The following is a 57,104-nucleotide window of genomic DNA, read 5'->3' as shown; positions in this document are numbered from 1 at the left end:
GCCGCCGCACGCTCAAGCATCGAAGGTGTCTCGATAGTGCCGGGGCAGATGCAGTTGCAGCGGATGCCCTTGGTGATGAAGTCGGCCGCGACCGAGCGCGTCAGTGCCGCAACCGCGGCCTTGGTGGCGCTATAGACGTAGCGGTTCGGCGCCGCCTTCACCGCGCCGGCGGCGGAGGCGATGTTGACGATGGCGCCGCCGCCCTGCGCCAGCATGCCGGGCAGGAAAGCGCGGGTAGTGCGGTGCATCGACTTGACGTTGAGGTCGAAGGAGAAATCCCAGTCGTCGTCCGAGCACTCCAGGGCGGTGCCGTGATGCACAAAGCCCGCGGCATTGAGCAGGATGTCGGTCTTGCCCGCGCGTTTTGCCATTGCCTCGACGGCTGCGGTGTCGCGCACGTCGAGCTTCGCAACCTCGGCGACGCCTTCCTGCTTGAGCAGCGCAAGTTTGCCTTCGTCGATATCGGTCGCGAACACGCTCGCGCCCTCGCGGGCAAAGGCCAGCGCGCAGGCGCGGCCGATGCCGACGGCCGCTGCGGTTACGAATGCGCGTTTGCCCTTCAGGCGGTCTGACATGCGTTTCTTCCTTCTTTGACGATTTGCAGTGTCATGCGCGGGCTTGACCCGCGCATCCATCTTTCGAAGAACGATGGATTGCCAGGCCGCGCCCGGCAATGACGGTTTGCGTCCTAGTGATTGTCGCGCGCCACGCCGACCTTGCCGGCGATGTCGTGATAGCGCGTCGCGAGCTCGAGGCAGGCGCCGGTCGCGTGCTGGCCGACGGTCTTGCGATAGAGCTCCTGCCACGGCGTCTGGTTGGCCGGGTGCGGGAAGCCGCCCTTGGCCTTCAGCTCGGCGCGGCGGGTGCGCAGCTCATCCTCCGAGATCATGATGTTGGCGCTGCCCTTGTTGAGGTCGATGCGCACCTTGTCGCCGGTCCTCAGGATCGCGAGCCCGCCATCGGCGGCGGCCTCGGGCGAGGCGTTGAGGATCGAGGGCGAGCCCGAGGTGCCGGACTGCCTTCCGTCGCCGATGCAGGGCAGGGACAGGATGCCGCGTTTGATCAGCGCGGCGGGCGGCTGCATGTTCACCACCTCGGCGCCGCCGGGATAGCCGATCGGGCCGGTGCCGCGGACGAACAGGACGCAGTGCTCATCGATGTCGAGCGCGGGATCCTCGATACGGTTGTGATAATCCTCCGGCCCCTCGAACACGATGGCGCGGCCCTCGAAGGCATTGAGGTCCTTCGGGTTGGACAGATAGCGGTCGCGGAATTCCTTCGAGATCACGCTGGTCTTCATGATCGCGGAGTCGAACAGATTGCCGCGCAGCACGATGAAGCCGGCGTCCTTCACCAGCGGCTTGTCGTAGCCCCAGATCACGTCGCCGTCGGGCGCAGGTGCTTCCTTGCAGTTCTCGCCCATGGTGCGGCCGTTGACGGTGAGGGCGCCTTCGTGGATGCGCTTGTGCTTGATCAGCTCGCGCACCACCGAGGGCACACCGCCGGCGCGGTGATATTCCTCGCCGAGATAGAAGCCGGCCGGCTGCATGTTCACCAGCAGCGGGACGTCATGGCCGTATTTCTGCCAGTCGTCGATCGACAGCTCGACGCCGACATGGCGCGCCAGCGCATTGATATGGATCGGCGCATTGGTCGAGCCGCCGATCGCGGAGTTGACCACGATGCAGTTCTCGAACGCCTCGCGCGTCAGGAAGTCCGACGGCTTCAAATCCTCCCAGACCATGTCGACGATGCGTTTTCCTGTCTCGTAGGCGATCTGGCCGCGTTCGCGATACGGCGCCGGGATTGCCGCGCAGCCCGGCAGCGAGAAGCCGAGGGCTTCCGCGAGCGAGTTCATGGTGGAGGCGGTGCCCATCGTGTTGCAATGGCCGACCGAGGGGGCCGAGGAGGCCACGATCTCGATGAACTGCTCATAGTCGATCTCGCCCGCGGCGAGCCGTTCGCGCGCCTTCCACACCACGGTGCCGGAGCCGGTGCGCTGGCCCTCGTGCCAGCCGTTCAGCATCGGGCCGCCCGACAGCACGATCGCCGGCAGGTTGACGGTCGCCGCCGCCATCATGCAGGCCGGCGTGGTCTTGTCGCAGCCGGTGGTCAGCACCACGCCGTCGAGCGGATAGCCGAACAGCACCTCGACCAGGCCGAGATAGGCGAGGTTGCGGTCGAGCGCCGCGGTCGGGCGCTTGCCGGTCTCCTGGATCGGATGGGTGGGAAACTCCATCGCGATGCCGCCGGCGGCGCGGATGCCCTCGCGGACGCGGTGTGCGAGCTCGAGGTGATGCCGATTGCAGGGCGACAGGTCGTTGCCGGTCTGCGCGATGCCGATGATCGGCTTGCCCGACTGCAATTCCTCGCGCGTCAGGCCGTAGTTGAGATAGCGCTCGAGATAGAGCGCGGTCATGCCCGGATTGTGCGGGTTGTCGAACCATTCCTGGGAGCGGAGCCTGCGGCCCTTGCCCTTGCTGGTCGCGCCTGCGGCGTCGTGCCCGTTGGTGGGGGGTTTTGTCATTGGTTTCTCCCGCAATGCAAACTGGTGGGCCCATTCAAGGGCTCTGGTTCAACGTCGTCTCTACCTTGCGCAAATCGTCGTGCATTACAAACCCGACCGATCACGCACAGGTGTTTCGTGTGATGGATTGGACCTTAGTTGAAGGGTCTTGGTTGCGCTATCATTTTATCATTTTTCGCGTCCCTTGTGACGGGCAGCTGCCGGGCGAGGTCAATTGCGTCGCGCCGAGCTTTGCCGTTCCATGACACTGAAGCCGAGATCGACGACAGGCTCGGCGGGCCGGCGCCCTTCCAGCGTCTCGATCACCATCACGGCAGCGTTTCTGCCCATTTCGTAGCGATTGGTGCGCACGCTGCTCAAGGTCGGCTCGCTCGACGCCATGAATTCGAGGTCATTGAAGCCGACGATCGCCATCTGCTCCGGCACCGCCATGTGCCGGCGCTTGCATTCGAACAGCGCGCCGAGCGCAAGGTCGTCATTGACGCAGAACACGGCATCGATGTTGGGCGCCTTGGCGAGCAGGTCGGCAAACAGCGTGCCGCCGAGCGTGACCGAGGTCGGGATCGCCGTTGTCACAATAAGCTGTGGATCGAACAGCCCAGCGTCGGTCATCGCGGAGCGATAGCCGTCGAGCCGGCGCTGCACCCGCGGGTCCATCCGCGCGCCGAGGAATCCGATCCGCCGGTAGCCCTGCGCGAGCAGGTGGGCGATGGCGGCTTTTGCGGCCTCAAAATGCGAGAATCCGATCATCATGTCGATCGGGGAGGGACCGACCTCCATGATCTGGACGATGGGACAATCCACCGTCTCCATGATGCGGCGGGAATCGGCGGTCTGGTTAATGCCGGTAATGATCAGCCCGGCGGGCTTCTGTGCCAAAAACAGACGCAGCAGGCGCTCTTCCTGCAGGATGCTGTAGCGCGTGTTGGCGAGCTGAATGCTGTAGCGGCTGCCGTCGAGCGCGTCGTAGATGCCGCGCAGCACGTCGGAGAACACGTTGTTGGTCAGCGACGGGATCAGGACACCGATCACCTCGGTGCGCTGCGACGCAAGCGCGCGTGCCGCGAGATTGGGCACGTAACCGAGTTCTTTTGCCGCACTGTCGACCCGCGCGCGCTTGCCGGCCGAAAGTGCTTCCGGATTTCTGAAGAACCGTGAGGCCGTAATCGGACTGACACCGGCGAGCTTCGCGACTTCGGCGAGCCGGATCTTGCCTGGCGTGATGCGCTTTCGGGCCATTTGCCGCTCATATCACGACGTTCGTCGCAGACAAACTGATATTGACAGCGCTACCAAGCGATTGCTAATCGAACGATTGCCAAAACCGGATAAACTGCGGACAATAACGCCAGTCCAACAGCGCCGCGCACCCAGCGCGGCCGGAACAAAACAGAGCGGTGGCGGCACTCGTCGTACGTCGTCGGGAACTTGAGGAGGGAAGTGGATGTCGTCGGTCCAGATTCGCGACGTGCGGAAATCGTTCGGCAATTTTGAGGTCCTGCACGGCGTGTCGATCCCGATCGAGGACGGCGAGTTCGTCGTTCTGGTCGGCCCCTCCGGCTGCGGCAAGTCGACCCTGCTGCGCATGCTGGCGGGGCTCGAGAACATCACCTCCGGCACGATCTCGATCGGCGACCGCGTCGTCAACAATGTCCAGCCCAAAGAGCGCGACATTGCGATGGTGTTCCAGAACTACGCGCTCTATCCGCATATGACCGTCGCCGACAATATGGGCTTCTCGCTCAAGCTGCGCGGCGCCAAGCCCGAGGAGATCTCGACCGGCGTCAAGCGCGCCGCGGAAATCCTTGCGCTGACGCCGCTGCTCGAGCGCTATCCTCGCCAGCTCTCCGGCGGCCAGCGCCAGCGCGTCGCGATGGGCCGCGCCATTGTGCGCGATCCGCAGGTGTTCCTGTTCGACGAGCCGCTCTCGAACCTCGACGCCAAGCTGCGTGTTGCGATGCGTACCGAGATCAAGGAGCTGCACCAGCGGCTGAAGACCACGACCGTCTACGTCACCCACGACCAGATCGAGGCCATGACCATGGCCGACAAGATCGTCGTGATGCACGACGGCATCGTCGAGCAGATGGGCTCGCCGCTCGAGCTCTATGACACGCCGGCGAACCAGTTCGTGGCCGGCTTCATCGGCTCGCCCGCGATGAATTTCCTCAAGGGCAATGTGAAGGTGAACGGCGCCGCCTATTTCGAGGGACCGAACGGCGTCAAGCTGCCGCTGAAATCGGCGCCGGCCAATTCCGACGGCCAACCCGCGGTCTACGGCGTACGGCCCGAGCATTTCACCATCGCCGATGACGGCGCCGAGGCCGAGATCGTGGTGGTCGAGCCGACCGGTTCGGAGACCCAGGTGTTCGCCAAGCTCGGCGGCGAGCAGGTCGTCGCCGTGTTCCGCGAGCGCCATCTGTTCAACCCGGGCGACAAGGTTCGGCTCAAGCCGGATCCGTCGCTGGTCCATCTGTTCGACGATTCGACGGGGAAACGACTGAACAGCTGACGGACCGATCGATCTTAATGGCCGACCAACAGGCCAGATCAAAAACAACAAAAACACAATCATAGGGAGAAGGACGATGCACGATTTTACTCGCCGCTCGCTACTTCAGGGCGGCACGGCGCTGGCTGCAACCGGCATGCTCACCGGGCCGGCGCTGTTTGACTTCGCCAAGGCCTGGGCGCAGAGCGCGCCCTGGAAGGCGGAGCCCGGCGCCAAGCTCACCGTGATGCGCTGGAAGCGCTTCGTGCCCGCGGAAGACGATGCATTCAACGCCATGGTCGCGGCCTTCAAGTCGGCAACCGGCACCGAGATGAACGTGTTCAGCGAGTCCTTCGAGGACGTGCAGCCGAAGGCCTCGGTCGCCGCCAACACCGGCTCGGGTCTCGACCTCGCCTGGGGCCTGCACACGCTGCCGCAGCTGTTCCCGACCAAGGTTCTCAAGATGAACGACGTTGCCGACTATCTCGGCAACAAATATGGCGGCTGGACCGAAGCCGCGGCCAAGACCTGCAAGCAGGGCAATGACTGGCTCGGCATTCCCGTCGCGACCATCGGCGGCTATTTGACCTATCGCAAGTCGGCGGTCGAGAAGGCCGGCTTCAAGCAGGTGCCGTCCGATTTCCCGGCCTATCTTGAACTGTGCAAAGCGCTGAAGAAGAACAACACGCCGGCCGGCTTCGCGCTCGGCCACGCCACCGGCGACGCCAATGCCTGGGTGCACAACATCCTCTGGGGCCACAACGCCTGGACCGTCGACAAGGACGACAAGGTCATCATCAATTCGCCGGAGACGATGAAGGCGCTGGAGTATGCCAAGGCGCTGTCGGAGACCTTCATTCCGGGTGTCGCGTCCTGGAACGATTCCTCCAACAACAAGGCCTTCCTGTCGGGCGAGCTGTTCCTGACCTCGAACGGCATCTCGATCTACGTCGCGGCCAAGGACGATCCGAGCAAGAAGGAGCTCGCCGAGGACATCGACCACGCATTGTGGCCGGTCGGCTCGATCGGCAAACCGACCGAATTGCAACTCGCGGTTCCGATCCTCGCCTTCAACTTCTGCAAATATCCGAACGCGGCGAAGGCCTTCATCGCCTTCATGCTGGAGAAGGAGAATTTCGAGAAGTGGCTGTCGGGCGCGCGGGGTTATCTCACCCACACGCTCAATGCCTACGACTCGGCTCCGGTGTGGACCGCCGATCCGAAGAACGCGGTGTTCGGCCAGGCCTCGAAGCGCGCGCTGCCGGCCTCCGGCATCGGCACGCCCGGCGAGAAGGCCGCAACCGCGATCGCCGACTTCATCGTGGTCGACATGTTCGCGAACTACTGCACGGGTGCCAAGGACGGCAAGGCCGCGATGGCGGAAGCCGAACGGCAGCTGAAGCGTATCTATCGCTGATGTGATGACGCGGGCGGCGGAGAGCCGCCGCCCGCGTCATCATTGGAATGCCATCATTGGAATATTGCGTAGTCATGCTCAATCCGTTGAGCAATCGGGACATCGCCTATGGCTGACATCGCCCTCGCGCCGCGACGTGCGAAAACCGAAATCCGCGAAGCGACCGCATGGGATCAGCTCCGCCACAACAAGAACTGGCTCGGCTTCTGGTTCATGTTGCCGGCGATGGCGTTCCTGATCTTCTTCCTGGCCTATCCGCTGGGGCTCGGCATCTGGCTGTCCTTCACCGACACCCGCATCGGCCGCGTCGGTCATTTCATCGGCAGCGAGAATTATGAATGGCTGTGGGACGACGCCATCTTCTGGCTGTCGGTCTTCAACACGCTGATCTACACCTTCATCGCGAGCGCCGTGAAGTTCGCGGTCGGGCTCTATCTGGCGCTGCTGCTCAACGAGCGCATGCCGTTCAAGGCGCTGTTGCGTGCCGCGGTGCTGATCCCCTTCATCGTGCCGACCGTGCTGTCGGCGCTGGCGTTCTGGTGGATCTTCGATTCCCAGTTCTCGATCATCTCCTGGTCGCTGAAGCATCTCGGCCTGATCACCCAGAACATCAATTTTCTTGGCGACACCACCTGGGCCCGGATCTGCGTGATCTTCGCCAATATCTGGCGCGGCGTGCCGTTCGTCGCGATCACGCTGCTGGCCGGCCTGCAGACCGTGCAGCCGTCGCTGTACGAGGCGGCGACCCTGGATGGCGCCTCGCGCTGGCAGATGTTCCGCTACATCACCTATCCCTTGCTGACGCCGATCATCGCCGTCGTGATGACGTTCTCGGTGCTGTTCACCTTCACCGACTTCCAGTTGATCTGGGCGATGACTCGCGGCGGTCCGGTCAACGCCACCCATTTGATGGCGACGCTGTCGTATCAGCGCGCGATCATCGCAGGGCAGCTGGGCGAGGGCGCCGCGATCTCGAGCGCGATGATCCCGTTCCTGCTCGCCGCGATTATGGTGTCATGGTTCGGCCTGCAGCGCAGGAAGTGGCAGCAGGGAGAGAGCAATGACTGATCTTCCCGCCTCCAAGGTCGACCTCAAGAGCATCCTGTCGACGTCGTCGCGCGTCGACAACAGCGAGGGCATGAGCTACCTGCAGTCGGTGCCGCGGCGGATCGTGACGCTCTACATCCCGCTGTCGATCATCGTGATCATCCTGCTGTTCCCGTTCTATTGGATGGGGCTGACGGCGATCAAGCCGGACGAGCAACTGCTCGATCTCGACAAGTACAATCCGTTCTGGACCTGGAATCCGACCTTCAAGCACATCCACAAGCTGCTGTTCGAGAGCTACTATCCGCACTGGCTCTGGAACACGATGTATGTGGCGGTGGGCGCCACCGTGCTGTCGATCATCGCGAGCGTGCTCGCGGCCTATGCGATCGTGCGGCTGCGCTACAAGGGCGCCAACGTCGTTGGCGGCCTGATCTTCCTGGCCTATCTGGTGCCGCCGTCGATCCTGTTCATTCCGCTCGCGACCGTCGTGTTTCAGTACGGCCTGTTCGACTCGCCCCTGGCGCTGATCCTGACCTATCCGACGATCCTGATCCCGTTCTCGACCTGGCTGTTGATGGGCTATTTCAAGACCATCCCGTTCGAGCTCGAGGAATGCGCATTGATCGACGGCGCCAGCCGCTGGCAGATCCTGATCAAGATCGTGCTGCCGCTTGCCGTCCCCGGCCTGATCTCGGCCTTCATCTTCTGTTTCACGCTGTGCTGGAACGAATTCATCTATGCGCTGACGTTCCTGCAATCGACCCCGAACAAGACCGTGCCGGTCGCCATCGTCAACGAATTCGTTGACGGTGACATCTATCGCTGGGGGTCCCTGATGGCAGGGGCGCTTTGCGGCTCGCTGCCGCTGGTTATTCTTTACGCGTTCTTCGTAGAGCATTATGTCTCGGCGATGACGGGTGCCGTGAAGGAATGAGCGCGCAAGGCCCGCAGCTGAATTCGAACAAGACAAGAAAAGGAGCAGGGTCGTGCACATTCTGATTCTGGGCGCCGCCGGCATGGTCGGCCGCAAGCTGACCGAGCGTCTCTTGCGCGAGGGCCGCCTCGGCAAGCAAGAGATCACCCGGATGACGCTGCAGGACGTGGTCGCGCCGGCCAAGCCCGCGAATGCCTCGATCCCGGTCAATGTGGTCGCATCCGATTTCGCCGATGCCGGCGCCGCGACACCCCTGATCGCCGAGCGTCCCGAGGTGATCTTCCATCTCGCCGCGATCGTCTCGGGCGAGGCCGAGGCCGAGTTCGACAAGGGCTACCGGATCAACCTCGACGGCACCCGCTATCTGATCGACGCCATCCGTGCCGTTGGCGGCGGCTACAAGCCGAGGCTGGTGTTCACGTCCTCGATCGCGGTGTTCGGCGCGCCGTTCCCCGAGAAGATCGGCGACGAGTTCTTCCATACGCCGCTGACGAGCTATGGCACGCAGAAGTCGATCTGCGAGCTCCTGATCAACGACTACACCCGCAAGGGTCTGCTCGACGGGATCTCGATCCGCCTGCCGACAATCTGCGTGCGTCCGGGCAAGCCGAACAAGGCGGCGTCCGGCTTCTTCTCCAATATCATCCGCGAGCCGCTGGCGGGCGAGGAGGCAGTGCTGCCGGTCTCCGAGGACGTTCGGCACTGGCACGCCTCGCCGAAATCGGCGGTCGGCTTTCTGGTCCACGCCGGCACGATGGATCTCAATGCGATGGGGCCGCGGCGCAATCTCAGCATGCCCGGGATGTCCGTCACCGTCGGCGAGCAGATCGCAGCGCTGGAGCGCGTCGCCGGCAAGAACGTCACCGCGCGGATCAAGCGGGTGCCCGATCCGACCATCATCGGCATCGTCTCGGGCTGGCCGCGCGATTTCGCCACCGACCGCGCGCTGAAGCTCGGCTTCACCACGGCCGAGAAGACGTTCGATGACATCATCCGGATCCATATCGAGGACGAACTCGGCGGCAAGTTCGCCGCCTGAGCGGCGTCCGGGCTAAAGCATGATCCGGAGAAGTGCGAAGCGGTTTTCCGAGAAGATCATGCTCAGACAAGGGGCTAAGGCGCGATGATGATGCAACCAGGCTTCATCGCGCTTTAGCGCGGCGCTTGAGATGACCAGAGTTGCCAGCATCGGCGAATGCATGATCGAGCTGCGCCAGGCCCCTGGTGGCCAGCTCGGCGGGCTGTATTCGCGCTCCTTTGGCGGCGACACGCTCAACACCGCGGTCTATCTGTCCCGGCTCGGCGTCCACGTCGATTACTTCACGGCGCTCGGCGATGATGCGCTGAGCGATGAGATGATCGCGGGCTGGGCGAGCGAAGGCATCGGGACCAAGCATGTCGCGCGCTCGGCTGGCAAGCTGCCCGGCCTCTATCTGATCCAGACCGACGACAAGGGCGAGCGGCGCTTCTTCCACTGGCGTGACAGCGCCGCCGCCCGCGACCTGATGGATCTGCCCGAAACGGAAGACATCCTGAATTCACTCGCAACCTATGATGTCGTTTATCTCTCGGCGATCACGCTCTCGATCCTGCGCGAGGATGGGCAGGAGCGATTGCTGGCGGCGCTGAAACGTGCGCGGCTGCTGGGGACGCGGTTTGCGTTCGACACCAATTTCCGCGCCCGCGGCTGGCCGGACCTGAGCGTCGCGCGGAAGGTCTTCAGCAGCGCGTTCGAGACGGCCGATATCGTGCTTGCCTCGACCGAGGATCTGGCGCCGCTTTATCCTGGCGAGAGCAACACGGCGCTGCTGGCGGGCATCTCGAGCCCCGAGGTGGTGCTGAAGCTCGCCGAGCCGGCCTGCATCGTGCGCTCGGCCGGCGGAACGCGCGAGGTGAAGGCGGAGCAGCTCACCAAGCCGGTGGTCGATACCACCGCGGCTGGCGACAGCTTTGCCGCCGCCTATCTCGCCGCGCGGCTCGGCGGCGCCGAGCCCGAGGAGGCCGCGCGCGCCGGCCATCGGCTGGCCGGTGTCGTGGTGTGCTATCCCGGCGCGATCATTCCGCGCTACGCCATGCCGCCGAAAAAGGCGCTTCGTCTCCCACCATCCCGCAAGGCCTCGCAATGACAACGACATCGAAGCAGGACCGGATCGCCGAGCTGATCCGCCAGGCCACCGTGATCCCGGTGCTGACCATCGACCGGCTCGAGGACGCGGTGCCGCTGGCGAACGCGCTGGTCGCCGGCGGCGTGCGGACGCTCGAGGTGACGCTGCGGACGGCGGTCGCGGTCGACGCGGCCAGGGCCATCATCGCCGGTGTGCCGGAGGCGATCGTCGGGATCGGCACGATCCTCAATGGTGACGACCTGGCGCGCGCCGAGGGGCTGGGCGCCAAATTCGGCATCAGCCCGGGTGCGACGCCCGAGCTGTTGACGGCGGCAGCCTCCAGCCGGCTGCCCTTCGCGCCAGGGATCGCGACCGCCTCCGAGCTGATGCAGGCGCTGGCCCACGGCTTCGACGTCGTCAAATTCTTCCCGGCCGAGCAGGCGGGCGGTATCAAGGCACTGCGGGCCCTGGCCGGGCCATTTCCGCAGGTCAGGGTGTGCCCGACCGGCGGGGTCAGTGAGGCCAATGCGGCGACCTGGCTCGCCGAGCCAAATGTGCTTGCGGTCGGCGGTTCCTGGCTGTGCCCGGCGGCCGATATCCGCGCCGGCAATTGGGCGGGCATAACCGCCATGTGCGCGACGGCGATGAAAACGCTGAAAGCCGCCTGAAGATACGCTACATAACTCTCCGAACAGGAACAGGGAGATACAGCCATGACCGCCAGCATCGTGGGTTGGGCGCACACGCCATTCGGAAAGTTCGACACGGAGACCGTCGAGGGTCTCGTGGTCAAGGTCGCCAACGAGGCGCTGGCTGACGCCGGCATCGCCGCGTCCGATGTCGACGAAATCATGCTCGGTCATTTCAACGCCGGCTTCTCGCCGCAGGATTTTACGGCCTCGCTGGTACTGCAGGCCAATCCGGCGCTGCGCTTCAAGCCGACCACCCGGGTCGAGAATGCCTGCGCCACCGGATCGGCCGCCGTGCATCAGGGCATTCGCGCCATCGAAGCCGGCGCCGCGAAGATCGTGCTGGTGGTCGGCGTCGAGCAGATGACGAAGACGCCGGGCCCGGAGATCGGCAAGAACCTGCTCAAGGCGTCATATCTGCCCGAGGACGGCGACACGGTCGGCGGCTTCGCCGGCGTGTTCGGCAAGATCGCGCAGGCCTATTTCCAGAAATACGGCGACCAGTCGGATGCGCTGGCGATGATCGCCGCCAAGAACCACAAGAACGGCGTCGCCAATCCCTATGCGCAGATGCGCAAGGATTTCGGCTTCGAGTTCTGCCGCGCCGAGAGCGACAAGAACCCGTTCGTCGCCGGTCCCTTGAAGCGTACCGACTGCTCGCTGGTCTCGGACGGCGCCGCCGCGCTGGTGCTGACCGATGCCGAGACCGCCAAGACCATGGGCAAGGCGGTGAACATCCGCGCAACCGCGCATGCGCAGGATTTCCTGCCGATGTCGAAGCGCGACATCCTGCAGTTCGAAGGCTGCACCACCGCCTGGCAGCGCGCGCTGCAGAAGGCCGGCCTGCAGCTCTCCGACCTGTCCTTCGTCGAGACCCATGACTGCTTCACCGTCGCCGAGCTGATCGAATATGAAGCGATGGGCCTGACGCCGAAGGGACAGGGCGCGCGCGCGATCATGGAAGGCTGGACCCAGAAGGACGGCAAGCTGCCGGTCAATCCGTCCGGCGGCCTCAAGGCCAAGGGCCACCCGATCGGCGCCACCGGCGTCTCCATGCATGTGATGAGCGCGATGCAGCTCACGGGGCAAGCGCCCGAGGGCATGCAGCTCAAGAACCCGCAGATCGGCGGCATCTTCAACATGGGCGGCGCCGCAGTCGCCAACTACGTCTCGATCCTCGAGCCGGCGAAGTAGCTTGAACATTGCCGAATGGCTGGCGGCGACGGCACGGGCGCGTCCCGAAGCGCCGGCGCTGCTGACCGGTTTCGATCTCGACGCCGACTACGCCGCCTTTGCCCGCCGCGCCGCCTCGATCGGGGCGGCGTTGGCGCGCGATCACGGCATTGCCGCGGGCGACCGCATCGCGCTGTTTGCGTCGAACTGCACGCAATATCTCGAATGCCTCTACGGCATCTGGTGGATCGGCGCCGCCGCGATCCCGATCAATGCCAAGCTGCACGGCCGCGAGGCGGCGTGGATCTGCGGCAATGGCGGTGCCAAACTCGCCTTCGTCTCTGACGACACGATCGGTGCGTTGAACGAGGCGAAGGACGACTGTCCCGCCGGCATGACCACGCTGTCGGTCGACAGCGACGCTTACAAGACGATGCGAAGCGGCGAGGGGCCACCTGCACCGCTGCCGCGCGAAAACAACGATCTCGCCTGGCTGTTCTACACATCGGGCACCACCGGCCGTCCGAAGGGCGTGATGCTCAGCCACGGCAATCTGGTCGCGATGTCGCTGTGCTATCTCGCCGACGTCGATCCGGCGACGCCGCACGATGCCTCGCTCTATGCCGCGCCGATCTCGCATGGCGCCGGCCTCTACAATTTCCCGCATGTCCGGATGGGCGGCCGCCACGTCGTGCCGGAGTCCGGCGGCTTCGATCCTGACGAGGTGCTCAACCTCGGCCGCCAGCTCGACAATGTCGTGATGTTCGCGGCCCCTACGATGGTGCGCCGCCTGGTCGATGCCGCGAAGAAGCGCGGCGAGAACGGCGAGGGGCTGCGCACCATTATCTATGGCGGCGGTCCGATGTACACGGCCGACATCACCGATGCGATGGCGACGATGGGCCAGCGCTTCGTGCAGATCTACGGCCAGGGCGAGTCGCCGATGACGATCACGGCGCTGTCGCGCGGCTGGCACGCCCGGAGCGATCATCCGCGCTATCTCGAACGGCTGGCTTCGGTCGGGCTGGCGCAGAGCGTCGTCACCGTGCGCATCACCGACAGGGACGGCAATCCGCTGCCTGCCGGGGAGACCGGCGAGATCGAGGTCAAGGGCGCGACCGTGATGCTCGGCTACTGGAACGATCCCAAGGCCAATGCCGAGACGTTGAAGGACGGCTGGCTGCGCACCGGCGATGTCGGCCGGCTCGACGCCGACGGCTTCCTCACGCTGTCGGACCGCTCCAAGGACGTGATCATTCCGGCGGCACCAACATCTATCCGCGCGAAGTCGAGGAAGCCCTGCTGACCCATCCCGATGTCAGCGAGGTCTCGGCCGTCGGTGTGCCGGATCCGGAATGGGGCGAGATCGTCGTCGCCTGCGTCGTGCTGGCCGGCGGCGCCGCCGCCGACGACGGCAAGCTCGACGCGCATTGCCTTGCCTCGATCGCCCGCTTCAAGCGGCCGAAGCGCTATGTCTATCTCGGTGCACTGCCGAAGAACAATTATGGCAAGGTGCTGAAGACCGCGCTGCGGGAGATGCTGGCCAAAGGCATGGGCTAAATCGCGGCGAGGCTGGGTTGAATCGAAAACATCGAAAACAACCCCATGCACAGTAGGGATTGGGGTCACTAAGGTGGTTAAGGGATAGGCCGCCGCCTCCCGCCGCGCTAAGCTGCCTGTGCTTGTCACCGGGAGAACGGACCATGGGAATCGAGACGTCTCTGTCGCTGTCGGAAGTGAACGATCGCATCGCGATCCTCCGGGACAATATCAGGCAGCTGATCGAGCAGGCCGCGGGCGCAGCCGGCGCCGAAGTCGAGGAGCGCATCGCCGAGCGGCTCGAGCAGCAGAATGCGGAACTGGAAAAGCTCCTGAAGGCGCGCGAGGTGATGACGGGGCAGTCGCCGGCATAAGGGCGGCGGTGAATACGCTTCGTTTTGCCCACCCTGCGTTCCGCCGCACGGAAGCTCCCGGCGGCAGCCATGCATACGCCCATACGCCCGGCGCAGCTTGATCTCTTGGAAAAGCTCCCGTTACTAGCTCCATAACCACGACATCCGGGAGCGAACAGGACGATGGGACCACTGCAGGGTATCAAGGTCGTCGACATGACGACCGTGCTGATGGGACCCTACGCCACGCAGATGCTGGGCGATTACGGCGCCGACGTCATCAAGGTGGAATCCCCCGACGGCGACGTGACGCGGCAGATCGGTCCGACGCGGCATCCCGGCATGGGACCGGTGTTCCTCAACACCAATCGCAGCAAGCGCTCGGTCTGCCTCGATCTGAAGAAGCCGGCGGGGCGCGAGGCGGTGCTGCGGCTGATCGCGAAGGCCGACGTGCTGGTCTACAATGTGCGCCCGCAGGCGATGGCGCGGCTGCAGCTCGGCTATGACGTCGTTTCCAAGGTCAACCCGCGGCTGATCTATGCCGGCGTGTTCGGCTTCGGCCAGGAGGGACCTTATGCCGCCAAGCCCGCCTATGACGATCTGATCCAGGGCGCGACCGCGCTGCCTGCGCTGATGGCGCAAACCTCGGACGGCGTGCCGCGCTATGTGCCGAACGCGCTGGTGGATCGCATCGTCGGCCTCACCGCGGTCGGCGCGATCTGTGCGAGCATCGTGCATCGCGACCGCACCGGGCAGGGCCAGCGCGTCGACATCCCGATGTTCGAGACCATGGCCGGCTTCGTCATGGGCGATCACATGGGCGGCCTGACCTACGATCCGCCGCTCGACAAGGGCGGCTATGCGCGCCATCTGTCGCCGGACCGGCGGCCGTACAAGACACTGGACGGCTATATCTGCGTGATCGTCTACAACGACAAGCAGTGGGAAAATTTCTTCAAGGCGACCGGCCGCGACGATCTGCGCAGCGATCCGAAATTCGCGACCTTCGCCGGCCGTGCCACTAATATCGATGTCGTCTATGCCGAGCTCGCGCGCATCCTGCAGACCAAGACGACAGCCGAGTGGAACGGGATCCTCGAAAAGGCCGACGTGCCGGTGATGCCGATGCACGATCTGGAGAGCCTGCTGGAGGACCCGCATATGGTCGCGACTGGCGTCTTCCCCGTAGTCGATCATCCGACCGAGGGCCGGATCCGCAGCATGACGCCGTCGGCGCGCTGGTCGGAGACCAACGTTGAGCCGAGCCGGCTGGCGCCGCGGCTCGGCGAGCACAGCGCGGAGATCTTGCGGGAGGCAGGTTTCTCCACCGAGGAGATCGCGGCCATGGTGCGCGACGGCGCCGCCAAAGCGGTGCAGGCATAGGAGCACGACAGATGGATTTCGCACTCTCCGCCAACCAGGAATCGATCCGCGATGCCGTCGCCAAGATCTGCTCGCGCTTTGACGAAGCCTACTGGCTGAAGAAGGACAAGGAGGGCGGCTATCCGGCCGACTTCCACCGCGCGCTGGCCGATGCCGGCTGGCTCGGCATCTGCATCCCCGAGGAATATGGCGGCTCCGGGCTCGGCATCACCGATGCCGCGATCATGATGCGCACGATCTCCGAATCCGGCGCCGGCATGTCCGGCGCGTCCGCGGTGCACATGAATGTGTTCGGGCTCAATCCGGTGGTGGTGTTCGGCACCAGGGAACAGTGCCAGCGCATGCTGCCGCCGATCATCGACGGCCGCGACAAGTCCTGCTTCGCGGTGACCGAGCCCAATACCGGCCTCAACACCACGCAGCTCAAGACCCGTGCGGTGCGCCAGGGCGACAAATACATCGTCAACGGCCAGAAGGTGTGGATCTCGACCGCGCAGGTCGCCAACAAGATCCTGCTGCTCGCGCGCACCACACCGCTGGAGGAGGTGCGCAGCCCGACCCATGGCCTCAGCCTGTTCTACACCGATTTCGACCGCAAGCGCGTCACCGTGCACGAGATCGAGAAGATGGGCCGCAAGCCGGTCGATTCCAACGAGCTGTTCTTCGAGAATTTCGAGATCCCGGTCGAAGACCGCCTCGGCGAGGAGGGCCGCGGCTTCGAATACATCCTGCACGGCATGAATCCCGAACGCATCCTGATCGCGGCCGAAGCCGTCGGCCTCGGCCAGATCGCGCTGAAGCGGGCGTCGGAATACGCCAAGGGTCGCATCGTGTTCAACCGTCCGATCGGCATGAACCAGGCGATCCAGCATCCGCTGGCGAAGTGCTGGATGGAACTGGAGGCCGCCTGGCTGATGGTGCTGCGCGCCGGCTGGCAGTATGACCAGAACCTGCCCTGCGGCCCCGCGGCGAACTCCGCAAAATATCTCGCGGCGGAAGCCGGCTTCCATGCCTGCGAGCAAGCGGTGATGACCCATGGCGGCTTCGGTTACGCCAAGGAGTATCACGTCGAGCGCTACTTGCGGGAATCGCTGATCCCGCGCATCGCGCCGATCAGTCCGCAGCTGATCCTCAGCTTCATCGGCGAGAAGGTGCTCGGCCTTCCGAAGTCGTATTGAGATGACGCAAGTCATTGTAGGTTGTCATTCCGGGATGGTCCGAAGGACCAGACCCGGAATCTCGAGATTCCGGGTTCGATGCTTCGCATCGCCCCGGAATGACGCTCTGAGATAGGTGCGCTGACATGAGCTTCGTCACAGGCGTCGGCCTCACGTCCTACGGCAAGCATGAGGGCTTGTCCTCGCTCGACCTGATGAGCAAGGCGGCCGAGCTTGCGATCTCGGATGCCGGGCTGAAGCGCTCCGAGATCGACGGCATCCTCTGCGGCTACTCCACGGTCTCGCCGCATATCATGCTGGCCACGGTCTTCGCCGAGCACTTCGGCATTCGCCCGGCTTACGCGCACGCCGTGCAGGTCGGCGGCGCCACCGGGCTTGCGATGACCATGCTGGCGCATCACCTGGTCGACGCCGGTGTTGCAAAACACGTGCTGGTGGTCGGCGGCGAGAACCGGCTGACCGGGCAGAGCCGCGACGCCTCGATCCAGGCGCTGGCCCAGGTCGGACATCCCGATTACGAGGTGACGCTGGGGCCGACGATCCCGGCCTACTACGGCCTGGTCGCAACGCGCTACATGCATGAATACGGCCTCACGCAGGCAGACCTCGCCGAGTTCGCGGTGCTGATGCGCAAGCACGCGCTGACGCATCCCGGCGCGCAATTCCACGAGCCGATCACGGTTGCCGACGTGATGGCCTCCAAGCCGGTGGCGATGCCGCTCAAATTGCTCGACTGCTGCCCGGTGTCGGACGGCGGTGCGGCCTGCGTGATCAGCCGCGAGCCGACCGGCGAGCGGCAGGTCCGCGTCCGCGGCTGCGCCCAGGCACACACCCATCAACACGTCACCGCAGCGCCTGCGCTGAGCGAACTCGGCGCCGAGATTTCGATCGCGAAAGCGAAAGACGTGTCGGGCGTCGCGATCCCGGACGTGCGCTACGCCGCGGTCTACGACAGCTTCACGATCACGCTCGCAATGCTGCTGGAGGATCTCGGCCTTGCCGGGCGCGGCGAGGCGGCGGCGCGGGTGCGTGCCGGCTATTTCAATCAGGACGGCGAGATGCCGCTCAACACCCATGGCGGCCTGCTCAGCTACGGCCATTGCGGCGTCGGCGGCGCGATGGCGCATCTGGTCGAGACCCATCTGCAGATGATCGGGCGGGCCGAAAATCGCCAGGTGCGCGACGCCTCGGTGGCGCTGCTGCACGGCGATGGCGGCGTGCTGTCCTCGCATGTCAGCATGTTCCTGGAGCGCGTGCGATGAACGGACCGACCGCCGACTGGACCAAGGGCGCGGAAGCCATCGTCTATCAGACCTGCAACGGCTGCGGCGCGCGGCAATATTTCCGCCGCAGCTTTTGCGCCGCATGCGGTTCGCCAGATCTTGCCGAGCATCGCGCGAGTGGGGCAGGGACGGTGTATGCGACCTCGCTGGTCTGCCGCGCCGCGACGCCGGAGACGCGGGCGCATGTGCCCTACAACATCGTGCTTGTCGACGCCGACGAAGGCTTTCGCATGATGGCCCATGGCGACAACGGCCTCGCCATCGGCGACAAGGTCGCGGCGCGCTTCACGCAATTCGCGGGACGGCTGGTTCCGTATTTCGCAAAGGCGAAATGAGGGGCTGAACGATCCAGTCAGAACGCAAGACCAGGCTGAACTGGTTCGCTCTTGCCCCTCATAGTTTGCGGATAACCTGTTTGGGCATGATCTTTCGGAAAACCGCTACACACTTTTCCGGATCATGCCTCAGTGCCAATAAAAGATGAAGCTGGCGATGACGAGCATTGCCGTCACCGCCAGCATTTGCGCAAGCGCTTCCGAGGCCGCCCTCTTGGTGGCTTCCTTCATGCGTTTCCCCTAGACTTGGGCGTGACTCATCGTTGCGCGAATTGCGCGCAAGACGGCCGGATTTTTTACTCGGAACACCCCGCGTCGAGTATTCGCTTTTGACGAGTCCCCACTCAGCGAATATCGACTGTGACAGCGTTGTCTGGGAATGCGGCGGCAATTTGACTCGCGCGTGTTGCTCCTGCGACAGCAGCTCGTACAGAGCGTTTTCGAGCGAAGTTGATACCGGTTCGCGTGAAGAAAACGCGTCAAAACAAGGATCTAGAGCTCCGTTCCGATTTCATCGGAACGGAAAAAGCTCTAGTGTTTCGGAACCCGACAGAAACGACAGCAAGATCAAGGTTAGGAAATGGCCCGTATCGACTACTCCGATCCCGCGAAGGCAAACCCGCGGACCCGCGAGATCCTCGACAAGAACCGCAACGCCAACATCTTTCGCATGATGGCGCATTCGCCAAGTTACTTTGAGCAGTATTGCCGGCTCGGCGGCGCGATCCGCCACAAGGGCGAGCTCGATCCCGTCGTCCGCGAGCTTGCGATCACGCGCACCGGCATTCTCTGCGAGGCGCCCTACGAGATCGTCGCGCACAAGCGCATCGGCAAGAATGTCGGCGTCACCGACGAGCAGAACGCCGCGCTCGAGGACTGGCAGTCCGCGACCTGCTTCAACGAGGTGCAGCGCGCTGCGCTCGCCTTCACCGACGAGATCGTCAAGCTGAAGAAGCCGACCGACGCGACCTTCAAGACGATCGCGGCGAAGCTGACGCCGGCCGCACTGATCGAGCTGCAACTCTCGGTCGGCTTCTACATCATGACGTCGAAATTTCTCGAGACGTTCGAGATTGACATGCAGCCGGTGACGGAAGTGGTGAGCTGAGAGCGAACTGCGCGAGAGGTCCCTTGCCTCGCCCCGCTTGCGGGGAGAGGCCGGATCGCATGAAATGCGATCCGGGTGAGGGGGAGCCTCCGCGGGATCAACTCTCAGTCTTTTCGCTGAGGCAGTCCCTCACCCTGATCCTCTCCCCGCGAAGGGCGGGGAGAGGGAGAACAGAGAGACCTACCCCGACGTCAGCAGATCCACCTTGGCATTCGCCACGATCAGCCGATCGGCGAGGATCTGCGCGAGGTTGCGCATGATCCGCTCGCCGGCGCGCGGATGCCGCTCGCGGAAGCGCTCGAAATCCTCGATCGTCACTTCGTAGGTGGTCGCCGACATGTCGGCGACCACGTCCGCTATCCGCTTCGGCTCCAGCAGCGCCATCTCGCCGAACGCCATGCCGGCGGTCAGCGTCGCGAGCCGGATGCCGTCGGGCAGGGTGACGTGGACCACGCCGCTGCGCAGGAAGTACAGTGAGGTGGCCTCACTGCCCGCGGCGATGATCTTTTCATCCTGTTGGTATGTTCGGATCGTGCAGAGCGAGGTGAGATCGGCGATCTCGGCTTCGCTCAATCCGGCGAGCAGCGGCTGCTCGGAGAGTTCCGTGGTCTCGAGGAAGTCGATCGAGCCGCCATAGCGGTAGACGATCTGGTCCTCGGCCCATTCGATCGCGGTGTCGAGCAGGTAGAAATCCCTGATATTGCCGAGCCGCCTGGTCCACTCGCTGATCGTGGCCCATGCGCGCGAGGTCCGCTTGATGCCGGAGAGGATCACCGTGACGCCGAGCTCGGCGAGCTCCTGGAACGCTTCGGCCACCAGTCTTGCGCCGGCACGGGTCGTCGCGGTGACGCGGCGCAAATCGAAGATCACGAATTCGGGCCGCGGACTGCCGGCGAGGCGGCGCGAGACATAGTCGACATTGGAGAGCGACAGGGTGCCGACCAGCTCGATCACACGAACCTCCTGGAAGTGCCTTGCCAGGATCTCCTGCTCCTGCGGCCGGCGCACCCGCCGCGACGGGTTCTTGCCGATATTGTAGTCGGCAATGATGCTGTGGCGGGCGTCGTCGCTGCGGTTCAGTATATGCAGGTCGTAATGCGCCGACAGCGTCTCGCACACCTTGATGCCGCGCACGCTGTTGCCGTGCTTGTCGAGCCTTGGCGAATAGCTGCCGAGCCCGAGCCGCGCCGGCAGCGCCGCCAGAATACCGCCGCCGACGCCGCTCTTGGCGGGAATGCCGACGCGGTAGATCCATTCGCCGGCGTAGTCGTACATGCCCGACGAGGTCATCACCGACAGCGTGCGCGCGATGGCGTAGGGCGTCACCACCTGCTCCTCGGTCAGCGGGTTGATGCCACGATTGGCGAGCGTCGCCGCCATCACGGCGGTGTCGCGCGCGGTGACCAGGATGGAGCATTGCCGGAAATAGACGTCGAGCACTGCGGGCACGTTCTCGGTGATCACGCTGTTGGTGCGCAGGAGATAACCGATCGCCCGGTTGCGGTCGCCGGTGGCGCTCTCGGAGGCGTAGACCGCCTCGTCGACATCGAGCTCACGGCCGGCGAAGCGGCCGAGCGCATGGCGGATATAGTCGAACGCGGCGTCGCCCTTGTCGGCGTGGAGCAGGCCGGAGCAGGCGATCGCGCCGGCATTGACCATCGCATTGAACGGATGGTTTTCGGCATTGAGCCGGATCGAATTGAAGGGGTCGCCGGATGGCTCGACGCCGATCACGCTTTCCACCCGTTCGGCGCCCAGCGTGTCCAGCGCCAGCGCGAACACGAACGGCTTCGACATCGACTGGATGGTGAACGGCACCCTGGTGTCGCCGACTTCGTAGACGTGGCCGTCGAGCGTCGCCAGGCTGATGCCGAAATGGGCGGGGTCGGCCTTGCCCAGCTCGGGGATGTAGTCGGCCACCGCGCCGGCGGCCTCCGGCAGGAAGTCTGCGTAACAAGTGTGCAGAAACCGCAGCAGCGGCGGCTTCGAGCTGGACCAGGCCGTGGTGGTGGCGGTGACGGGAGGAGGCGATCGTTTCATCGCCTACTGTTGTGCATCGCAATCAGGGCGCGCGCAACTGGTTCGGAACCAGCGCCTGACGGCGGACCAGCAGCAAGGCGATCAACACCGTCGGGGCGAGGATCGCGAGCCCCAGCAGCGACACCTGCAGCTGCGACAGCGGGTTGATGCCGCCGCCGGGCGTCGCGAGCACGAAGCCGCCGATCACCAGCAGCACCCGGAGCGGCCATTCCAGGGCACCGGCGCCGCGGAGGTCGCCGACGAACGCCTGGTAGCCCTGGATGCCGCCGCAGATGAACAGGGTGCCGCACGCCGCGAGCGCCATCAGGCCGAGGCCGGCGAGATAGGGGCTCGGTCCCTGCATCACCAGCGCTGGGTTCAGCACGAAGAAGAACGGGATGAAATAGATGATGCTGCCGACCCACATCGATTCCCATCCGGTCTTCATCGCGGGCGAGCCGGCGATGCCGGCCGCAGCGAAGGAGGCGATCGCCACCGGCGGCGTGATCGACGACAGCATGCCCCAATAGAAGATGAACATGTGCACCGCCATCCGGTTCAGCCCGAGCTTCTCCAGCGCGGGCGCGACCAGGATGGCGAGGAAGATGTAGCAGGCGGTGGTGGTCAGCCCGAGGCCGAGGATCAGGCTGGTGAAGGCGCACATCACGAGCAGCAGGAACGTGTTGTCGCCCGCAAGCGTCAAAAGATCGTTGGCGAGGCTGGAGACCACGCCGGTCATCGAGAACGCCCCGATCAGCAGACCGCAACCGGCGAGGATGCCGACCAGCTCGACGAAGGTGCGGCCATTGACCTCGAGGAATTTTCCGATCGTCCCGAGCGTCCAGCGGCTCTCCTTGGAGAAGATCTGGTTGAGCACCAGCAGCAGCGCGGTGGCGTAGAACGGCGCGTGGCTTTCGCGCTTGAAATACAGCAGCATCACGATCAGGAGCGCAATGACGAAGACGTAATACCAGCCGTTCTTGATCGTATCCATCACGCGCGGCAGCTCGGCGCGCGGAATGCCCTTCAGCCCGTGGCGTGCGGCGTAGGAGTCGACCTGCATGAACAGGCCGACATAGTAGAGCGCCGCAGGAATGATCGCGGCCACCGCGACCTCCGCGTAGCTGATATTGAGGAACTGCGCGATCACGAACGCGGTGGCGCCCATCACCGGCGGCGCCAGCACGGCGCCGGTGGAGGCGCAGGCCTCGATCGCGCCGGCATAGGAGGCGCGGAAGCCGCTCTTCTTCATGACCGGGATCGTCATCGTGCCGGCGGTCAGCACGTTGGAGACGATCGAGCCCGACATCATGCCGAGCAGGCCGGACGCGAAGATGCAGACCTTGGCGGCACCGCCGCGGAACGTGCCGCACAGCGCGAAGGCGAGGTTGATGAAGAATTTTCCGGCACCGGTCATCATCAGCGCGGTGCCGAACACCAAAAAGCCGATTACGGTGTCGGCGAAGGCCTGGATCGGAATGCCGAGCAGGCTCTCGCCGGACAGCACGTGATAGGCGGTGGTCTGGTCGAGCGTGAGCTGCGAGCCGCGGAACGGGCCGAGCCAGCTGGCCTCGGCGAACAGCGGATAGACGGTGAAGGGGAGCACGCTGAGCAGGAGGCTCCAGCCGCCGGTCCGGCGCAGCGCCTCCATCAGCATCACCCACATCACGAGGCCGGCGATGATGACGTTCCTCGGGGCGCCGTCGGACTCCCAGCCATATTGCGCCGCCTTGCGCACGTTCAGCATCAGCCAGATCGAGGCGGCGAAGGTCGCCACGGCGAGCGCGAGATCATACCAGGGGATGCGGTTCAACGGCGCGCGTTCCGATCCGGGGAAGATCAGGAACGTGAAGGGCAGCATCAACGCGATCAAGAGATAGAAATATTCGGTGTTGAGCTGGGTGTAGTCGATGAAGAAGCGCAGCGAGAATTGCTGGTTGATGCAGAGCAGGATGGTTGCGGCGGTTGCGACCACCAGCGCCCAGCGCCACACCCCGCGCAGGGTGCGCACGCGCGTGACCTCGGCCTCCTGCAGATTGTCGAGACCGGCATGCGGATCTTCAAACTCGATTCTTTTCGCAGGCGCAGCCGCGGCGTTCTCGGGCATTACGCTTCCCCCAATGTTGTCCGTTTTGCCCGTAGCCTAGAGCATGATCCGGAAAAGTGCGAAGCGGTTTTCCGGAAGCACCATGCTCAAACGGGCGCCAGCGCGATGACGATTAACCCGATCTCATCGCGCGTTGGCGGGTCTCACTCAAAGCCATTGGGCATATTGGCTTTCGCAAGCGCGGCCGCGCGCGCCTTCATCCAGCCATCGAGGAAGGCCTTGTCGTCCGACGGCGGGTTCGACTTGCCGTAATCCGTCCAGGCGGCGGCGAGCACCTCCTGGCGCTTGTAAAGCGTGTTGTTGTGCGCCTCCTGATCGTCGCTCCAGTGGCCGGTTTCCTTGAGCGCCTTCACCGCGCCGGGATGCACGGGGACGACCCAGTTCTTGGTCTGCCGGTCGGCGCCGAGCCCGGCGGCGCCGGGCGCCGAGTCCTTGTAGGCGTCGTAGTTGACGATCATCGCCTTGGTGATCGCGTAGATCTGGTCGACCGGCTGCGCCGCATAGGCAACGAAGATCGGGTAGGGGTAATTGCCGAGCTGGATCGGCTTGTCCGGCGAGATGCCGGCGCCGCAGGTTGCGGTTTGCGGGAAGAAGAACGAGCCGACCTTTTTCACCCGTGCCCAGCCTTCCTTGTCGTCGGCGGGCAGCGGCGGCCACATCAGGCCACGCGGCGAGGTCTCGGCTTCCTTGGCGGGGCCGGTGATTGTGGTGCCGAACGCGGCATCGGTGTCGTTGTTGATCAGGCCTTTCCACATCGCGCCGTAGCTTGCGAACTCGACGATCTTGACGTCCTTCTGGGTGAGGCCGCCGAACGCGAGCATCGCGAGCGAGTTCTGGTTCAGCGCCGGCGAGCCGACCACGAAGCCGACGCGCTTGCCGCGAAGGTCCTTCATTTCCTTGACGCCGGCATCGGCTGCCACGCCGAGCGCGCCGCAATTGCAGTCCACCGACGACAGCATGAGCTGCAGCGGCTGCGGGCCCCACTCCTTGGCGCCGAACTCGAACACGCCTTCCTGCGCGAAATAGGTACCCGATCCCATCGCCGAGGAGACCGCGCGCTTGGCGCGCAGCGGCGCGAGCCGCGCGACGTCGTTGCCGGCCGGCAGCACGCGGACATCGGTGCCGTATTTGTCCTTCATCATCTTGCCGACGCCGACCGCGATGTTGAAGCCGGCGGTGCCGGTGTCGTAGGCGGTCACCGCCATGGTCGGCGGCAGCTTGATGTCCTCGGCCGAGGCGGGCAGGGCAGCGAAGATCGAAATGCCGGCAAGAGCGGCAGGCGCGAGCGCCATCAGCCGATGGATCATAATTCCTCCCTTTGTTTCGCTGTGCGAAACTTTTCCGGGCGGGATGATTGCATCGTGATCCGGCGATGGCAACGCTACCTCCGGCGCAAGCCGGCGATTTCGGCCGCTGCATCACCGGACAGATTGTCGCGGCCGGATGGCAGGGGTGGGATCTCAGGTCTCGACGATCGCAACCGCCTGGCCTTCGGCGATGACATCGTCGATCTTGACCAGAATCGACTTGATTTTGCCTGCTGTCGTCGACGTGACCGGTATTTCCATCTTCATCGCTTCGACGAACGCAATCTCGTCGCCATTACCGATGCTGCTGCCGGTCTCGACAGGAAGCGCGCAAACGCGCCCGGCAACTTCGGTCACAACCTTGATCTCTGGCATTCCACTCTCCGATACCGTCTTGCGGAAATTTCATCCGGCGAACGGCTTTTTGTTGTGGCGGCAGATTGCCTGAGGTAGCTTCTTCTGCAAGTGGAATTTTATTCCGCAGGACGGAATGGAGCCAAACAGATGGGAAGGCGCTCGGAACGGCTTAGCAGGCAGGGAATGCTCGCCAGCGAGACAGGCGATGGCGATGTCATCCAGGTGGTGTCGCGCGCCTTCGATGTGTTGCGGTGCTTCGAGGGACACGAGGCCCGGCTCGGCAATCTCGAGATCTCGAACCGCTGCGGCCTGCCGCGTTCGACGGTGTCGCGACTGACACACACGCTGACGCGGATGGGACAGCTCGTCTATCTGCCGCGCGACCAGAAATATCGCATCGGCCCGAGCGCGGTCGCGATGAGCACCACGATGATGAAGGGGCTGCAGCTGCGCAATCTGATCCGGCTGCGCCTGCAGGATGTCGCCGATCAGTTGCCCGGCACGGTGGGCTTCGTCATCCCCGATCGCTTTCATCTGGTCTATCTGGAGTTCGCCCGCGCGGCCAACGCGCTCGGCCTGCATGAGGCCACCGGCAGCCGGATCTCGATGGCGACCACCGCGGCCGGCCACGCCTACACGGCCGCGCTCGATCCCGCGGTCGGCGACGCCCTGATCGCCGAGATGGAAGGCGAGTTGCCCGAAAGCGCCAAGATGCTGACGCCGCGCATCGAGGCCAACCGCCGGCATTTGCAGGAGCACGGCTACGTCGTCGCCTGCGGCCTGTGGAGCCCGCACATCAACGGCGTCGCGGTGCCGCTGTGGTCACCGCAGTATCAGACCTATGTGGTCACCACGATCGGCTTGCTCTCGGCGATGTATGACGAGGCGCGGCTGCATCGCGAGGTCGCACCGCAAATGGTCGAACTCGCCGCCGCACTCGGCAGCCTGCTCGAAGGCGCCGACGGCGACATCTTCAGCAATCGGATCGAACGCAAGTCGCTTCCGGTGACCGCCCATAACAACAACAAAATCCTCAAGACGGGAGCAGTGAATGAACTGGAAGCCGGAACTCGACGACCTCGCCCGCCGCGAAGCGTTCGCGCGGGAGATGGGAGGCGTTGACAAGGTCAAGCGGCAACGCGACCAGGGCCGGCTCACGGTTCGTGAGCGCATCGACAAGCTCGTCGACCAGAGCAGCTTCCATGAGGTCGGTGCCATCTCCGGCATCGCCGAATATGACGAGAGCAACGAACTCAAGCACCTGACGCCGGCGAACTGCGTGTTCGGCCGCGCCAGGGTCGACGGCCGCACCGTCGTTGTGGTCGGCGACGACTTCACCGTGCGCGGCGGCTCGGCGGATGCATCGATTTCCGCCAAGCCGTTGATGGCGGAGGAGATGGCGCACGACTTCCGCCTGCCGATCGTTCGCGTGATCGAGGGCTCCGGCGGCGGCGGCTCGGTGAAGACGATCGAGACCAGGGGCGCCGCCAATCTGCCCGGCGGCGTCGGCGGCACGCGCTGGTACTGGTACACGACCGCCAATTTGGCCCGCGTGCCGGTGGTCGGTCTCGGGCTCGGCTCCGTCGCGGGCCTCGGTGCCGCGCGGCTTGCCGCCACGCATTACTCTGTCATGACCAAGAGCTCCGCGATGTTCGTCGCCGGCCCGCCGGTGGTGAAGCGCCTGGGTCAGGATCTGACCAAGCAGGAGCTCGGCGGCGCCGACATCCAGACCCGCGCCGGCGCGATCGATCAGGCCGTCGAGACCGAAGAGGAGGCGTTCGACTACGCGCGGCGCTTCCTGTCCTATCTGCCGTCGTCGGTCTACGATCTGCCGCCGACCATTCCCTGCACCGACGATCCGGAGCGTGCCGAGGAATCGCTGCTCAAGGCCGTGCCGCGCAACCGCCGGCAGGTCTACAAGATGCGGCCGATCATCGATGCGGTGGTCGACAAAGGCTCGTTCTTCGAGGTCGCCAGCAATTTCGGCCGGCCGATCATCACCGGATTGGCGCGGATCGAGGGCAGGGCGGTGCTGCTGCTCGCCAGCGATCCCTTCCACTATGGCGGCTCGTGGACCGCGGACGCCTGCCAGAAGGTAGTGCGCTGGGTCGACTTCGCCGAGACCTTCCATCTGCCGGTGGTCTATCTGATGGACTGCCCCGGCTTCATGATCGGGCTCGAGGCGGAGAAGACGGCGACCATCCGCCACGGCGTGCGGGCGATGGCGGCGGTCAACCAGAGCACGGTGCCGTGGTGTACCATCATCATCCGCAACGCCTTCGGCGTCGCCGGCGTGGTGCATCAGCCGGCCAATCGCTTCTCGATGCGCTATGCGTGGCCGTCGGCCTATTGGGGCTCGCTGCCGCTCGAAGGCGGTATCGAGGCGGCCTATCGCGCCGAGATCGATGCGGCCACCGATCCCGCCGCCAAGCTGCGCGAGATCGAGGATCGCCTCAACAAGCTGCGCTCGCCGTTCCGCTCGGCCGAGAAGTTCTGGGTCGAGGAGGTGATCGATCCGCGCAAGACGCGCTCGCTGCTCTGCGAGTTCGCGCGCCTCGCCGAACCGATCCGCAAGGCTGGTCCGCCGAGCAACATGTCGACGCGGCCGTAAGCGGCTCCTCAATCGTCATTGCGAGCGTAGCGAAGCAATCCATATCACCATGTGCTGAGGTATGGATTGCTTCGTCGCTGCGCTCCTCGCAATGACGACACGTATTTACTCCGCTTCCCGATGCACGTCGTGGATCACGATGCCCATGCCGTTCTCGGGCATCTTGATCCATTCGCGCCGCTTCAGCGAGCGCTTGGTGTCCTCGTGCCCGCTCACCCAGTGCTCGCGCATCGAGGTGCCGGAGAATTCGTGGTCCTTGGCGTCGCCCTCATAGGCCTTCTGCTGATAGATCAGCTGCAATAGCGTGATGCCCGGCAGCCGGGCGTTTGCCTTCTTGAGCTGGCGCTCCTCGTCCGAGAGCTGATCGTCGGGGATTTTTCCCAGCGCATTGTGCAGGGCGGTGCGCAGATTGTAGGTCTTGCGATAGACGTCGGTGTTGTAGCGGGTGCGCGACGAATACATGATGTCCTTGTGCCGGGCCATCACGTCCTGGATGTCGCGCGGCAGCGCGCCGCGCGCCGGGAACAGGTCGACCTGGAACACCAGCGAATTCTTGTTGTCTTCCTGATCGAGCAGATGCTGCAGCGGCGTGTTGGACACGATGCCGCCGTCCCAGAAATGATCGGTGCCGACCTTCACCATCGGCAGCGCCGGCGGCAGCGCGCCGCTCGCCATGATGTGCTCGGGAATGATCTCGTCATGGGCATTGTCGAAATAGATGAAGTTGCCGGAGAGCACGTTCACTGCGCCGACCGCGAAGCGTATCTTCTTGGAATTGATGCGGTCGAAATCGACCAGCTCGAGCAAGGACTCGCGCAGCGGCGTGGTGTCGTAGTAGCTGGTGGCGGTGCGCGCGCCGGCCGGGCTGAACCACGGATTGGCCTGGTGCGGGGTGAAGAAGCCGGGTTGTCCGAGCGTCGTCGTCAGCCATGAGCTGGTGAAATTGCGCGCCTTGCGGAAGATGTCGCCGTCCGGGGTGTAGTGCCAGATCTTGCGGCTGGTGATGCGATCCCAGAATGTGTGCAGCCGCTCGAGCCGCTTTTCGGGCGGATTGCCGGCGATGATCGCGGAGTTGATCGCGCCGATCGAGACGCCGCAGACCCAGTCCGGCTCGATGTTGGATTCATGCAGCGCCTGATAGACGCCGGCCTGATAGGCGCCGAGCGCGCCGCCGCCCTGCAGGACCAGGGCCACGCGATCGCAGCCTTCCGGACGCCAACCCGGCGTCGCGTGATCGATGTCGTCGAAATGCGGGGTTCGCGCGTCCATATCAGACACTCCAGAATTTGCGGCGAGAATTCAGCTCGCCGATGACGCCGTGATGACAAATGCAACGCCCGCGCTCGGCGCATCCGGCATGCCCGCCTGCATGGTTAGCATTGGCCTCATCAACGAAACGCGGGTCACGCAAGCGCAACCGCGGTCATGCGCCTGACGGAAATTCCTCACATCGCTGTCAATCTCGGCCGCTAGCTTTCGCGCAAACTTTTCAAACAGGGGGTCATTGCGATGCGCAGGGAAGATCTGCTCAAGCTTCCGTCGATGCCGGCCGCCGGCCCGAGCTATCCTGCCGGTCCGTATCGCTTCATCGATCGCGAATTCCTCGTCATCACTTATGAGACCGATCCGGAGTTGATCCGCGCCGGCCTGCCTGAGCCGCTGGAGCCGATCGAGCAGGCGATCGTGCATTACGAATGGATCAAGATGCCCGACAGCTCCGGCTTCGGCAGCTACACCGAGTCCGGCCTCGTGATCCCCGCGCGCCTGCATGGCGAAGAGGTCAACTTCGTCTGCCAGATGTATCTCGACGATGATCCGCCGATCGCGGCCGGCCGCGAGATCTGGGGCTTTCCGAAGAAGTACGCTCATCCCAAGCTCGAGATCGTCAAGGACACGCTGACCGGCACGCTGGAATATGCCGGCCAGCTCGTTGCGATGGGCACGATGGGCTACAAGCACGAGAGCATGGCGGGTAATGGCGACGTCACCCGCGCCACGCTGTCGAAGACGCAAGTTAATCTGAAGATGATCCCCGGCGTCGACGGGCATCTCGAGGTCTGCCAGCTGGTCGCGATCAACCTGACCGACATCGTCGTCAAGGGCTCCTGGATCGGACCGGGCCGGCTGCATTTGGTGCCGCATGTCAATGCACCGGTCGCCGATTTCCCGGTCAAGCGTGTCGTCGGCGCGCACCACTTCCTCGCCGATCTGACGCTGCCGTTCGGCCGCGTCGTGCATGACTACAACAAGGAGGCCGCGGAGGCGACGGCGCCGACCGGTCTTGCGGCGGAGTAGGGCGGTCGCTGACATAAAACTGTAACAGGCGCGTCCTCCTATGTTCCGTCGAAGGGACGCGCTTGCTCAGCGTTGCGCGTGGGCGAGGTCTTGAACATGTCATTTCGCGCGGTTGCGTTATCGATTGCCTTGGGGGCGGGCCATGCTGGCTGATCCACCTCCCGCTCCGGTCGGGTCGCTGCTGACCCGCGAGGCGGTCCCCGGTCTGGTCTGGGCGTTCCGCCTGCATCACGACGGCCGTGCCGAGGCGCTTCCGATCGATGCGCCGATCGAGCCGAGCCATGACGGAAGGCTGTGGCTGCACTTCAACCTGACCGACGTCCGCACCCGGGCATGGCTCGCCAACATGCACATCCCGCAGCTGGCGCGGGACCTCTTGCTGTCGAATGACAATTTCCAGCAGATCCACGTCGTCGACAATTGCGTCTACGGCGTGTTTTCCGATCTGGTGCGGGATATCGACGCCGCGACCCGCGAGACCGGCTTCCTCCGCTTTGCGATGACCGAACGCCTCCTGGTCAGCGGCCGCCATCAGGCGCTGTGCTCCGCCGATGCGACGCGCCGCATGCTCGAGGGCGGCCATCGCGTCGGCAGCGTCGCGGTGCTGCTGGAGAAGATCGTCGACGAGATCGCCGACACCATGGACCGCATGGCCGACAAAATCGGCACCGATATCGATGCGATCGAGGAGCGGGTGCTCGCCGAGGATACCGGATCGGAGCTGCGCAAGAATCTGAGCCGGATGCGCCGCACCTGCGTGCGCCTGCATCGCCAGCTCGCCGGCCTGCGCGTGCTGTTTCACCGGCTCGAGCAGAAGAACACCGACAATCTCAGTCCGGCGCTGCGGCTGCAGGCCGGCAAGCTCGCGCAGCGGCTCGACGGCCTCGACCACGACATCGTCGAACTGCACGAGCGCAGCCGCCTGCTCGAGGAGGAGCTGCGCTTCAAGCTCGAGGAGGAGAGCAACAAGCACCTCCACGCGTTGTCCGTCGTCACCATGATGCTGCTGCCGCCGACGCTCGTCACCGGCATCTTCGGCATGAACACCAAGGGATTGCCGCTGACCGATGTCGACAGCGGATTTCTGGTGGCCGCAGGCCTGTTGGCCGGGTCGGCGCTGCTGGCTTATCTGCTGATGCGGCGGCTCGGCATCGTCAAATAGCGCGAGCGCACCGCGGTATTCCCGATGTGCAGCGTTCTTTCCCGCGCGATGTTGGTGGCCGCGGCCCTCGCGCTCGGCGCGCCGGCGCATGCGGAGGACAAGCCCGCCGCCGACCGGATTGCGGATACGCGGGCTGCGCTCGAGGAGGCCGGCTACCAGTTCAGCCTGACCTATATCGGGGAGGGTTTTGCCAACGTCTCCGGCGGCGTCAGCAATGGCGCGGCCTATACCGGCCGTCTCGATCTCGGCACCACCATCGACCTCGAGAAGGCGATCGGCTGGAGCGGCGCGACCTTCCACGCCAACATGTACCAGATCCACGGCGACGGGCTGTCGCGGAGCTATGTCGGCAACCTGTTCCTGGTGTCCGGCGTCGAGTCGTTGCCGGCGACGAGGCTCTATGAATTCTGGATCGAGCAGAAGCTGCTCGGCGGCAAACTCTCGGTTCGCGTCGGCCAGCAGGGCTCGGACGTCGAGTTCATCGACAGCCAGTACGACGACATCTTCATCAATTCGGCGCTCGGCTGGCCCGGCATTGTCGGCACCATTCTGCCGGCCGGCGGGCCGTCGCCGCCACTTGCGGTGCCCGGCATCCGGTTCAAGGCCAATCTGTCCGACCGCATCACCGCCTATCTGGCACTGTTCGACGGCTCGGCTTCGCCGCCGCAGGGGGCCGACGATCCACAGATCTTGAACGCCCACGGGCTGAATTTCCGGGTCAACGATCCGCCATGGTGGATCGGCCAGCTCAAATACAAGTTCGAGATCGGCGAGAGCAGGCTGCCGGCGACCATCACCGGCGGCGCCTGGTATCACATGGGCTCGTTTGCCGACCAGCGCTTCTCGGCCGACGGGCTGTCGCTCGCTGATCCCGACAGCTCCGGCGACACGCGATGGCTGCGGCGGGACAACGGCATCTTCATGGTCTACGAGCAGCTGCTTGCGCGCGCCAGGCCGGACGCTGACAAGGGCGTGGCGTTCTTCATGCGCGCCTCGGTCAGCCCATCGGACCGCAATCTGATCAGCACCTATGTCGACGGCGGCTTCCTGTTCACCGGCTTCAGCGAGACATATCCGGACGATCGGTTCGGCATCGCCGCGATCTATGCCAGGATTTCGGACGCCGCGCGTGCGCTCGACCGCGACACCCAGATCTTCACGGGCACGCCGTATCCGATCCGCGACTACGAGGCGATTCTCGAGATCACCTACCAGCACGTGGTGAACCCGAATTTCACCATGCAGCCGATGTTTCAATACATCGCCCATCCCGGCGGCGGCGCCGTTGATCCCAACGATCCGACGCAAACGCATCGGATCAAGGACAGCGTGGTGTTCGGGATGCGCACTATCCTGTCGTACTGACCCGGCGCACGTCGCGCGGGAAGCGGCCTCAGGCCGCGACCGGCTTCGACTCGGCCACGGACTTCGGCTGGGGCCGCGCGATCGCCAGCGCGATCAGCGCGGCAAAGATGCACAGCGCACCGGCAATGAAGAACGCCGGCAGGTAGCTCTGATAGATCGTGCGCGACAGTCCGGCACCGAAAGCGGCGGCGCCTGCGCCGAGCTGGTGGCCGGCGAAGATCCATCCGAACACCAGATTGGCGCGCTCGGCGCCGAAGCGCTGCGCGGTGAGGCGCACCGTCGGCGGCACCGTCGCGATCCAGTCGAGGCCATAGAACATCGCGAACAGCGACAGTCCGTAGAACGTGAAGTCGGAGAACGGCAGGAACAGCAGCGACAGCCCGCGCAGGCCGTAATACCAGAACAACAGATAGCGGTTGTCGTAGCGGTCCGACAGCCAGCCCGAGACGATGGTGCCGAAGAAATCGAAGATCCCCATCGCGGCGAGCAGGCTCGCCGCCTGCACCTGCGGGATGCCGTAATCGAGGCACATCGGGATCAAATGAACCTGGACCAGGCCGTTGGTCGAGGCGCCGCAGACGAAGAAGGTCGCGAACAGGATCCAGAACACCGACGACTTCGCGGAGTCCCGCAGCGTGCCCAGCGCGGCGGCCACGATCGGCGCATTGGCCGGCGGCGGCGCGGCAAGTGGCGCCGTGCCCTCGTCGCCGAACGGACGCAGCCCGACGTCGCTCGGCCGGTCGCGCATCACCATCAGCACGGCAAAGGCGGCGACGCCGAGCATGACGCAGACCAGCCCGAGCGCGACACGCCAGCCGTAGCGCTCGGTCAGTGTCGCAAGCAGCGGCAGGAAGGCGAGCTGTCCCGTCGCGACGCTCGCGGTGAGGATGCCGACCACGAGGCCGCGTCGCGCCACGAACCAGCGCGCCGCGATGGTCGCGCCGAGCACCAGCGCGGTCATCCCGGTGCCGATCCCGATCACGACGCCCCACAGCAGGATGAGCTGCCAGACCTGGGTCATGGCGAGCGAGGCCAATAGTCCGCAGACCACGATCAGCTGCGCCGCCAGCGTCACGTTGCGCAGGCCGTAGCGATTCATCAGCGCGGCGGCGAACGGCGCCATCAGCCCGAACAGGATGAAGCGGATCGACAGCGCGGAGGAAATCTCGGCGGTGGACCAGCCGAACTCCTTCTGCAGGGGCACGATGAAGACGCCGGGCGCGCCGACGGTGCCGGCGGAGATCAGCGCGGCAAGGAAGGTCACGGCGACCATCACCCAGCCGTAGTGGATGTTGCGGCGGGCGAGGGCGGAAGCAAGCCAGTTCGAGATCATTGTGTTCCAGATCGATTGCGGTGAAAGCTCTGCGTGATGCGCAATATGGCACGAGGGAGCCATGGCTAAAATGCCATAGTTCCCTCGTTTTAGGACACGTGTTGGAGAACGATAGGATTGAGCCGCGGTCGCAACCGCGAACACGCCGCGCTCCCTCTCCCGCTTGCGGGGGAGGGCTGGGGTGGGGGCTCTCTCCGCGAGTCACATCGTGGGGAGAGCCCCCACCCGCCGCGCGCTACTCGCGCCGCGGCCTCCCCCGCACGCGGGAGAGGCGGAGTGAGCCTGCGGCCAGGGTGATCCACAAGAAGCATTAAGATTACTGAGCGACCCGCTCGACCGCGATCGCGGTTGCTTCACCGCCGCCGATGCATAGCGCGGCAACGCCGCGCTTCAGGTTCTGCGCCTCCAGCGCGTGCAGCAGCGTCACGATCAGCCGCGCGCCGGTGGCGCCGATCGGATGGCCGAGCGCGCAGGCGCCGCCGTTGATGTTCAGCCTGTCCCTGGGAATGCCGAGGTCGCGCTGCGCCGCCATCGCGACCACCGCAAACGCCTCGTTGATCTCGAACAGGTCGACATCGCCGACGCTCCAGCCGACCTTGTCGAGCAGTTTTCTGATCGCCGGGATCGGCGCCGTCGTGAACCACTGCGGCTCCTGGCTGTGGGTGGCGTGGCCCTTGATCTCGGCCAGAACCGGCAGTCCGTCGCGATCGGCGAGCGAGCGCCGGCTGAGGATCAGCGCTGCGGCGCCGTCGGCATTGGCCGAGGAGGCGGCCGGCGTGATGGTGCCGCCCGCGCGGAACGCCGGCTTCAGGCCGGGGATTTTTGCTGGATCGACCTTCAGCGGGTGTTCGTCATTGGCAACGATGCGCGGGCCGGCCTTCTCGGCGAGCGTGATCGGCGCGATCTCGGCCTTGAAGGCGCCGCCCTCGACCGCCTTGCGGGCACGGCTCAGCGTCTCCATCGCGAACGCGTCCTGGTCGGCGCGGGTGAACTGATAGGCCTCCGCGGTTGCCTCGCCGAAATCGCCCATCGAGCGGCCGGTCTCATAGGCGTCCTCGAGCCCGTCCATCATCATGTGATCGATGATGCGGTCGTGGCCGGCGCGATAACCGCCGCGCGCCTTCTGCAACAGATACGGCGCATTGCTCATGCTCTCCATGCCGCCGGACAGCACGATCTCGGCCGAGCCGGCCTTGATGATGTCGTGGGCCAGCATGGTCGCCTTCATGCCGGAACCGCAGACCTTGTTGACGGTGGTGGCGCCGGTGGCATCCGGCAGTCTGGCGCCGCGCGCGGCCTGGCGGGCAGGGGCCTGACCCTGACCGGCGGGCAGCACGTTGCCCATGAACACCTCGTCGATGCGCTCGGGCGCAAGTTTTGCGCGTTCGAGCGCAGCCCCGATCACATGCGAGCCGAGCTTGTGCGCCGGCAGCGGCGCGAGCTCGCCCATGAAGCGGCCGAGCGGGGTGCGGGCGGCGGAGAGGATGACGATGGGATCGGTGCTGGTTGCCATGGCAGGAGTCCCTTCAATGCCGGGGATTTGATTGAATTATTGTCATCATATGATGCAATGCAAAAAATGCAACTGCGGCTCTCATGACAAAATGTCGTGTTCGCATGAGTTGGGGATGGGATGCTCCACAATCACCAGTGTCGTCCTGGCGAAAGCCAGGACCCATAACCACCGCCTTCAGTGACGAACCGGATCGGGGCCCCAGCGCCGCGCAACAATTGAGATTCGGGGTAATGGGTCCTGGCCTACGCCAGGACGACGATGAGGATGGTCCTCGATTCATGATGATGCCGGGGAGAATGAGAGCGCACGGTTGCTTCCCAGGCGTCGTCTCTGCGAAAGCCAGGACCCATACTCCGCAGCGGATATTGTGAATGGGACTCGTTGTTCGGGCGTCGCTCAACAATGACGGCCTGTGGTTATGGGTCCCTGCTCCCGTGCGCAATTGCGCACTAGGCAGGGACGACACCGAATAGGTGTCCGCATCTCGACCCACGTTCGTGACGATCGCGATTCGCCCCTCGATCGGGTGAGACGGACAAACCATACACTGGATTGGTCTTCGCTTGCGTCGTCGGGCAAATCAGTGATTGAGAATTTCGCCGGGCGGCGGCATCCGAGCCTGTCTGCGATCTGACCTAATCCGACCGCCAGGCACCGAGCAGAAATCGTCGCTTCGGCGCGGAGCCCGCTTGTTTCTGCACGTGCGGCAGGTCGACGGCATAGCGCTTCATCAGCAGCCGGATTGCGATCGCGATGACCACAAAGGGCGCCAGGTAGATCGCGAAAACTTCGAAGGCGTTCATGTCGTCCTCCGCTGCCTCGGAACAGGCATGCTAGCACGATCACCTCGAGCGCGGGCGGATAAAACTGTACCGGCGCCGCTGAGTTGGCGTTAACCGAATTCCCGAGCGCTGATCAATTCAAGGTTGCGGAATACGGGTCTGTTTACCGATCCGGCGCTAGGGCTGGCGGATTGTGCAACGGAAAGTCCCACCGCAATGTCCGTGATCGCCGTCGAGCAGCCGTCCGCCCGCATTCCGCTCTCCGTCAAGATCGGCTTCAGCGCCTTCATGGCCGTCCTGGTGCCGGTGTACACCTACTGCTACGGGCCGACCAACTTTCTGTATTTCTGCGACGTCTGCCTGATCCTCACCTTGATCGGGGTCTGGACAGAGAGCGCGCTGTTGATTTCGATGTGCGCCGTCGGACTCCTTGTGCCGCAAACATTTTGGGTGATCGACTTTCTCGCCCATGTCGCCGGCTACTCGCTCACCGGAATGACCGACTACATGTTCGACCAGAACCTGTCGCTGTTCCTGCGATTCCTGTCGGGCTTCCACGGCTGGCTGCCGTTCCTGCTGCTGTTCCTGGTCTGGCGGCTCGGCTATGACCAGCGCGCGCTGATCGCCTGGAGCGTGCTGGCATGGGCGCTGCTGCTGATCTGCTACTTTGTAATGCCGGGACCGCGGCCGGACCCGGGCATGACTCCGGTCAACATCAACTACGTCTTCGGCACCAGCGACAGGGCGGCGCAAGGCTTCGTGCCGCCGCTGGTGTGGCTGGCCGGCCTGATGATCGGCCTGCCGCTGCTCGCTTTCGTACCCACCCATTTCATGCTGCGGCGCGCCGTGCAGCCGGTGTAGGGCCTGCGCTTCGCGAGGCTGCGCTATCCCGTCGCTGCGGATACCATCGTGCATGGCCGCATGCGGCGGCTTCGATTGACACCAATCGCCTCGGCGCTACGCTGCCGGAACAGGGCGTTTTCCCAAGCGACTCAAGACGGATTCAAAGCGCCGCAAGCACGACCGAGAAGCAAGACCCAAAAGAACAAGGAAAAAGGGCAGGACACGCCGTGACACGCGTCATCGCGTCTTGAGCGGGACCACGCGGACCTCCGCGCTCGCGCCATTTCGCATCCGCAGCTATCGCTTTCAATGGCCGTCCGATCTGCTCACCTCCTGGGCGTTCGAGGTCGAGACGCTGGTGCTCGGCTGGTACATCATGGTCGAGACCGGCTCGGTGCTGCTGCTGACCGTGCTGGCGTCGCTACAATATGTCGGCACGCTAGTGGCGCCGGTCGTCGGCATGATCGGCGACCGCATGGGGCACCGCGATCTCCTCGCCGTGATGCGCTTTGCCTATACGGCGCTCGCCGGCACCATCATGACGCTGGCGCTGACCGGGCATCTCGCCCCGCTGAACGTCATGATCATCGTCGCGATCATGGGCGTGATCCGCCCGTCGGATCTCGGCGTGCGCGGCGCGCTGCTCGCCGACATCATGCCGCCGGAGCAACTGGTCGGCGCCATCAGCCTGGCGCGCACCACGCAGGACTCGGCGCGTATCGCAGGAGCCCTGACCGGGGCCGGATTGTTCGCGGCGCTCGGCATCGGCTATGTCTATGTCGGGATCGCCGGCTTCTATTTCGTCGCCGCCATCCTGATGCTCTGCATGAGCCGCCCCAAGTCGCATGGCACGACCGATCTCGCCGGCGACGCGCCGGGTTCAAAGCTGCTGCGCGACCTCAAGGAGGGCGTCGTCTATGCCTGGAGCGGCCCGGGCATGCGCGCCGCACTCTGCGTCGCGTTCCTCGCCAACCTCACCGCGTTCCCGCTCACCAACGGTCTGTTGCCCTATGTCGCGCGCGACATCTTCCATACCGACCAGACCGGGCTCGGCTATCTCTCGGCAAGTTTTGCGGTGGGCTCGCTGATCGGCTCGATCACGCTCAGCATGGCCGGCGGGGTACGCATCGCGCGGCTTCTGATCGGCGCGACGCTCGCCTGGTACGCCATGCTGCTGGTGTTCGTCGAGCTCCGGACCATGCCGGTCGCGATGGCCTGCCTGCTGCTCGCCGGCATCGCGCAGAGCATGTCGATGATCTCGGCCGCCGTGATGCTGATGCGCAACGCCAGCGCGCATCTGCGCGGCCGCGTCATGGGCGTGCGCATGATGGTGATCTACGGCCTGCCGCTCGGGCTGCTCGCCGCCGGCAGCCTGATCGACCTGATCGGCTACACCGCGACCGGCACGCTGCTCGCCGCCGCCGGCTTCATCGCCATGCTGGCGATCGCGCTGCACTGGCGCGCCGACCTCTGGCCGACCCACGCCCCGGCCAACGCCCGGTGAGGGGCGCGGCGCGATGCCGCGCCGCGGTCGCCGATGCGCCAAAAGGACGCGACAGCGCGGGCAAGCTGTCGTAGATCATTTTCGACGCTCCTATTTCCAGTGCCAAGTTCCAGTGCCAGGCCTTTTTCGTTTGATATTGTAATGCTCCGTCTTTTGACCCGCCTTGGACTGCGCTTCGACGACATCGTCGAGGAGCGCCGATTTGTCGACCAGTACGTGCGGGGCAATATCGGCTGGACGCAGGTCGCGATGCTGCTCGGCGCCTTCACCTATGCCGGATATGCGTTCTGGGATTGGGTGCTCTATCCCGACGTCGTGGCGACCACGCTGGCGATCCGCGGCGGGGTCGCCGTGCTGGTCCTGCTGCCGCTCACCGCCTTGCTCTCAGTGCCCGCGATGAAGCCGTGGGCCGAGACGATCTTCCTCGTTTATTGCGTCGTTCCGGGCTGCGTGCTGCCGAGCGTCTACCTCGTGCTGCCCTCGGGATTCACCTATGCGGCACCCGGCGTGATGATGGTGATCCTGTTCGTCTCGACCATGCTGCCGCTGCGGATCGGGCCGCTGGCCGTGTTCTGTCTCACGACATGGATTGCGCTGTGCATCGCTGAATCGCTCGGGCCGGCTTTGCCGCCGGGGCTGCGCTTCATCAATCATTCCCTGGTCCTCAACGCCTTTGCGCTGTCGCTTTACGCCGTCGCCGCCCGCGAGTTCCGCGCGCGCCAGCAGTTTCGAACGGCGCAGGCGCTGAAGCAGGAAAAGGAGCGTTCGGAAGCCTCGTTGCGCGATTTGCACGCGACGCAATCGCAGCTCGTGCAGGCCGAGAAGCTGGCCTCGCTCGGGCAGCTCGTCGCCGGTGTCGCACACGAGGTCAGCACGCCGCTTGGCCTGGCGCTGACCACGTCAACCACCATGGAGGCGGACCTTCGCGCGATGGGCGAGGCGCTGAGCGGCACCGCCGTTCGCCGCTCCGACCTGACGCGGGGCATTGCACGGATCGAGAACGGCCTTCGACTGACCTCGGAAAATCTGCATCGGGCATCTGAAATGGTGCACAGCTTCAAGCAGGTCGCCATCCATCACGCCGACGAGGAGCGCCATACATTCGAGCTCGGCGGATGGCTCTCCGAGCTGATCGCAAAGCTCGGGCCGCTGCTGTCCCGTCAGGGATTGATCGTCGAACTCGACTGCCCGCAAGGCATCGTTCTGAACAGCTATCCCGGCGCGCTGGCGCAGGTGATCAGCAACCTGGCGTTCAACGCCGCGGCGCACGCTTATCCCGACGGCCGCGGCGGACGCTTCACCATGACGGTGACGCAGCCGGATCAGGCGCTCGCCCGCATCGCCTGCGCCGATCAAGGCATCGGCATCCGCGAGGATTTGCAGGCCCGCGTGTTCGATCCGTTCTTCACCACCGGGCGGGAGCGGGGCAATATCGGCCTCGGCCTGCACATCGCCTTCAATACCGTGGTGTCGTCGCTCAGCGGCCGAATCGCGCTGGAGAGCGAGCCGGGCCGCGGCACGCTGGTGCTGATCGAGATCCCGGTATCGAGCTGAACGGGCGGGCCGACCTCGGGCCGGTGCAGGTGCCTGCGAACGCGCGGCGAAAGTCACCCGCAGCAGCGTAGCCCGGATGAGCGAAGCGATATCCGGGGCATCCGGCCCCCGCATGTCGCTTCGCTCATGCGGGCTACAGATGACATGTCGCGGCGCTCATGCGGGCCACAGGTGCTGAACCGCTACCGCTTCCGATCCAAAAACCCCTGCAGCAGGCGCTGCGGCTCGCCGGTCAGGAACGACTTTCCGAACACGCCGACGCTGAGGTTCACCGACTCGGTCAGCGGCAGCTCTTCCCATTGCCGCAGCAGGTCCTTCTGGATCCGCAGCGCCTCGGGGCCGCATTCCAGCAGCGCCTTGACGGTGTGCTCGACCGCTTCGTCGAGGCCGCCGGGTTTTGCCACGGTGTCGACCAGGCCCCAGGCGAGCGCGGTCGGCGCATCGATGTTCTCTGCGGTCATCATCAGCCAGCGGGCGCGGCCCCAGCCGATCAGGCGCGGCAGCAGCGCGGCATGGATCACCGAGGGGATGCCGACGCGCACCTCGGGCATGCCGAACATCGCGTCATGCGCGGCGACGCGGACGTCGCAGGCTGCCGCGACCTCGAGGCCGCCGCCGAGGCACCAGCCGGGCAGGCGGGCGATCACCGGCGCCGGGAATTTGCGCACGGCCTCGCAGAGGTCGCGCAGCCGGCTGATGAATGCTTCGGCGGATGTCTGGTCGAGCCTCGCCATCTCCTTGATGTCGGCGCCGCCGATCATGCTGCGCTCGCTTTCGCCGGCCAGGATCACCGCGCGGATGCTCGGATCGGCGGCCAGATGCTCAAAACCCTCGCGCACGCCGTTGGTGACCGCGGAACTCACGATGTTCAGCTTGCCGGCGTTGCAGATGGTGAGGCGGACGACGCCTCTGTCGTCGCGGGCGATGCCGCAGTGGGGATTGAGCATGTCCATGGAAAAGTCCCGGCGCAGGAATGGATCGACAAGTCATTTCGGGATGGTGCGCAAGCACCAGACCCGGAATCACGAGATTCCGGGTCTGGTGCTTGCGTCGCCCCGGAATGACTTGGGCCATGTCCCGGACAAAGCATGGCTCTGTCAAGGGACCGGGTGCGGCGGTTGCGCCGAGGGATGCGGATCTATAGAATTATACGCATCATATAAATGGAGCCCTCATGACCGCTGCCGAAAGCATCGACCTTCATTCGCCCGATCTAACGCGCACCCGCGTGGTGGAATGGCAGGCGCCGGGACCAGTAGCGATGGCGGCGCTGCCGATGTCCGGGATCGAGGCGATGCGCGCGATCCGCGACGGCCGGTTGCCGCCGCCGCCGATGGCCAAGCTGATCGGCTTCCACATGGCCGTGGTCGACGAGGGCCGCATCGTGATGGAACTCGAGCCGCATGAGAGCTTGGAAAACACCATCGGCCTGCTGCACGGCGCGACCGCCGCGGCGCTGCTCGATACCGCGATGGGCTGCGCGATCTCTACCATGCTGCCGGCGCGGCAGACCTCGGTGACGCTCGACCTCAAGCTGACCTATCTGCGGCCGCTGTCGGCACGTTCGGGCACCATCAGCGCCGAAGGCAAGGTGATCAAGCTCGGCCGCCAGACGAGCTACACCGAGGGCTTCGTCCGCGACGGCAAGGGCAATCTTGCGGTGCACGCGACCGCGACGTTTTCGATGCTCGGCGGGGAACCGAAAGTGGCCGACAAGGCGAAATAACTGCAGCATTCCGGCCGCAAATCTGCTATTATATGATTAGAAACATTCCATGAGACCGGCATGCGCTATTCGAAAGAACACAAGCAGGAGACCCACGCGCGGATCGTCAAGAAGGCCGCGACGCGCCTGCGCGAGCGGGGCGCCCACGGCATCGGCGTCGCCGACCTGATGAAGGACGCCGGCCTGACCCATGGCGGCTTCTACGCGCATTTCGACTCGCGCGAGGCGCTGGTGATCGAGGCCTTCAGCTACGCGATGGACCGCGCCATCGAGCGCTGGCGTAAGGTCGCCGCGGACACGCCGCCGGAGAAGCGGCTTTCGACCATCATCGACGGCTATCTTTCGGCGGTGCACCGCGACGATCCCGGCCAGGGCTGCGCGATCCCGGCGCTCGGCGCCGAGATCGCCCGCGAGAGCCCGAAGACCCGCAAGGCGTTTGCCCTCAAGCTCGACCAGATGATCGACATGATGGCCGACCAGATCATCGACGTGCCGCGCAAGACCGCCCGCAAGCAGGCGATGGCGACGCTGGCGACCATGATGGGCACCATAGTAATGTCGCGCATCGCCGGCAGCGGCGAAATGTCCGACGAGATCCTGAGCGCGGGCCGCGAGGCGGTGCTGGGGCGCGCCGCCGCGGCCAAGGCGCCGGCGAAGAAGAAGGTGAATTAGCGCTTTAGCGCCAACTGGCGCGGCGCGCCTAATACTCGATCCGTCACCCTGAGGAGCGCGCATCGCGCGCGTCTCGAAGGGTCGACGGCCACCAGCCGGGCCGTGCATCCTTCGAGACGCGCTACGCGCTCCTCAGGATGACGGAAATAATACGGTGTCCGCCTCACACCCCGCTAAAAAGCGCGCGCTCGGCTTCCACGGTCTCGTAGATGTAGTCCGCCACCGCGCGGATGCGGGCGAGGTCCTTGCTGTCGGCGTGCATCAGCAGCCAGAAGGTGCGGGAGATCCGCACCTCGTCCGGCAGCACCGGCTGCAACTCGGGGTGGGCCGTTGCCATGAAGTGCGGCAGCACGGCGATGCCGAAGCCGGCGATGGTGGCGTTGAGCTGCGCGATCAGATTGGCGCTGCGGAATTTCGCCGAGATCTTCGGCGAGACCTGCGGCAGATAGTCGAGCTCCGGCGTGAACAGGAGCTCCTCGATGTAGCCGACGAAGCGGTGCCGCGGCAGGTCGGCGCGCGCAACAATTGCCGGCGCCTGGGCGAGATAGGCGGGTGCGGCATAAAGCCCGAGCGTGTAGTCCAGGAGCTTGCGGCCGACGATGCGGCCTTCCTTCGGCATGGTCAGGCTGATCGCGATGTCGGCCTCGCGCTTGGAGAGCGAGAACAGCCGCGCGGTGGCGACGAGCTGCAGATCGAGATCGGGATACCGCTCGGTGAACTTGACCAGCCGCGAGGCCAAAAAGTGGCTGCCGAAGCCGTCGGGCGCGCCGATCCGCACCGTGCCGGTGAGGTGGGCGCGCGAGCCGCCGACCGCCTCCTGGTTGGCGACGATGGTGGATTCCATCGCCTCCGCGCTGTCGGCGACGCGCTGGCCGGCCTCGGTCAGCAGATAGCCGGTCTTGCGCCGATCAAACAGTTTTGCGGAGAGGTGGCGCTCCAGCCGGTCGACACGGCGGATCACTGTGGCATGATCGACGCCGAGCTGCTTGGCGGCAGCCGAAACCGACCCGCCGCGCACAATGGCAAGCACGAAACGGAAGTCGTCCCAGTCGATTGTGCCGCCGCCTTGATCCAGCATTTCCGCACATCTATGGTGCAATTTATCGGACTTGAATCCCATAAAATGCAGGGTCAATAGGGTTTGTAAAGCGATCCCGCCGCGAGGAGCGGCGATTCAGGTGCTTCAGGGAGGTTTTTCCATGCGCTCAATCGGACATTTCATCGGTGGCAAGGAGGTCAAGGGCACGTCGGGCCGCACGGCTGACGTCTTCGAGCCGATGACCGGCGAGGTCCAAGCCAAGGTGGCGCTGGCCTCCAAGGCTGAGCTCCGCGCCGCGGTCGAGAACGCCAAGGCCGCGCAGCCGGAATGGGCCGCCACCAACCCGCAGCGCCGCGCCCGCGTCATGATGCGGTTCCTCGAGCTGGTGCAGCGCGACTACGACAAGCTCGCCGAGCTGCTGGCGCGCGAGCACGGCAAGACCGTTCCCGACGCCAAGGGCGACATCCAGCGCGGCCTCGAGGTCGCCGAGTTTGCCTGCGGCATCCCGCATCTGATGAAGGGCGAGTACACCGAGGGCGCCGGCCCCGGCATCGACATCTATTCGATGCGCCAACCGCTCGGCGTGGTCGCCGGCATCACGCCGTTCAACTTCCCGGCGATGATCCCGATGTGGAAGTTCGCGCCGGCGATCGCCTGCGGCAACGCCTTCATCCTCAAGCCGTCGGAGCGCGATCCCGGCGTGCCGATGATGCTCGCCGAGCTGATGATCGAGGCGGGCCTGCCGGCCGGCATCCTCAACGTCGTCAACGGCGACAAGGAGGCAGTCGACGCCATCCTGGACGATCCCGATATCAAGGCGATCGGCTTCGTCGGCTCGACCCCGATCGCGCAGTACATCTACGAGCGCGCCGCGCAGACCGGCAAGCGCTGCCAGTGCTTCGGCGGCGCCAAGAACCACGCCATCATCATGCCGGACGCCGACATGGACCAGACGGTCGATGCGCTGATCGGCGCCGGCTACGGCTCCGCCGGCGAGCGCTGCATGGCCGTCTCGGTCGCGGTGCCGGTCGGCAAGACCACCGCCGACCGCCTGATGGAGAAGCTGATCCCGCGCGTCGAGTCGCTCAAGATCGGCACCTCGGTCGATCCGTCGGCCGATTACGGCCCGCTGGTGACCCGCGAGGCGGTCGAGAAGGTCAAGAGCTACATCGACATCGGCATCAAGGAAGGCGCGACGCTCGCTGTCGACGGCCGCGGCTTCAAGATGCAGGGCTACGAGAAGGGCTTCTATCTCGGCGGTTCGCTGTTCGACAACGTCACCAAGGACATGCGGATCTACAAGGAAGAGATCTTCGGCCCGGTGCTCTCGGTGGTGCGCGCCCACGACTATCACGAGGCGCTGGCGCTGCCGTCCGACCATGACTACGGCAATGGTGTCGCGATCTTCACCCGCGACGGCGACGCCGCGCGCGACTTCGCGGCCAAGGTCAATGTCGGCATGGTCGGTATCAACGTGCCGATCCCGGTGCCGATCGCCTATTACACCTTCGGCGGCTGGAAGAAGTCCGGCTTCGGCGACCTCAACCAGCACGGTCCGGACTCGATCCGCTTCTACACCAAGACCAAGACGGTGACCTCGCGTTGGCCGTCCGGCGTCAAGGAAGGCGCGGAGTTCTCGATCCCGACGATGAAGTGATTTCCGGGAACGTCATTGCGAGCGCAGCGAAGCAATCCATCTATCCCCCGCGTGGAAGAATGGATTGCTTCGTCGCTTCGCTCCTCGCAATGACGGTGGGGTAACCTTCAGGGCTAGGCGGCGAGATGCAGTTCGCTCTCAACGAGGACCAGATCGCGGTTCGTGACATGGCGCGGGCGTTTGCGGTGGAAAAGATCGCTCCGCACGCGCTCGAATGGGATGAGACAAAGCGCTTTCCAGTCGACGTGATGCGCGAGGCGGCCGGCCTCGGCATCGGCGGCATCTATATCAGGGACGATGTCGGCGGCTCGGCGATGACGCGGTTCGACGCCGCGTTGATCTTCGAGGCGCTAGCGACGGGGTGCCCGACCACGTCGGCCTTCATCTCGATCCACAACATGGCGTCCTGGATGATCGATGCCTACGGCAACGACACCCAGCGCCACACATGGCTGCCGAAGCTCTGCACCATGGAGCTGATCGCGAGCTACTGCCTGACCGAGCCGGGCGCCGGCTCCGACGCCGCTGCGCTGCGCACCCGCGCGGTGCGCGACGGCGATCACTACGTTCTCAATGGCCAGAAGCAGTTCATCTCCGGTGCCGGCAGCACCGACCTGTTGGTGGCGATGGTGCGCACCGGCGGCGACGGACCCGGCGGCGTCTCGACGCTTGTCGTCGACGGCAAGACGCCGGGCGTGTCGTTCGGCAATAACGAGCGCAAGATGGGCTGGAATGCGCAGCCGACCCGCGCTGTGATGTTCGAGAATGCGCGCGTGCCGGTCGCGAACCGGCTCGGCGAGGAGGGCATCGGCTTCAAGATCGCGATGGCCGGGCTCGACGGCGGCCGCCTCAACATCGCGGCGTGCTCGCTCGGCGGAGCGCAGGCGGCGCTCGACAAGGCGTTGGCCTACATGAAGGACCGCAAGGCATTCGGCAAACGGCTCGACGAATTCCAGGCGCTGCAATTCAAGATCGCCGACATGGCGACCGAGCTGGAAGCTGCGCGCACCTTCCTGTGGCGGGCGGCGGCCGCGCTCGATCGCAAGGATCCGGATGCTTCCATGCTGTGCGCGATGGCAAAACGGTTCGGCACCGATGTCGGCTTCGAGGTCGCCAACCAGGCGTTGCAGCTGCATGGCGGCTACGGCTATCTCAGCGAATACGGCGTCGAGAAGATCGTGCGCGATCTGCGCGTGCACCAGATCCTCGAAGGCACCAATGAAATCATGCGGCTGATCGTGTCGCGCAAGTTGATTGAGGGCGCGCGATGAGTGATGTGGCAGCAGCCGAAGGCGATCTGATCGCGCGCAAGGAAGGTTCTGCCGGCATCATCCGGCTCAACCGGCCGAAGGCGATCAATGCCGTGACGCTGGAGATGTTCCACGACATCGACAAGGCGCTCGATGCGTTCGAGGCCGATCCCGATGTCGCTGTCATCGTGCTGGAGGGCGCGGGCGAGCGCGGCCTGTGCGCCGGCGGCGACATCCGCGCGCTCTGGGAGAGCTCCAAGGTCAAGGGCGATCTCGGCAAGATCCTGTGGCGCGACGAATACATCCTCAACGCGCGGATCAAGAAATTCCCAAAGCCCTATGTCGCCTTCATGGACGGCATCGTGATGGGCGGCGGCGTCGGGCTGTCGGCGCATGGCCGCCACCGCGTGGTGACGGAGCGGACCAAGCTCGCGATGCCCGAGGTCGGCCTCGGTTTCTTCCCCGATGTCGGCGGCACTTATCTGCTGTCGCGCTCGCCGGGTGAGATCGGCACCTATTTCGGGCTCACCGGCACCACCATGAACGGTCCCGATGCGATCTACGCCAAGTTTGCCGACGCCGTGGTACCGAGCGCAAAGCTGCCGGCGCTGCGCGAGGCGCTGACCAAGGTTGCGCCGGGTACGAGTTCGGCCGAGATCGACCGGCTGATCGGAGGCTTTGCCACCGTCGAGGAATCCGGCCCTGTCGCCGCGATGCAGGCCAAAATCGACGGCTGGTTCGCGCACGGCCGGATGGAGGACGTCGTCGCCGCGCTGACGGCCGACGGCTCCGACCTGGCGCAGGCCGCGCTGAAGACGCTCGGCGAGAAGTCGCCGCGCGGCATGGTGGTGACGCTGAAACTGCTGCGGTTGGCGCGCGCGACCGCGACGCTGGAAGAGTGCCTGAAGCGCGAATATCGCGCCGCGCTCGAAGTGTTCGCCAGCGACGATTTCCGCGAGGGCGTGCGCGCCGCCGTGATCGACAAGGATCGCAATCCGACATGGTCGCCGGCCGGGATCGAGCAGGTGACGCCGGAGATGCTCACGCCTTACTTCGCCGAGATCGGCGCCGACGAATTGAAATTTCCCGACAGCAAATAGAAACGTCGCAAGCGGAGGACTTCCCATGGCAAACGTCGCATTCATCGGGCTCGGCAATATGGGCGGGCCGATGGCCGCCAATCTGGTCAAGGCCGGCCACAAGGTGACCGCGTTCGATCTGGTCGCAGCGTCTCGCGATCAGGCCAGGAGCGACGGCGCCGCGATCGCCGAGAGCGGCGTCGGTGCGGTGAAGGGCGCCGATGTCGTCATCACCATGCTGCCGGCCGGCAAGCATGTGCTCGGCGTCTGGAGCGAGGTGCTGCCCGCGATGGCCAAGGGCACGCTGATCATCGACTGCTCGACGATCGACGTCGAAAGCGCCAAGCAGGCGCATGCGCTGGCCGCCAAGCACGGCATGGCCTCGGTCGATGCGCCGGTCTCCGGCGGCACCGGCGGCGCCAAGGGCGCGACGCTGACCTTCATGTGCGGCGGCGAGCCGAAGGCATTCGCGGCGGCCCAGCCGATGTTGGCAAACATGGGCAAGAAGATCGTGCATTGCGGCGCCGGCGGTGCGGGGCAGGCAGCCAAGATCTGCAACAACATGATCCTCGGTATTTCCATGATCGCGGTCGGCGAGGCTTTCGTGCTCGCCGAAAAGCTCGGCCTGTCGCACCAGGCGCTGTTCGACGTCGCCTCGACCTCGTCGGGGCAGTGCTGGTCGCTGACCACCTATTGCCCGGTTCCCGGTCCGGTGCCGACCTCGCCGGCCAACAACGATTACAAGCCGGGCTTTGCTTCGAACCTGATGGTCAAGGACCTGACCTTGGCGCAGGACGCCGCCAATGCGGCCGGCGCGGTCACGCCGCTCGGCAAGCACGCGCAGGAGATCTATAAGACCTTCGACGCGTCGGGTCACGGTGGGGTCGACTTTTCCGGAATTATCCAGCACGTTCGGAGCCTCGCTGGAAAGTAGCGGGCCGCGCGTAGCCCGGATGGAGCGCAGCGAAATCCGGGACTGCTCTATAGACCAGCGCGACCGCCCCCGGATTGCGCTCCGCTCCATCCGGGCTACGCTTGACGGTGACGCTGGTTGCCAATCAACGGGCTCGGAAGAAGATGACCACATTTCAGGACGCTCGCGCCTTTCTGCTCAAGCACCGCACCGACTATGACGCCGCGGTGAAGGGATTTCGCTGGCCCGATCCGGTACCGTTCAACTGGGCGCTCGACTGGTTTGATGCCGAACTGGCGCACAATGCCGACAGCCGCGACCGGCCGGCGCTGTGGATCGTCGATGCCGCCAGCGGCAACGAGACCAAGCTGTCCTTCGCCGAGCTGTCGCGCCGCTCAAACCAGGTTGCAAATTTCCTGCGCGCGCAGGGGCTGAAGCGCGGCGATCATCTGTTGCTGCTGCTCGGCAATGTCGTGCCGCTGTGGGAGACCATGCTGGCGGCGATGAAGCTCGGCGTGGTCGTGATCCCCGCCACCACGCTCTTGACCGCGGATGAATTGCGCGACCGGCTCGATCGCGGCAAGGCGAGGGCGGTGGTCGCCACGCAGGATCAGGTCGCGAAGTTCGCCGGCCTCGGCAGCGACAAGCTCGCGCGTATCGTGGTCGGCGCGACGCAGCCGCAGGACGGCTGGCTGCCGTTCGAGGATTCCGCCAAGCAGTCCGATGCATTCGCGCCCGATGGCCCGACCAAGGCCGACGATCCGATGCTGCTCTATTTCACCTCGGGCACCACGGCAAAGCCGAAGCTGGTGCGGCACAGCCAGCGCAGCTACCCGGTCGGCCATCTCTCGACCATGTACTGGATCGGTTTGCAGCCCGGCGACATCCATCTCAACATCTCCTCGCCCGGCTGGGCCAAGCATGCCTGGAGCTGCCTCTTCGCGCCGTGGAACGCGGGCGCGACGATCTTTATTGCGAATCAGCCACGCTTCGAGGCGAAGGGACTGCTCTCGATCATCGGCCGCTGCGGCGTCACCACGCTGTGCGCGCCGCCCACGGTGTGGCGGTTATTCATCCAGGAAGAGCTCGCAAGCTTCAAGGTCTCGCTGCGCGAGGTGTGCGGCGCCGGCGAGCCGCTCAATCCCGAGATCATCGACCAGGTCAAATCGGCCTGGGGGCTGACCATCCGCGACGGCTACGGCCAGACCGAAACCACCGCGCTGGCCGGCAACTCGCCGGGACAGAAGGTGAAGGTCGGCTCGATGGGCCGGCCGCTGCCGGGCTATCGCGTGCAGGTCACCGACAATGACGGCCACGCCGCGAAGGAGGGCGAGGTGACCTTGCTGCTCGGCGCCGATCGGCCGGCGGGCCTGATGCAGGGCTATCAGGGCGACGACGGCAAGCTGATCGGCACCGACGGCGAGATCTATCGCAGCGGCGACGTCGTGTTCACCGATGACGAGGGTTATCTGACCTTCGTCGGCCGCACCGACGACGTGTTCAAATCCTCCGACTACCGCATCTCACCGTTCGAGCTGGAGAGCGTGCTGCTCGAGCACGACGCGGTGGCCGAAGCTGCCGTGGTGCCGAGCCCGGACCCGATCCGGCTGGCGGTCCCGAAGGCCTATGTGCTGCTGGTATCAGGCGTCGAACGAACGCCGGAGACCGCGCTGTCGATCTTCAAACATTTGCACACGCGGCTCGCACCGTTTAAACGCATCCGCAAGCTCGAGCTGGTCACCGAACTGCCGAAGACGATTTCTGGAAAAATCCGTCGCGTGCAGTTGCGCCGGCTCGAACACGACGATGTCAGAAGCGACGCGTTGCGCGGGGTCGAGTTCCGCGAGGAAGAATTTCCGGAGCTGCAGAAGGTGCGGACCTCCGGTTAGCAGAGGTTAGCCAATGAACGAAGTCTGGAAGAAGCCGCCGGTGTCGCTGGAAACCTACCAGGGCATGGTCGGCAAGGAGATCGGCGTGTCCTCGTGGCACCTGCTCGATCAGGGCCGCATCGACACCTATGCCGACGTGATCGAGGATCACCAGTTCATTCACGTCGATCCCGAGCGCGCCAGGAAGGAGACCGCCTTCGGCACCACGATCGCGCATGGCTTCCTGACGATGTCGCTGATGTCGATCATGTCCTACGAGGTGATGCCGGTGCTCGAGGGCACCGCGATGGGCGTCAATTACGGCTTCGACAAGCTGCGCTTCATCTCGCCGGTGCGCTCGGGCAAGCGCGTCCGCGGCCGCTTCGTGCTGGCCGAAGCCACGCTGCGCAAGCCCAAAGAGTTGTTGTCGCGCACCAACGTCACGGTCGAGATCGAAGGCGAGGAAAAGCCCGCGCTGGTCGCCGACTGGCTCGGCCTGATCTATTTCAGCTGAGGATCGCAAGACGCGGTTGTGTTGCAACCGCGAAGGGTTGTGCACCTCTCCCGCAAGCGGGGGCGGTGCAGCGAGCCACCCGAATCTGATTTTTTTGGCGATGCTCTGCTCTGGCCCATGTGGCGCATTGACGGCTGTGTTCCCTGGTGTCCATGATGCCCGCTTTAGGCGGTGCGGTCCCGGGAGTGGCAGCCATGGTGCAAAACATCGTCGCCGGAATTGTCGTAGTCGCTTTGATTGTGATCGGTGCGATTAGCTACGCTCAAGAGCATCACGAGTGCTGGAGCGGACATCTGCTCAAAAGCCTGAAACCCTGCGGGTCGATGACCCCTTCGGTCTAGCGCGCTCGCTGGCCGTCCTTGGCTGCCCCGGCCGGGCTTGACCCGGCCATCCATCGCTGCTCAAAAGTCTCCAACCTTTTCATGCCGCTCGGGCACTAACCCTCTCCCCCTGTGGGAGAGGGTGGCGAAATCGAGCGGAGCGAGATGAAGCCGGGTGAGGGGTCTCTCTCCGCGTGCTCATCCGTGGAGAGAACCCCTCATCCGGCGCGCTGGCGCGCGCCACCTTCTCCCACAAGGGGAGAAGGGAAGTCAGAGCAGGAATGACAAGCATGGCAATCAGGTTTGACGGACGCGTCGCTATCGTCACCGGCGCGGGCAATGGTCTCGGACGGGCGCATGCGCTGGGGCTCGCCAGCCGCGGCGCCAAGGTCGTGGTCAACGATTTCGGCGGCGCGCGCGACGGCACCGGTGGGTCGCTGTCGCCGGCCGAGACCGTGGTCGAGGAGATCCGGAAAGCCGGCGGCACCGCGATGGCCGACGGCGCCGACGTCTCGAACTTCGAGCAGGTCACCGCGATGGTCGAGCGCGCCACCAAGGAGTGGGGCAGCGTCGATCTGTTGTGCGCCAATGCCGGCATCCTGCGCGACAAGTCGTTCACCAAGCTCGAGGTCGCCGACTGGGCCAAGGTGCTCGACGTGCATCTCACCGGCACCTTCTACTGCTGCAAGGCGGTGTGGGCCGGCATGCGCGAGCGCAATTACGGCCGCATCGTGCTGACGACCTCGTCGTCCGGCCTGTTCGGCAATTTCGGCCAGGCCAATTACGGCGCGGCGAAGGCCGGCATGGTCGGCCTGATGAACGTGCTCGCCGAAGAGGGCCGCAAGAACAACATCAAGGTCAACACCATCTCGCCGACTGCTGCGACCCGCATGACCGAGGAACTGCTGCCGCCGCAGGCGCTGGCGCTGATGAAGCCGGAAGCGATCACGCCCGCGGTCGAATTCCTGCTCTCGGAGGACGCACCGACCCGCACCATCATGGGCGCCGGCGCCGGCTCGTTTGCCGTGATCCGCGTGCTGGAGACCGAAGGCGTCAACCTGCCGCAGTCCGAATGGACGCCGGACGGCGTCGCCGCGCACTTCAATGCGATCAGCGACATGTCGACCGCAAAGGCGCTGCAGGGCGCCTTCGAGCAGACGCAGAAGTATGTCGCCCAGGCCGCCGCGCGGGCCGGGATCAAGTTGTAACTGATTTCAGTCGTCATTCCGGGATGGTGCGAAGCACCAGACCCGGAATCTCGAGATTCCGGGCTCGATGCTTCGCATCGCCCCGGAATGACGTTGGTTCAAGCGGACGCCGGACGTGACCGACGCGATGTCGTCATCGCCCAATAAACACATCGCCGTCGTTGGAGCCGGACCTGCCGGCCTGATGGCGGCGGAGGTGCTCGCGCAAGGTGGCGCACAGGTTACGGTCTACGATGCGATGCCGTCGGCCGGCCGCAAGTTCCTGATGGCCGGCCGTGGCGGGCTCAATCTTACCCACTCTGAACCGTTGCCGGATTTCCTTGCGCGCTATCGCGAGGCGATGCCGCATCTGAAGGCTGCGGTCGAGGCTTTTCCGCCTGAAGCACTGCGCGTCTGGAGCGAGGCGCTGGGGCAGCCGACATTCGTCGGCAGCAGCGGCCGCGTATTCCCTGAGGCGTTCAAGGCGTCGCCCCTGCTGCGTGCCTGGCTGCGGCGGCTCGATGCCGCCGGCGTTGCGTTCGCATTCCGGCATCGCTGGATCGGATGGGACGCGCGCGGGGGATTGCTGTTCGAGACGCCGGACGGCCAGCGCACAGTCAAGGCCGATGCGACCGTGCTGGCACTCGGCGGCGCGAGCTGGCCGCGGCTCGGCTCGGACGGCGCCTGGGCGGAGATCCTCGCCGCAAAGGGCGTTGCCATGGCGCCGATCAAGCCAGCCAATTCCGGCTTCACGGTTGCCTGGTCGAATATCTTCCGCGACCGGTTCGAGGGCCAGCCGCTCAAGGGCGTCGCGCTCACGATTGGTCCGCATACGGTGCGCGGCGAGGCGATCGTCACCCGCGCCGGCATCGAGGGCGGCGCCATCTATGCGCTGTCGGCGGAATTGCGCGAGGCGGTGCTCGCGAAGGGAACGGCGACACTGACGGTGGCGTTGCGGCCCGATGCCGCGCGCGACGAACTGGTCGCGCGTCTGTCGGCGCCGAAGGGCAAGCAATCCCTTTCCAATTTCCTGCGCAAGGCCGCGCAACTCTCGCCGGTCGGCATCGGGCTGTTGCAGGAGGCGACCGTCGCCGCCGGCCGTTCGCTGGCCGCGTTGCCGCCGGCCGAATTGGCCGAGCTGATCAATGCGGTGCCGATCAAGGTGTCAGGCGTGGCACCGATCGCTCGCGCGATCTCGAGCGCCGGCGGCATCAGGTTCGACGAGCTCGACGCGCAGTTCATGCTGCGGCGGCTGCCCGGCGTCTTCGTGGCCGGTGAGATGCTCGATTGGGAAGCGCCGACCGGCGGCTATCTGTTGCAGGCGTCGTTTGCAACCGGCGTCGCCGCTGGGAAGGGCGTGTTACGATGGTTCGTGCAGAAATCGTAGCTCTGTAGGATGGGTAGAGCGAAGCGAAACCCATCAACTTTTTTCCGCGCGGAAGCATGATGGGTTTCGCGGAGTTTATCATCGGGCCGCGCTTTGCGCGGACCCGTTGGCTCTACCCATCCTACGGGATAGGCTCATTCCGAGCCGGTCTTCGTGGCGAGGTCGGTGATGAATCCGAGCACACCGAACGTCGCGGCCACTGCGCACACCGCGGTCCAGCCACCAAAGCTCCACGCCGCGGATGCCGCTGCCGCGCCGACGGCGCCGCCGATGAAGAACAGCGCCACGAACAGGCCGTTGATCCGGCCGCGCGCCTCGGCGCGCAGCAGGTTGACGGCGCGGCGGCCGAGCGTCTGGTCGGTGGTGATGCCGAGATCGAGCAGGATGGTGCCGAGGCTCAGCGCGACGAGTGCTGCAATCCGCGACTCCAGTACGCCGGCCCAAGCGCACAGCGCGAGCGATGCGGATATCAGCAGGTGCGAGCCGATCAGCATCGGCCGTGCCAGGCCACGGTCGCCCCAGCGGCCGGCCAGCGGCGTCGCGACGGCGCCGGCAACGCCGATCAGTGCGAACAGTGCGATGCCCCTGGCGTCGAGCTTGAACGGCGCGTCTGGCAGGCGTAGCGCCACGGCGGCCCAGAACGCGGTGAACGAGGCCATCACCAGCGCCGCGGTCCAGGACCGGACGCGCAGCACCGGCTCCTCGCGCAGCAGTGTCGGGAACGAACGCAGCAGCGCGCCGTAGCTGACCTTCGCCGCCGGCTGTAGCGTCGGCAGGGTGCGCGCCAGTGCTGCGGCGAGCACCGTCATCAGCACGGCCGAGGTGACATAGTAGCCGCGCCAGTTCCAGCTGTCCGCGATCAGGCTCGCCATCGGCCGCGACAGCAGGATGCCGATCATCAGGCCGCTCATCACATCGCCGATCGCCTGTCCCCGGCGCTCCGGCGGCACCATCGACGCAACCAGCGGCACCACCATCTGGATCGCGGCGCACGACGCGCCGAGGATGAAGGTGGCGGCCAGCAGGATCAGCGGCGTCGGCGCCATCGCGGTGCCGATCGCCGCGACGATAGCGCAGGCCAGCGTCCGCAAGATCAGCCGCTTGTTCTCGACGAGGTCGACCAGCGGTACCAGCAGCAGCAGCCCGAGCGCGTAGCCGAGCAGGGTCAACGTCGAGATCAGGCCGGCCTCTAGCGCGGTCATGCCGAGCGAGCGGCCCATCAGACCGACGAGGATCTGCGGCGCAAAGAGATTGGTGACGACGGTGCCGGTCGTGATGGCGCCGATCCAGATCAGCGGACGCACGGCGACGGTGCGCGCCGGGGAGAGTTTGGTGGCTTCGGAGATGGTCATGGGACCTCGCGATGGAGTGGCGAGGCCCCCTTTAGGGGATCGGGATAATATGCTACAATTCAAATAAGATGATGAAGAATATGCGAGATTATTATGAACACCCATGACCTCGTGGCGTTCGTCGCCGTGGTCGAGACCGGATCGTCGCGGCCTCGGCGCGGCTGAACCTGACCCAGCCCGGCGTGACGCGGCGGATCCAGAATCTCGAGGAGATGCTCGGCGCGCAGCTGCTCGACCGGCTATCGAAGCCGCTGAAGCCGACGGCGGCGGGAATCGAAGCCTATGAGCAGGGCCGCCGGCTGCTGCGCATGCTCGACGACCTCAAGTCAGGCGTCGCCAATGACGGCGTGGTGCGCGGCGAGTTCAGGCTCGGCCTGACACCGTTTTTGTCGGAGGCCGGGCTGACCGGACCGCTCGATGCGGTGCGCGGCGAATTTCCGGCGCTGGCGGTGCGCGTCGTCTCCGGCTGGTCGCCCAACCACATGGAGCGGGTCAGCCGCAACGAGCTCGATGCCGCTGCAATCTGTTTGCCTGACGGCACCGCGCCGCCCGACGATCTCGTGGCCGACGATCTCGGCGCGCAGCCGGTGGTGTTCGTCGTCGCGCGCGACATGAAGACGCCGAAGTCGGTCGATCTCGAATGGCTGTCGCGGACCGGATGGGTGATCAACCAGGACGGCTGCGGCTTTCGCCAGACGCTGAAGCGTCAATTCGATGCGGCGCATCTGCCGTTCAACATCGCGGTCGAGGCGCTCGACAGCGAGCTGCGGCTGTCGCTGGTGGCGCGCGGGCTCGGCATCGGCCTCGTGACGCCGGTGGCGCTGAAACGAAGCCCGATCCGTAGCCGGCTCAAGGCCGTGAAGATCGCGGATTTCAATCCCGCAGTCCGCGCCTGGATCGTGCATCGCCCGCCGGCCGGCCGCCTGGCGCGGCCGATCGAGGTGTTTCGCGCGGCGCTGGACCGCGAGCTGCAGGCGCTGATGCGGGAGTAAATGCGGAGTTCGTAGGATGGGTAGAGCGAAGCGAAACCCATCAACTTCGATCCGCAGTGACATGATGGGTTTCGCTACGCTCTACCCATCCTACAAGGTCTGTGTATGCGGCTACCGCAGCTTGCCCCGCGCCGTCACCGGCAGCGCACCGATGATCTCGTCACCGCGCACCATCACGACCTCGTCCATCATGTTGACGACGACGCAGACGTGATTGGGCACGATTCGCACCACGTCGCCGACATTGGGCCGCGTGTTGCTGCGAGACAGATCGAGGAAGCCGTGCTCCTCGGCGAAGCGCGCGATCCTGGCCTCCGGATGTTCGAGAATCAGGCCGTGGCCTTCGAGGCCGCCGGTATCCGAGGTCAGCGTCTTGGAGCCGGCATCGAGGATGCCGCGCTCGGGGCCGGCGCGGCTGACCACGGTGGAATAAATATGCAGCGCGCAATCGTCCCAGGTCGCGACGCCGGCCGCGACCTGCATGCGGTCGTTGTAGATGTAGGTACCGAAGCGATGCTCGGTGCCGCCCTTCAGCTTGCCGAGATTCTTCAGGTTCGGCGTGCCGCCGGTGGAGACGATGGTCGCGTCGAGGCCATGGGCGCGCACGCCGGCCAGCGCCTCGTCATAGAATTTCTGCGCATCGGCCCAGCCGGTCTCGGTCGGATACAGCATGAAGCCCGCGAAGCTGAGGCCTTTGGAGGCTGCGATCTCGCGCGCCAGCGCGATCGCCTCGGCCGGCGTCTCGACGCCGGCGCGCTTGCGGCCGGTGTCGCATTCGACCACGACCGAGAGCGGGCGGCCGGAGGCGGCGGCGGCCTTCGGCAGGTC

General features: G+C 65.1%; 48 protein-coding genes and 2 pseudogenes (2 of these 50 cut by a window edge). 35 read left to right on the top strand and 15 right to left on the bottom strand.

Features of this window, described 5'->3' with window-relative positions:
* From J6525_RS01100 to gntR, 3 genes are all read right to left on the bottom strand, one after another.
* Positions 1 to 575, bottom strand: the 5' portion of a protein-coding gene (locus tag J6525_RS01100; protein WP_225641389.1) for an SDR family oxidoreductase. It extends 160 nt beyond the left edge of the window; the window shows 575 of its 735 coding nt (coding positions 1-575); the start codon lies at positions 573 to 575; its stop codon lies off the left edge, out of view.
* Between the two features lie 113 nt (positions 576 to 688).
* Positions 689 to 2,527 (bottom strand): IlvD/Edd family dehydratase, encoded by a 1,839-nt coding sequence (locus J6525_RS01095; RefSeq protein ID WP_141339954.1) that lies wholly within the window; start codon positions 2,525 to 2,527, stop codon positions 689 to 691.
* A gap of 210 nt (positions 2,528 to 2,737) precedes the next feature.
* A complete protein-coding gene (gntR, locus tag J6525_RS01090) occupies positions 2,738 to 3,766 on the bottom strand; it encodes an HTH-type transcriptional regulator GntR (protein ID WP_225641388.1) in 1,029 nt (342 codons plus the stop codon).
* A 205-nt stretch (positions 3,767 to 3,971) separates the two neighbouring features.
* Between gntR and J6525_RS01085 the strand changes: the two genes are divergently transcribed.
* From J6525_RS01085 to J6525_RS01015, 15 genes and pseudogenes are all read left to right on the top strand, one after another.
* Positions 3,972 to 5,039 carry an ABC transporter ATP-binding protein gene (locus J6525_RS01085; RefSeq protein ID WP_028334988.1) on the top strand — a complete coding sequence of 356 codons (1,068 nt, stop codon included), beginning with the start codon at positions 3,972 to 3,974 and terminating at the stop codon, positions 5,037 to 5,039.
* 76 nt (positions 5,040 to 5,115) lie between these two features.
* On the top strand, positions 5,116 to 6,435 hold the full coding sequence (locus J6525_RS01080) for an ABC transporter substrate-binding protein (protein ID WP_057019733.1): 1,320 nt from the start codon (positions 5,116 to 5,118) through the stop codon (positions 6,433 to 6,435).
* Between the two features lie 108 nt (positions 6,436 to 6,543).
* A complete protein-coding gene (locus J6525_RS01075) occupies positions 6,544 to 7,503 on the top strand; it encodes a carbohydrate ABC transporter permease (RefSeq protein WP_092085500.1) in 960 nt (319 codons plus the stop codon).
* Positions 7,496 to 8,419 (top strand): carbohydrate ABC transporter permease, encoded by a 924-nt coding sequence (locus J6525_RS01070; protein ID WP_225641386.1) that lies wholly within the window; start codon positions 7,496 to 7,498, stop codon positions 8,417 to 8,419. Before J6525_RS01075 ends, J6525_RS01070 begins: the two co-directional genes overlap by 8 nt.
* Positions 8,420 to 8,471: 52 nt before the next feature.
* On the top strand, positions 8,472 to 9,458 hold the full coding sequence (gene denD, locus J6525_RS01065) for a D-erythronate dehydrogenase (RefSeq protein ID WP_225641384.1): 987 nt from the start codon (positions 8,472 to 8,474) through the stop codon (positions 9,456 to 9,458).
* 130 nt (positions 9,459 to 9,588) lie between these two features.
* Positions 9,589 to 10,545, top strand: coding sequence for a sugar kinase (locus J6525_RS01060; protein WP_225641382.1), 957 nt, complete (start codon positions 9,589 to 9,591; stop codon positions 10,543 to 10,545).
* Positions 10,542 to 11,192, top strand: a complete 651-nt coding sequence (gene eda, locus J6525_RS01055) for a bifunctional 4-hydroxy-2-oxoglutarate aldolase/2-dehydro-3-deoxy-phosphogluconate aldolase (protein WP_092085494.1) — start codon at positions 10,542 to 10,544, stop codon at positions 11,190 to 11,192. The genes J6525_RS01060 and eda overlap by 4 nt, the downstream gene beginning before the upstream one ends.
* Positions 11,193 to 11,237: 45 nt before the next feature.
* On the top strand, positions 11,238 to 12,407 hold the full coding sequence (locus tag J6525_RS01050) for an acetyl-CoA acetyltransferase (RefSeq protein WP_225641380.1): 1,170 nt from the start codon (positions 11,238 to 11,240) through the stop codon (positions 12,405 to 12,407).
* A 1-nt stretch (position 12,408) separates the two neighbouring features.
* Positions 12,409 to 13,946, top strand: a pseudogene (locus J6525_RS01045) (class I adenylate-forming enzyme family protein).
* 143 nt (positions 13,947 to 14,089) lie between these two features.
* Positions 14,090 to 14,299 carry a hypothetical protein gene (locus tag J6525_RS01040; protein ID WP_057019739.1) on the top strand — a complete coding sequence of 70 codons (210 nt, stop codon included), beginning with the start codon at positions 14,090 to 14,092 and terminating at the stop codon, positions 14,297 to 14,299.
* Between the two features lie 162 nt (positions 14,300 to 14,461).
* Positions 14,462 to 15,661 (top strand): CaiB/BaiF CoA transferase family protein, encoded by a 1,200-nt coding sequence (locus tag J6525_RS01035; RefSeq protein WP_225641378.1) that lies wholly within the window; start codon positions 14,462 to 14,464, stop codon positions 15,659 to 15,661.
* 11 nt (positions 15,662 to 15,672) lie between these two features.
* Complete coding sequence (locus tag J6525_RS01030; RefSeq protein WP_225641376.1) at positions 15,673 to 16,839, top strand: acyl-CoA dehydrogenase family protein; 1,167 nt, start codon at positions 15,673 to 15,675, stop codon at positions 16,837 to 16,839.
* Positions 16,840 to 16,964: 125 nt separating this feature from the next.
* The gene (locus J6525_RS01025; protein ID WP_225641374.1) at positions 16,965 to 18,101 is read left to right on the top strand and encodes a thiolase family protein; all 1,137 of its coding nucleotides are present in this window, start codon (positions 16,965 to 16,967) and stop codon (positions 18,099 to 18,101) included.
* On the top strand, positions 18,098 to 18,457 hold the full coding sequence (locus J6525_RS01020) for a Zn-ribbon domain-containing OB-fold protein (RefSeq protein ID WP_225641372.1): 360 nt from the start codon (positions 18,098 to 18,100) through the stop codon (positions 18,455 to 18,457). Before J6525_RS01025 ends, J6525_RS01020 begins: the two co-directional genes overlap by 4 nt.
* Before the next feature lie 580 nt (positions 18,458 to 19,037).
* The gene (locus tag J6525_RS01015) at positions 19,038 to 19,565 is read left to right on the top strand and encodes a carboxymuconolactone decarboxylase family protein (protein WP_028335000.1); all 528 of its coding nucleotides are present in this window, start codon (positions 19,038 to 19,040) and stop codon (positions 19,563 to 19,565) included.
* Positions 19,566 to 19,745: 180 nt separating this feature from the next.
* On the opposite strand, the gene glsA is transcribed toward J6525_RS01015, so the two are convergent.
* The 4 genes from glsA to J6525_RS00995 form a co-directional block, all read right to left on the bottom strand.
* Complete coding sequence (glsA, locus tag J6525_RS01010) at positions 19,746 to 21,605, bottom strand: glutaminase A (protein WP_225641370.1); 1,860 nt, start codon at positions 21,603 to 21,605, stop codon at positions 19,746 to 19,748.
* A 22-nt stretch (positions 21,606 to 21,627) separates the two neighbouring features.
* Positions 21,628 to 23,691, bottom strand: coding sequence for a TRAP transporter permease (locus J6525_RS01005; protein ID WP_225641361.1), 2,064 nt, complete (start codon positions 23,689 to 23,691; stop codon positions 21,628 to 21,630).
* Between the two features lie 143 nt (positions 23,692 to 23,834).
* Positions 23,835 to 24,998 carry a TAXI family TRAP transporter solute-binding subunit gene (locus tag J6525_RS01000; RefSeq protein ID WP_225641353.1) on the bottom strand — a complete coding sequence of 388 codons (1,164 nt, stop codon included), beginning with the start codon at positions 24,996 to 24,998 and terminating at the stop codon, positions 23,835 to 23,837.
* Positions 24,999 to 25,151: 153 nt separating this feature from the next.
* Positions 25,152 to 25,373, bottom strand: coding sequence for an acyl-CoA carboxylase biotin carboxyl carrier protein subunit (locus tag J6525_RS00995; RefSeq protein ID WP_076826552.1), 222 nt, complete (start codon positions 25,371 to 25,373; stop codon positions 25,152 to 25,154).
* 129 nt (positions 25,374 to 25,502) lie between these two features.
* Here J6525_RS00995 and J6525_RS00990 point away from each other — a divergent pair, with 129 nt between their 5' ends.
* Positions 25,503 to 26,477: an IclR family transcriptional regulator gene (locus J6525_RS00990; RefSeq protein WP_075969006.1), complete on the top strand. Its 975-nt coding sequence runs from the start codon at positions 25,503 to 25,505 to the stop codon at positions 26,475 to 26,477.
* Entirely contained in the window at positions 26,407 to 27,966 is a 1,560-nt protein-coding gene (locus J6525_RS00985; RefSeq protein ID WP_225641351.1) for an acyl-CoA carboxylase subunit beta, read from the top strand. Before J6525_RS00990 ends, J6525_RS00985 begins: the two co-directional genes overlap by 71 nt.
* A 105-nt stretch (positions 27,967 to 28,071) precedes the next feature.
* Here the strand turns inward: J6525_RS00985 and J6525_RS00980 are convergent, their stop codons facing one another.
* Complete coding sequence (locus J6525_RS00980; RefSeq protein ID WP_225641349.1) at positions 28,072 to 29,235, bottom strand: patatin-like phospholipase family protein; 1,164 nt, start codon at positions 29,233 to 29,235, stop codon at positions 28,072 to 28,074.
* A gap of 240 nt (positions 29,236 to 29,475) precedes the next feature.
* Between J6525_RS00980 and J6525_RS00975 the strand changes: the two genes are divergently transcribed.
* The 3 genes from J6525_RS00975 to J6525_RS00965 all read left to right on the top strand — a co-directional run bounded on the left by J6525_RS00975 (position 29,476) and on the right by J6525_RS00965 (position 32,788).
* On the top strand, positions 29,476 to 30,261 hold the full coding sequence (locus J6525_RS00975) for an acetoacetate decarboxylase (protein ID WP_225641347.1): 786 nt from the start codon (positions 29,476 to 29,478) through the stop codon (positions 30,259 to 30,261).
* Positions 30,262 to 30,403: 142 nt separating this feature from the next.
* The gene (locus tag J6525_RS00970; protein WP_225641345.1) at positions 30,404 to 31,423 is read left to right on the top strand and encodes a transporter; all 1,020 of its coding nucleotides are present in this window, start codon (positions 30,404 to 30,406) and stop codon (positions 31,421 to 31,423) included.
* Between the two features lie 48 nt (positions 31,424 to 31,471).
* A complete protein-coding gene (locus J6525_RS00965; RefSeq protein WP_225641595.1) occupies positions 31,472 to 32,788 on the top strand; it encodes a carbohydrate porin in 1,317 nt (438 codons plus the stop codon).
* A gap of 28 nt (positions 32,789 to 32,816) precedes the next feature.
* Here J6525_RS00965 and J6525_RS00960 read toward each other — a convergent pair whose 3' ends face one another.
* The 3 genes from J6525_RS00960 to J6525_RS00950 form a co-directional block, all read right to left on the bottom strand.
* Positions 32,817 to 34,121: an MFS transporter gene (locus tag J6525_RS00960; RefSeq protein ID WP_225641343.1), complete on the bottom strand. Its 1,305-nt coding sequence runs from the start codon at positions 34,119 to 34,121 to the stop codon at positions 32,817 to 32,819.
* 316 nt (positions 34,122 to 34,437) lie between these two features.
* Positions 34,438 to 35,634: an acetyl-CoA C-acyltransferase gene (locus J6525_RS00955; RefSeq protein ID WP_225641341.1), complete on the bottom strand. Its 1,197-nt coding sequence runs from the start codon at positions 35,632 to 35,634 to the stop codon at positions 34,438 to 34,440.
* Between the two features lie 638 nt (positions 35,635 to 36,272).
* Complete coding sequence (locus tag J6525_RS00950; RefSeq protein ID WP_225641339.1) at positions 36,273 to 36,440, bottom strand: hypothetical protein; 168 nt, start codon at positions 36,438 to 36,440, stop codon at positions 36,273 to 36,275.
* A gap of 195 nt (positions 36,441 to 36,635) precedes the next feature.
* On the opposite strand from J6525_RS00950, the gene J6525_RS00945 reads away from it, so the two are divergent.
* The 3 genes from J6525_RS00945 (at position 36,636) to J6525_RS00935 (ending at position 40,320) form a co-directional block, all read left to right on the top strand.
* Entirely contained in the window at positions 36,636 to 37,280 is a 645-nt protein-coding gene (locus J6525_RS00945; protein WP_092090631.1) for a hypothetical protein, read from the top strand.
* A 229-nt stretch (positions 37,281 to 37,509) separates the two neighbouring features.
* Positions 37,510 to 38,766 carry an MFS transporter gene (locus tag J6525_RS00940; RefSeq protein ID WP_225641337.1) on the top strand — a complete coding sequence of 419 codons (1,257 nt, stop codon included), beginning with the start codon at positions 37,510 to 37,512 and terminating at the stop codon, positions 38,764 to 38,766.
* A gap of 141 nt (positions 38,767 to 38,907) precedes the next feature.
* On the top strand, positions 38,908 to 40,320 hold the full coding sequence (locus J6525_RS00935; protein ID WP_225641335.1) for a sensor histidine kinase: 1,413 nt from the start codon (positions 38,908 to 38,910) through the stop codon (positions 40,318 to 40,320).
* A 182-nt stretch (positions 40,321 to 40,502) separates the two neighbouring features.
* Here the strand turns inward: J6525_RS00935 and J6525_RS00930 are convergent, their stop codons facing one another.
* Positions 40,503 to 41,273, bottom strand: coding sequence for an enoyl-CoA hydratase (locus J6525_RS00930; protein WP_092090627.1), 771 nt, complete (start codon positions 41,271 to 41,273; stop codon positions 40,503 to 40,505).
* A gap of 221 nt (positions 41,274 to 41,494) precedes the next feature.
* Between J6525_RS00930 and J6525_RS00925 the strand changes: the two genes are divergently transcribed.
* Together J6525_RS00925 and J6525_RS00920 are read left to right on the top strand one after the other, a co-directional pair.
* Positions 41,495 to 42,046, top strand: a complete 552-nt coding sequence (locus J6525_RS00925) for a PaaI family thioesterase (RefSeq protein ID WP_225641333.1) — start codon at positions 41,495 to 41,497, stop codon at positions 42,044 to 42,046.
* Positions 42,047 to 42,106: 60 nt separating this feature from the next.
* On the top strand, positions 42,107 to 42,718 hold the full coding sequence (locus tag J6525_RS00920; protein WP_057019760.1) for a TetR/AcrR family transcriptional regulator: 612 nt from the start codon (positions 42,107 to 42,109) through the stop codon (positions 42,716 to 42,718).
* Between the two features lie 163 nt (positions 42,719 to 42,881).
* On the opposite strand, the gene J6525_RS00915 is transcribed toward J6525_RS00920, so the two are convergent.
* Positions 42,882 to 43,796, bottom strand: a complete 915-nt coding sequence (locus J6525_RS00915; protein WP_225641331.1) for a LysR family transcriptional regulator — start codon at positions 43,794 to 43,796, stop codon at positions 42,882 to 42,884.
* A 121-nt stretch (positions 43,797 to 43,917) separates the two neighbouring features.
* Here J6525_RS00915 and J6525_RS00910 point away from each other — a divergent pair, with 121 nt between their 5' ends.
* From J6525_RS00910 to J6525_RS00870, 9 genes are all read left to right on the top strand, one after another.
* Positions 43,918 to 45,414 (top strand): CoA-acylating methylmalonate-semialdehyde dehydrogenase, encoded by a 1,497-nt coding sequence (locus J6525_RS00910; protein ID WP_092081799.1) that lies wholly within the window; start codon positions 43,918 to 43,920, stop codon positions 45,412 to 45,414.
* Positions 45,415 to 45,539: 125 nt separating this feature from the next.
* Positions 45,540 to 46,685: an isobutyryl-CoA dehydrogenase gene (locus J6525_RS00905; RefSeq protein WP_225641329.1), complete on the top strand. Its 1,146-nt coding sequence runs from the start codon at positions 45,540 to 45,542 to the stop codon at positions 46,683 to 46,685.
* Positions 46,682 to 47,764, top strand: a complete 1,083-nt coding sequence (locus J6525_RS00900) for an enoyl-CoA hydratase/isomerase family protein (RefSeq protein ID WP_225641327.1) — start codon at positions 46,682 to 46,684, stop codon at positions 47,762 to 47,764. Before J6525_RS00905 ends, J6525_RS00900 begins: the two co-directional genes overlap by 4 nt.
* A gap of 25 nt (positions 47,765 to 47,789) precedes the next feature.
* On the top strand, positions 47,790 to 48,677 hold the full coding sequence (gene mmsB / locus J6525_RS00895) for a 3-hydroxyisobutyrate dehydrogenase (protein WP_225641325.1): 888 nt from the start codon (positions 47,790 to 47,792) through the stop codon (positions 48,675 to 48,677).
* Between the two features lie 143 nt (positions 48,678 to 48,820).
* Complete coding sequence (locus J6525_RS00890) at positions 48,821 to 50,545, top strand: AMP-binding protein (protein ID WP_225641323.1); 1,725 nt, start codon at positions 48,821 to 48,823, stop codon at positions 50,543 to 50,545.
* 13 nt (positions 50,546 to 50,558) lie between these two features.
* Positions 50,559 to 51,038, top strand: coding sequence for a MaoC family dehydratase (locus J6525_RS00885; RefSeq protein ID WP_016846543.1), 480 nt, complete (start codon positions 50,559 to 50,561; stop codon positions 51,036 to 51,038).
* Positions 51,039 to 51,232: 194 nt separating this feature from the next.
* Entirely contained in the window at positions 51,233 to 51,379 is a 147-nt protein-coding gene (locus J6525_RS00880; RefSeq protein ID WP_225159189.1) for a hypothetical protein, read from the top strand.
* Positions 51,380 to 51,648: 269 nt separating this feature from the next.
* The gene (locus J6525_RS00875; RefSeq protein ID WP_028344663.1) at positions 51,649 to 52,566 is read left to right on the top strand and encodes an SDR family NAD(P)-dependent oxidoreductase; all 918 of its coding nucleotides are present in this window, start codon (positions 51,649 to 51,651) and stop codon (positions 52,564 to 52,566) included.
* 127 nt (positions 52,567 to 52,693) lie between these two features.
* A complete protein-coding gene (locus tag J6525_RS00870) occupies positions 52,694 to 53,932 on the top strand; it encodes a TIGR03862 family flavoprotein (RefSeq protein WP_225641593.1) in 1,239 nt (412 codons plus the stop codon).
* Between the two features lie 134 nt (positions 53,933 to 54,066).
* On the opposite strand, the gene J6525_RS00865 is transcribed toward J6525_RS00870, so the two are convergent.
* The gene (locus tag J6525_RS00865) at positions 54,067 to 55,284 is read right to left on the bottom strand and encodes an MFS transporter (protein WP_225641321.1); all 1,218 of its coding nucleotides are present in this window, start codon (positions 55,282 to 55,284) and stop codon (positions 54,067 to 54,069) included.
* 93 nt (positions 55,285 to 55,377) lie between these two features.
* On the opposite strand from J6525_RS00865, the pseudogene J6525_RS00860 reads away from it, so the two are divergent.
* Positions 55,378 to 56,276 (top strand): annotated as a pseudogene (locus J6525_RS00860) (LysR family transcriptional regulator).
* A 111-nt stretch (positions 56,277 to 56,387) separates the two neighbouring features.
* On the opposite strand, the gene J6525_RS00855 reads toward J6525_RS00860, so the two are convergent.
* Positions 56,388 to 57,104 carry the 3' portion of a D-TA family PLP-dependent enzyme gene (locus J6525_RS00855; protein WP_225641319.1) on the bottom strand. Its footprint extends 363 nt past the window's final position, so 717 of the gene's 1,080 nt are visible here — the last part of the coding sequence; its start codon lies beyond the right edge, outside the window; the stop codon is at positions 56,388 to 56,390.

This window comes from Bradyrhizobium australafricanum (assembly GCF_020329495.1).
In the GTDB taxonomy this organism is placed as follows: Bacteria; Pseudomonadota; Alphaproteobacteria; order Rhizobiales; family Xanthobacteraceae; genus Bradyrhizobium; species Bradyrhizobium australafricanum.
This window is presented reverse-complemented; position numbering and strand designations above follow the sequence as displayed.

Excerpts from the sequence above, each read along its gene's own strand:
- J6525_RS00970 (WP_225641345.1), top strand. The coding sequence starts at position 30,404 with ATGCTGGCTGATCCACCTCCCGCTCCGGTCGGGTCGCTGCTGACCCGC.
- J6525_RS00980 (WP_225641349.1), bottom strand. The coding sequence starts at position 29,235 with ATGGACGCGCGAACCCCGCATTTCGACGACATCGATCACGCGACGCCG.
- J6525_RS00910 (WP_092081799.1), top strand. The coding sequence starts at position 43,918 with ATGCGCTCAATCGGACATTTCATCGGTGGCAAGGAGGTCAAGGGCACG.
- J6525_RS01075 (WP_092085500.1), top strand. The coding sequence starts at position 6,544 with ATGGCTGACATCGCCCTCGCGCCGCGACGTGCGAAAACCGAAATCCGC.
- J6525_RS01020 (WP_225641372.1), top strand. The coding sequence starts at position 18,098 with ATGAACGGACCGACCGCCGACTGGACCAAGGGCGCGGAAGCCATCGTC.
- J6525_RS01025 (WP_225641374.1), top strand. The coding sequence starts at position 16,965 with ATGAGCTTCGTCACAGGCGTCGGCCTCACGTCCTACGGCAAGCATGAG.
- J6525_RS01040 (WP_057019739.1), top strand. The coding sequence starts at position 14,090 with ATGGGAATCGAGACGTCTCTGTCGCTGTCGGAAGTGAACGATCGCATC.
- mmsB (WP_225641325.1), top strand. The coding sequence starts at position 47,790 with ATGGCAAACGTCGCATTCATCGGGCTCGGCAATATGGGCGGGCCGATG.
- J6525_RS00875 (WP_028344663.1), top strand. The coding sequence starts at position 51,649 with ATGGCAATCAGGTTTGACGGACGCGTCGCTATCGTCACCGGCGCGGGC.
- J6525_RS00870 (WP_225641593.1), top strand. The coding sequence starts at position 52,694 with ATGTCGTCATCGCCCAATAAACACATCGCCGTCGTTGGAGCCGGACCT.
- J6525_RS01050 (WP_225641380.1), top strand. The coding sequence starts at position 11,238 with ATGACCGCCAGCATCGTGGGTTGGGCGCACACGCCATTCGGAAAGTTC.
- J6525_RS01030 (WP_225641376.1), top strand. The coding sequence starts at position 15,673 with ATGGATTTCGCACTCTCCGCCAACCAGGAATCGATCCGCGATGCCGTC.
- J6525_RS01035 (WP_225641378.1), top strand. The coding sequence starts at position 14,462 with ATGGGACCACTGCAGGGTATCAAGGTCGTCGACATGACGACCGTGCTG.
- J6525_RS00915 (WP_225641331.1), bottom strand. The coding sequence starts at position 43,796 with ATGCTGGATCAAGGCGGCGGCACAATCGACTGGGACGACTTCCGTTTC.
- J6525_RS00900 (WP_225641327.1), top strand. The coding sequence starts at position 46,682 with ATGAGTGATGTGGCAGCAGCCGAAGGCGATCTGATCGCGCGCAAGGAA.
- J6525_RS01095 (WP_141339954.1), bottom strand. The coding sequence starts at position 2,527 with ATGACAAAACCCCCCACCAACGGGCACGACGCCGCAGGCGCGACCAGC.
- J6525_RS00995 (WP_076826552.1), bottom strand. The coding sequence starts at position 25,373 with ATGCCAGAGATCAAGGTTGTGACCGAAGTTGCCGGGCGCGTTTGCGCG.
- J6525_RS00885 (WP_016846543.1), top strand. The coding sequence starts at position 50,559 with ATGAACGAAGTCTGGAAGAAGCCGCCGGTGTCGCTGGAAACCTACCAG.
- J6525_RS01000 (WP_225641353.1), bottom strand. The coding sequence starts at position 24,998 with ATGATCCATCGGCTGATGGCGCTCGCGCCTGCCGCTCTTGCCGGCATT.
- J6525_RS00890 (WP_225641323.1), top strand. The coding sequence starts at position 48,821 with ATGACCACATTTCAGGACGCTCGCGCCTTTCTGCTCAAGCACCGCACC.
- J6525_RS01060 (WP_225641382.1), top strand. The coding sequence starts at position 9,589 with ATGACCAGAGTTGCCAGCATCGGCGAATGCATGATCGAGCTGCGCCAG.
- J6525_RS00935 (WP_225641335.1), top strand. The coding sequence starts at position 38,908 with ATGCTCCGTCTTTTGACCCGCCTTGGACTGCGCTTCGACGACATCGTC.
- J6525_RS00965 (WP_225641595.1), top strand. The coding sequence starts at position 31,472 with ATGTTGGTGGCCGCGGCCCTCGCGCTCGGCGCGCCGGCGCATGCGGAG.
- J6525_RS00920 (WP_057019760.1), top strand. The coding sequence starts at position 42,107 with ATGCGCTATTCGAAAGAACACAAGCAGGAGACCCACGCGCGGATCGTC.
- J6525_RS00955 (WP_225641341.1), bottom strand. The coding sequence starts at position 35,634 with ATGGCAACCAGCACCGATCCCATCGTCATCCTCTCCGCCGCCCGCACC.
- J6525_RS01070 (WP_225641386.1), top strand. The coding sequence starts at position 7,496 with ATGACTGATCTTCCCGCCTCCAAGGTCGACCTCAAGAGCATCCTGTCG.
- J6525_RS00945 (WP_092090631.1), top strand. The coding sequence starts at position 36,636 with ATGTCCGTGATCGCCGTCGAGCAGCCGTCCGCCCGCATTCCGCTCTCC.
- J6525_RS01015 (WP_028335000.1), top strand. The coding sequence starts at position 19,038 with ATGGCCCGTATCGACTACTCCGATCCCGCGAAGGCAAACCCGCGGACC.
- J6525_RS01080 (WP_057019733.1), top strand. The coding sequence starts at position 5,116 with ATGCACGATTTTACTCGCCGCTCGCTACTTCAGGGCGGCACGGCGCTG.
- J6525_RS00975 (WP_225641347.1), top strand. The coding sequence starts at position 29,476 with ATGCGCAGGGAAGATCTGCTCAAGCTTCCGTCGATGCCGGCCGCCGGC.
- J6525_RS00930 (WP_092090627.1), bottom strand. The coding sequence starts at position 41,273 with ATGGACATGCTCAATCCCCACTGCGGCATCGCCCGCGACGACAGAGGC.
- glsA (WP_225641370.1), bottom strand. The coding sequence starts at position 21,605 with ATGAAACGATCGCCTCCTCCCGTCACCGCCACCACCACGGCCTGGTCC.
- J6525_RS00865 (WP_225641321.1), bottom strand. The coding sequence starts at position 55,284 with ATGACCATCTCCGAAGCCACCAAACTCTCCCCGGCGCGCACCGTCGCC.
- J6525_RS01085 (WP_028334988.1), top strand. The coding sequence starts at position 3,972 with ATGTCGTCGGTCCAGATTCGCGACGTGCGGAAATCGTTCGGCAATTTT.
- J6525_RS00985 (WP_225641351.1), top strand. The coding sequence starts at position 26,407 with ATGAACTGGAAGCCGGAACTCGACGACCTCGCCCGCCGCGAAGCGTTC.
- eda (WP_092085494.1), top strand. The coding sequence starts at position 10,542 with ATGACAACGACATCGAAGCAGGACCGGATCGCCGAGCTGATCCGCCAG.
- J6525_RS00990 (WP_075969006.1), top strand. The coding sequence starts at position 25,503 with ATGGGAAGGCGCTCGGAACGGCTTAGCAGGCAGGGAATGCTCGCCAGC.
- J6525_RS00905 (WP_225641329.1), top strand. The coding sequence starts at position 45,540 with ATGCAGTTCGCTCTCAACGAGGACCAGATCGCGGTTCGTGACATGGCG.
- J6525_RS01005 (WP_225641361.1), bottom strand. The coding sequence starts at position 23,691 with ATGCCCGAGAACGCCGCGGCTGCGCCTGCGAAAAGAATCGAGTTTGAA.
- gntR (WP_225641388.1), bottom strand. The coding sequence starts at position 3,766 with ATGGCCCGAAAGCGCATCACGCCAGGCAAGATCCGGCTCGCCGAAGTC.
- J6525_RS00925 (WP_225641333.1), top strand. The coding sequence starts at position 41,495 with ATGACCGCTGCCGAAAGCATCGACCTTCATTCGCCCGATCTAACGCGC.
- J6525_RS00950 (WP_225641339.1), bottom strand. The coding sequence starts at position 36,440 with ATGAACGCCTTCGAAGTTTTCGCGATCTACCTGGCGCCCTTTGTGGTC.
- J6525_RS00880 (WP_225159189.1), top strand. The coding sequence starts at position 51,233 with ATGGTGCAAAACATCGTCGCCGGAATTGTCGTAGTCGCTTTGATTGTG.
- J6525_RS00960 (WP_225641343.1), bottom strand. The coding sequence starts at position 34,121 with ATGATCTCGAACTGGCTTGCTTCCGCCCTCGCCCGCCGCAACATCCAC.